The following is a 57,671-nucleotide window of genomic DNA, read 5'->3' as shown; positions in this document are numbered from 1 at the left end:
CGGCCAGGGCGTGCAGGCGGTCGGCGGAGCGGGCGACCAGGACGAGGTCGTGACCGCGGGCGGCGAGCCGGCCGGCGAACTCGACGCCGAGGCCGGCGGACGCGCCGGTGACGAGGGCGGTGGGGCGGTGGGTCATGGCATCTCCAACGACTGAGCAGGACGTTATGTGAGACATCTTAGGCACAGCTAGCCCATTAACTGCAACAAACATGTTCCAGTTAATGGGCTAGCTGTACCATTGATGTGGCGAAAGGAGCCACCTTGGGAGCCACGCGGCCATTGCGCGCCGATGCCGAGCGCAGCGTGCGGACGATCCTCGAAGCCGCCGAGCGCGTGCTGTCGGTCAACCCGGGCGCGTCTATGGAGCAGATCGCCGAGGCCGCGGGCGTCGCGCGCACCACCGTGCACCGGCGGTTCGCCAACCGGCAGGCGCTGGTGGAGGCGATGGCGGCGGACGTCGTGCGGCAGTTGGACGAGGTGCTGGACGCGGGCCGGCCCGAGACCGCGCCGCCGCTGGTCGCGCTGCACGAGATCACCGCGAACGTGCTGCGGGTCAAGATCGGGTGGCCGTTCGCGATGGGCGTCGTCTTCACCGACGCCGACTCACCCGCCGCCGAGGGCAAGCGCCGGGTCGACGACCGCTGCCTGGCGCTGCTGCGCCGGGCGCGGGAGGACGGCCTGCTCGACGCCGCGACCGACCTCGACTGGGCCCGCCGCGTGTTCTACGCGTTGATCGGCGAGGCGGTGCACGGTCCGGACGACGGCCTCGGACCGGACGCGCTGGCGCAGCGGGTGGTCGGCACCCTGCTGCACGGCGTGGGCCGCGTTGACTGACGCGGGTCGGCTCGTCCGAGTCGGTGATCGAGTCCACGCCGCCGACCCGTGCGCGTCCGTCGTGCGCAGAACCTGGCGGCGACGGCCCGGTCACCGCGGACCCGCGCAGCCGGCGGCAGGTCATCGGGTGGTTCCGGCCGCCGCCACCAGGCTGCCGACCGTCTATGGGGGACTGTCCGGCCGGGGCTGCGTCGCGCCTGGCTCGCGCGCGGACTCGCTGCTGGTGGACGGCGATCCGACCACCGACATCACGGCGATCGGCGCGGCGGTCGACGTCTGGCGGCACGGCGCGAGGCTCGCTCGACCGTGATGCCCGGACCGACGCCCGAAACGCGGTGGTCGTCGCCGTAGACGCGCACGATCAACCGTCGGTCCCCCAACGGGGACAGGTCGATCCGCTCGGCCCTTTCGCTCGGCAGGAGGTCGAGCACCGACAGCCGGGTCAGCGCCTTGACCTGGTCGAGGTGGCCGGCCGGGACGGGCACGGAGAGCCGCAGGGTGTCCAGGGTCGGGATCGCGGCGAGCGGCGAGAGGTCGTCGACGGCGCAGTGGCGCAGCGACGTCCGCCGGAGGTTCGGGAAGGCGGCCAGCTCGCCGAGGTCGCCCACGTCGGTGACGTTGACGAACCCGACCTCCTCCAGCCACGGTAGGGCTCGGGCGATGTGCCGCAGTCCGCCGTCGATCCCGAGCGGTCCCGGGTGGGCGATGTGACCGAGGTCGAGCTCCCACAGGCGGTCGAGCGTGTGGAGGGCGGCGAAGTCGGCGCCGTCGGGGTGGTCGTAGACGGCCAGTCGCGTCAGCGAGCGGAGACCGGCGAGCAGGTCCAGGTCGGCGGCGGAGGCGGGCTGCCGCACGCCCAGGCTCGACAGCCGGCGCAGCCGCGGGAGGTCGGCCAGCTCGGCGGGGTGGCCGCGCGGGTAGAAGTACAGGCTCTCCAGGTCCAGGTCGACGAGCTGTGACAACCGGACCGGCAGGCTCGAGCTGAGCAGGAGCGAGCGGAGCCGCCGGTGGCCTGACAGCGGCGTGACGTCGTCGAACCGCCCGCCGAGCGACGCGGAGGTGAGGTGCGGCAGATCGGCGAGGAGGTCCAGGTCGATCAGGTTCTCCAGGTTCGCCGTCAGGTCGGTGAGGTGGCGCAGCGTGCCGACGTGGGGGAGGAGGTCCTGGTCGTGGACGGTGGCCTGGCCGTCGATCAGCGGTGCGTCGGACAGGACGCGGTCGGCGTACTCGGCCGGGTCGAAGTAGTGCCAGGCCTTGACCAGCTCGCGCTGGACCTCGTGGCGGGGGTCCCGGGCGAACCGTTCGAGCACGGGCCAGGCGTCCGGGCCGTTGATCAACGCGGCGGTGCGGACCGTCGCCGCGGCGGCTGCTTCGGACAGGTCCCTCGGATCGGCGAGCAGCCGGGGGAGCAGGACTTCGCCGCCTGCCGCGAGGGACCGGGCCTCCAGGGTGCGGCGGGGCGGCAGGAGTTCGGCCAGGCAGCGTTCCAGGCGGTCGGCGAGCCCGGGTGTCAGGGCCGGGTCGGACTCCATCGCCGCCGCGGCCAGCAGGTGGAGACGTCGACGGTGCCGCGGCTCGGCGTCGGCGCGGTCGAGGAGGCCGGTGAGGAGTTCGACGCGCAGCGGGGCGATCGCCAGGCCGGCGGCCATCACCACGACGTCGCGCCACTGGTCCAGGTGCGCGTGATCGACCAGCAGGCCGATGTCGCCCTGATCGGCGGCCTCCTCGGCGGTCAGGAACTCCTGGAAGCTGCGGTGCACGAAGTCGATCCGGCCGGTCGCCGGTTCGCGCACGACGCCGCTGCGGTGCACCAGGTGGTCGAGCACGGTCTCCGCGTCGTGCGCCACGCGCGGCATCGCGGTGAGGCGGTCCGCCAGGCGGCGCACGGCTTCCTCGCGGCCGAGTTCGGACCGGCCGTTGACCGACAGCCGCCAGGCCAGGTGGCGCAGCAGGTGGCGGCGGTCCTGGCTGGTGAGCTCCGCCGCGCCGGGGATGTGCCGCTCGGCGTCGCGGCGGTCCAGCAACAGGGTCAACGCGGTGCGGTACAGCTCCAGGCGGTCGCGCGGCAGGAAGGTGCGGCGGTCGAGGTTCAGCGCGCAGAGCATCGCGCACAGCAGGGGAGTGGTGGCCAGGGCCCGCAGGTGCGGGTTGGCCTCCAACCGGCTCAGCAACGCGCCCTCGTGCCGGGGCAGGTCCGCCTCGTCGCACGGCAGACCGCCCGCGTCCCGCGCGGCCCGGTGCCAGTGGCGGATCAACGCGCGGACGTCGGCGGCGTTCATCCGCTCGAGGAACGCCGACCCGAAGCCCTCCGCCCGCAACCACTCCGCGGCCGCCGCACCGGGACGTGACGTCAGCACCCAGCGGGCGTCCGGGAACGCCCGGGTCAGCCGGCCCAGCCAAACCCGCACGGCGGCGCGCTCGGCCGCGGGCAGCTCGTCCACGCCGTCCACGAGCACCAGGGCCCGGCCGGACTCCAGTTGCCGGTGGGCGAAACCGGGCGGCATCATCGCGGCCAGCGGCTGCGCCGCGTCCGCCACGAATCCCTCGGGACCGGGCAGGCCTCGGCCGGCGTGACCCCGCAGCTTGATCAGGAACGGCACGCGGCCGTTGAGGTCCGCCAGATCTCCGCGGAACGCCCCGCGCGCCGCCGTGATCGCCAACCAGCGCAGCAACGTCGACTTGCCCGAACCCGCCTCACCGCGGATCAGGATGCGGTCGTTCGCGGCGAGCGCGCGCTCCACCCGCACCGCGCCGTCCTGCCGGTCGCGCGACCCCTCACGCCACCACGTCACCTCGTCGGCCACGTCCCCGCGTCGTTGCGCCCCGCTGACCGACAGGCTGATGTACGCCACGCTCAAGGTGGTCCGCGGCCGGAACCGGCGCACGTCCACGCCGAACAGCTCGATGTCGTCCAGGGACTCGCTCACCAGTCGCAGGTACCGGGTGCGGAACCCGGCGTCGTTCGCGGTGCCGTGCGGAGCCAGGACCGTCGGCGCGGGCAGGCGGGCGAGCACGTGACCGACCTGTTCGGACAGACCGGACACCCGGCCCAGCAGTTCGGCGCTCGCCCGCGCCGCGAACGGCGTCAGGTGCACGACGAGCTGCACGAAGCACGCGCAGCACTCGTCCAGCAGCACGGTGTAGAACCACGAGGCCGCCTCGCCGAGCCCGGCCCCGGCGGGCAGCTCGGCGCGCAAGCGGCGGGCCAGCTTGGCCGGGTCGACGTCCACCTCGAACAACCCGGCGTCGGACAGGTCGGCCGTGTCGAACGCGGACGCCACCTCGGCCATCGCGGCGAGCCGGTCCTGCTCGGTCAGGCCCGGCGCCTCCTGCCGGCACAGTGGCAGGAGCCGTTCGGCGACGACGTCCACGAGCGCCTCGACCTCGCGGTGGAACCGTCGCCGCTGGAAGTCGTCGGTCAGCCTCGCCCCGATCAGGTCGACCAGCGGTGCGGTGCGCTCGGCCCGGCCCTGGCGCCTGGTCAGCCACAACCTCATCGCCGACCCGACCAGCGTGCCACCCACCCGCAGGACCACCGGCTCCACGGACCCCTCCTCCACCGTCGACGCCCTGTGTATCGCGTCCGACACCTGATCCGCACCGCAGCACGCGTGTGACGGGGTGGAACCAGCAGCCACCAGGCAGGACGGTGCCCGCGATCGTCGCCCTGCTCGCCGACGACGAGCCGGGCGCCGGCCGAACGGGACGGTGAGGTGGTCGGGCGGTTCACGTCGGGCAGAAGCGCGTGGACGCGCACCGCTCCCACCGCCGTCTCGGCCTCGCCCGGTCGCACGAGGGCTTCGAGCAGGCGTGTCGTGACGCCGGGTAGGTTGCGGCGGTGAGTCCGTTCCGACCGGGAAGCTGGAGATGATTCAAGTCCTCGCGACCGCGTTGACGGTCGTGGCGCTCGTCGCGGCCCTGTGGTCGTTGGTGCTCGTCGTCACCGACCGGCCCATCACGCTCGCCACCAAGCCCACCCTCGGCCTGGCCGCGGTGGTCGTGCTGCTGGAAGCCGGGTTGCTCGTGCAGTCGGTGGTGGCCACGGTCCGCGTGCTCGGCGCCGACCGGGGCGGGGTCGACCTGCCCACGTTCTTCGGCTACCTGCTGGCGTCGATCGCGGTGCTGCCGGTCGGCGCGTTCTGGGCGCTGGGCGACCGTTCGCGGTGGGGTGCCGGTGTGCTGGCCGTGGCGTGCCTGAGCGTGCCGGTGATGGTCCTGCGGCTCGACCAGCTCTGGTCCGCGCATGGCTGAGCGGCGCGACGGGCTCAAGGAGACGACCCGGTCCGGTCCCGGCCGGATGCTCATCGCGGTGTACGGGATCTTCGCCGTCGCCGCCACGGCCCGGTCGGCCGTGCAGATCGGCACCCGGTTCGAGCAGGCGCCGCACGCCTACCTGCTGTCGGCGTTCGCGGCGGTCGTGTACGTCGTGGCTACGGCCGCGTTGGCCGGTGTGGTGTCGCGGCGGGTCGCCTACCTGGCGTGCGGCGTGGAGCTGGCCGGGGTGCTCGTCGTGGGCGCGGTGAGCCTGGTGTTCGCCGACGCGTTCCCGGACGCCACGGTGTGGTCGGACTTCGGCGGCGGCTACGGCTTCGTCCCGCTCGTGCTGCCCGTGCTCGGCCTGCTCTGGTTGCGCCACACCGGCCGCCGGCACGCCGACGAGGCCCGCTGAACCGGCGCCGCCGCACCGTGGGTGATGAAGATCACCGGGGTCGCCCGCCCGTGTCGGTGATGACGTCCGCCCAGGTCAGGGCGGTTCTCGGTGATGTGGAATCACCCCATGTCTGAGCCTGTTCTCAGGTGCGGTGTGCCACCGTTCGCACATCCGCCCGCGGCACCTCGCGCAGCGACGCGCAGGCAGGTCCGCCCACCAAGGAGATTCCCACGATGTCCGTGCTGGCACGGCTGAGCCTGGCCAACCGAAGTCTGGTCGGGCTGCTCAGCCTGCTCGTGATCGGTTTCGGCGTGTTCTCGCTGCCCTCGATCAAGCAGCAGCTCTTCCCGTCCATCGAGTTGCCCGCCGCGGTGGTCATCGCGCCGTTCCCCGGCGCGTCGCCGGACCTGGTGGACAGCCAGGTCGCCGAGCCCGTCCAGTCGGCCGTGCGCGGCGTCGACGGCGTCGAGCAGGTGTTCACCCGCTCCGCCGAGAGCTCCGCGACGGTGCAGGTGATGTTCACCTACGGCACCGACATCGACGCCGCGGTGGCGCAGATGCAGCAGGCGGTGAACCGGCTCCAGCCGCGCCTGCCGCAGGGCGTCGAGCCGACCGTGGCGCAGGGCAGCACCGACGACATCCCGGTGATCGCGCTCGCCGCCACGTCCGGTGACGACGACATCGCGGCCGCGGCCCGGCTGCGCGCCGAGGTCGTGCCCGACCTGGAGGCGATCCCCGGTGTGCGGGAGGCCTCGGTGAGCGGCGAGCGGGACCGGCAGGTCACCGTCACCGTCGACTACGCCCGCCTGGGCGCGGCCCGGGTCGACCCGCAGGCCCTCACCGGGGCGCTGACCTCGGCGGGCGCGGTGATGCCCGCGGGGACGGTGCCGGACGCGGACAAGTCGCTGACCGTGCAGGTCGGCAGCCCCGTCGCGACCGTGGACGACGTGCGCGACCTGGTGCTGGCCTCGCCCGCCGGCCCGGTGAAGCTCGGCGACGTGGCGAAGGTCGAGTCCGCGCCCGCGGCGGCGACCGTGCTGACCCGCACCAACGGCGAGCCCACGTTGGGCGTCAGCGTCACCATGACCTCCGACGGCAACGCGGTGGAGATCTCGCAGCAGGTCCGCGAGAAGCTCGGCGAGTGGGGCGAGGCGGCGGACTCCACGCTCACCGTCGCGTTCGACCAGGGCCCGCAGGTGGAGAAGGCGATCAGCGGCCTGACCACCGAGGGCCTGCTCGGCCTGCTGTTCGCCGTGGTCGTGATCCTGCTGTTCCTGCTGTCGGTGCGGTCCACGCTGGTGACGGCGGTGTCGATCCCGCTGTCGGTGGTGGTCGCGCTGATCGCGCTCTACACCGGCGACCTGTCGTTGAACCTGCTCACCCTCGGCGCGCTGACGATCGCGGTCGGCCGGGTGGTGGACGACTCGATCGTGGTGCTGGAGAACATCAAGCGCCACCTCGGCTACGGCGAGGAGAAGCAGCGCGCGATCCTCGACGGCACCCGCGAGGTGGCGGGCGCGGTGACCGCGTCCACGCTGACCACGGTCGCGGTGTTCCTGCCGATCGCGTTCGTCGGCGGCATCGCGGGCGAGCTGTTCGGGCCGTTCTCCATCACGGTCACCGTGGCGCTGCTGGCGTCGCTGCTGGTGTCGCTGACGATCGTGCCGGTGCTCGCGTTCTGGTTCCTCAAGCGGCCGGCCGTGCCGACCGACCCGGCGGAGGCGGCGAAGGCGCGGGAAGCGGCGCTGGAGAAGGAGAAGCGCAGCCCGTTGCAGCGCGCTTACGTGCCCGTGCTCAAGTTCGCCACCACGCGTCGCTGGGTGACGTTGCTGATCGCGGTGCTGATCTTCGGCGGCACGCTCGGCCTGGCCGGCGCGCTGCAGACCAACTTCATCGACAACGCGGGCGGCACCGCGTTGCAGGGCACGCAGGAGCTGCCGCCCGGCACCAGCCTCACCGCCCGGGACGAGGCGGCGCGCAAGCTCGAAGGGGTGCTGGCCGAGACCGACGAGGTGGAGACCTACCAGGTCACCGTCGGCACGGACAACAGCCTGGCCGCGTTCGGCTTCGGCGGTGACGGCGACACCAGCGTGCGCGCCACCGTGCGGGAGGGCACGGACCTGGAGGCGTTGCAGGAGCGGCTGACCGAGCAGCTCGGGAACACGCCCGGCGCGGGCGACGTGAAGTTCGGCGCGGCGGCGTCCGGTTTCGGCTCGGACACCATCGACGTGCTCGTCACCGCGCCCGACGAGAAGGCGCTGCGGGACGCCGCCGACCGCGTGCAGCAGGCCGTCTCGGGGACGCCGGGCGTCGGCGAGGTCAGCAACGACCTGTCGGTCAGCGCGCCGCGCGTGCAGGTCACGGTGAACCAGGCCGCGGCGGCGGCCCGCGGGCTCAGCGTGCAGGCCATCGGTCAGTTCGCGGCCCAGGCGCTGCGCGGCGTGCCGGTGACCCAGCTGCCGATCGACGGCGCCTCGCAGCAGGTCCTGCTGCGCACGGGCACCGCCCCCGCCGACGTGGCCGCGCTGCGCGCGTTGCCGCTGCCGGGTGGCGTCACGCTCGGCCAGGTCGCCGAGGTAGCCGTGGTGGACGGTCCGGTGCAGGTGCGGCGCACCGACGGCGCGCGCAGCGCCACCGTGTCGGCCAAGGCCACCGGGTCCGACCTGGGCGCGGTCACGGCCGACCTGACGGCGCGGCTGGACGCGGTGGACCTGCCCGCCGGCGCGACGCACAGCATCGGCGGCGTCAGCGCCGACCAGGCCGAGACGTTCGCCGACCTGGGCCTGGCCATGCTTGCGGCCATCGCGATCGTGTTCCTGATCATGGTGGCGACGTTCCGCAGCCTGGTGCAGCCGCTGATCCTGCTGGTGTCGATCCCGTTCGCGGCGACCGGCGCGATCGGCCTGCTGCTGCTCACCGGCACCCCGCTCGGCCTGCCGGCGCTGATCGGCATGCTGATGCTCGTCGGGATCGTGGTGACCAACGCGATCGTGCTGATCGACCTGGTCAACCAGTACCGGCGGGACGGGATGCCGGTGCGCGAGGCCGTGATCGAGGGCGGCCGGCGGCGACTGCGGCCGATCCTGATGACCGCCGCGGCCACGATCTTCGCGCTGCTGCCGATGGCACTGGGCCTCACCGGCGAGGGCGCGTTCATCGGCAAGCCGCTGGCGATCGTGGTGATCGGCGGCCTGATCAGCTCCACGCTGCTCACCCTGGTGCTGGTGCCGACGCTGTACTCGATGGTGGAGGGCCGCAAGGAGCGCCGTGCGGCGAAGCGCGCCGCGCGGCGCCCGACGGAGGAGCGCGAACCGGTCACCGTCTGAGTTGCCGTTCCGGTCAGGCCCCGTCGCCCGTCGTGGCGGCGGGGCCTTCCGCGCGGGCGCGGTCGGGCAACGCTTGGCCGGTGGAAAACCTGGCGCTTCCCCGTCCCCGCTCGGGGGATGATGTCGCACGTGACCACGATGGTGCCGGTGCTGGAGCTGCCGGTCGCGCACTGCCCGTTCTGGCCTGCCGAGCTCGGCGTGCGCTACCTGGTCGTCCCGCGCGCGCCCTCAGCGGGCCAGGTCGGCGCGGCGGCGTGGGCGCTGGTCGCCTGGGCCGCCACCGACGACCGCGGGACGGTCGTGGCCACGAACGCGGCCGAGGCCGTGGAACTGTGCCTGGCGTCGGGCGAGCAGGGCGAGTTCGCGGCGGGTGGCCTGCGGGTCGGGACCGGCGACCTGGTGCTGGACCCGGGCTGCTGCTTCGGACTGGACGAGTGGCGCGCCTGGGTGGACATCGCGGCCGGCGGCACGGCCGACCTCGGCCACGACCCGGGTCTGCTGGTCGAGCACCTCGGCGAGGTCGTCCGCCTCACCGAAGTCGACGACGACGACGAACCCGCCGGCCGCGTGGTGGAGCTACCGCGGGCCGAGCTGCGGGAACTCCTCCACGAGGTGAGGTCGGACCTGCTGGGCTTCCTCGACGCCCTGGGGGAGTGGGCCCGCCGCACCGTGCCCGCGCAGGCGGACCGGTTCGTCGCCGCGGTGGACCGGCGGCTGGCGATCAGTCCGGCCTTCTGATCACTTGCGGGCGCCGTACCGGAGGCCGTCGATGAGCAGGCCGACCACGCGCCGCGTGTAGCCGTCGTCGTCCTGCGTCGGCCGGGTCAGGTTGGCGGTGGCGCGCAGCAGGTCGTACGGGTCGACGTCGGCGCGGATCTCGCCGGCGGCGGCCGCGCGGTCGAGCAGGTCGCGGAGCACGGGCACGAAGCGCTGCTGGAAGTAGGCGGGCAGACCCGCGTAGGCCGGGTCGCCGGAGTGCAGCGCGTCGCTGAGCCCGTGCTTCGTGCCGATGAAGCCCGTGAAGCGCCACAGCCACCGGGTCAGCGCTTCGAGCGGGTCGTGCTCGGCGGCGAGGGCCGGCGCGGCGTCGGCGCAGGCGTCGACCTCGTGCCGGTAGACCGCGGCGATCAGGTCGGAGCGCTGCGGGAAGTGGCGGTAGAGCGTGCCCGCGCCCAGGCCCGCCCTGGCTGTGATCTGCCGGACGGGCGCGTCCACGCCGGAGGTCGCGAAGACCTCGGCGGCGGCCGTGAGCAGGGCGTCGACGTTGCGCTGCGCGTCCGCGCGCACGCGCTTGCCGGGCACGTCCACGACACCTCCTTGCTAAGCGGAACGTTGTTCCGTATCGTCGAAGTCGAACGTTGTTCCGGTTGTGAGTCTAACGCGACCGCACCGGCCGTCCCGAGGAGATCCATGAAGTACCGCACGCTGGGCCGCACCGGCATCAAGGTCAGCCCGTACTGCCTGGGCGCCATGATGTTCGGCGCTGCGGGCAACCCCGACCACGACGACTCCGTCCGCATCATCCACAAGGCGCTGGACGCGGGCGTCAACTTCGTGGACACGGCGGACATCTACTCCCACGGCGAGTCCGAGGAGGTCGTCGGCAAGGCGCTCAAGGGCCGCCGCGACGACGTCGTGCTGGCCACCAAGGCGCACCTGCCCATGGGCGAGGACCCCAACCGGCAGGGCAACTCGCGGCGCTGGCTGGTCCGCGCCCTGGACGACTCGCTGCGCCGCCTCGGCACCGACCACGTCGACCTCTACCAGGTCCACCGGCCCGCGCCGGACACCGACGTGGAGGAGACGCTGTCGGCCCTCACCGACCTCGTCCGCGCCGGCAAGGTCCGGGCGATCGGCACGTCCACGTTCCCCGCCTCCGACATCGTGGAGGCGCAGTGGGTCGCCGAACGGCGCGGCCTGGTCCGGTTCCGCACCGAGCAACCACCCTACTCGATCCTCGACCGGCGGATCGAGAACGAGGTGCTGCCCGTCTGCGAGCGCTACGGCATGGGCACGCTGGTCTGGAGCCCGCTCGCCCAGGGCCTGCTCACCGGCCGCTTCCGCAAGGGCATGGGCGTCGAGAGCCGCCGGGCCCGCTTCAAGCACATGACCGACGAACGCCGCCTCGACGTGGTCGAGCGGCTCGTCCCCGTCGCCGAGGACGCCGGTCTGTCCCTGACCCACCTGGCGATGGCCTTCGCGATCGCCCACCCCGGCGTCACGTCCGCGATCATCGGCCCGCGCACCATGGAACACCTGGACGACCTGCTCGCGGGCGTGGACACGGTGCTGGGCGACGACGTCCTCGACCGGATCGACACCATCGTGCCGCCCGGCTCGAACGTCGGCGCCCTCGACATGGACTACCGCACCCCACCGATCCACGACCCACGCCTGCGCCGCCGCCTGCCGGACGACCGTTCCGCCGCCTGACCACGAGACCTGGCCCGCTGTGCCCCGTCGCCCGTTGTGGGCGGTGGGGCACACGTGCGCCGACCGTCCGGCAGACCTACGTCCGCTGCAACTCCGACCACGCCTGGTTGATCGGATCGGTGATCGCCCGTGACGCCGGGTCGTTCGGGAACAGCCGCCGCAGTTCCCGCTTCACCTCCTCGGCCACCATCAGCAGCGCGTCGACCGACTTGCGCGGCGCGTCGAGCGCCTCGCGGGTCCACTCGGCCGCCGCGTCCGGATCGCCCTGCCGCAGCGCCACCACCGCGAGGGTCAGCCGTGCTTCGGTCGCCCGCATCGGACTGCTGTCGGTGCCATCCGGGCGGCGTGAGATGCGAAGCACTTCACGGGCGTGGTCGGCGGCCTGCCTGTCTTCACCGACCAGGCGGTAGCAGTCCATGGCGTAGAAGTCCCACTTCTGCGGGTCGATGACGAAGTGGTTCTCCGGCCGGGCCGGGTGTTCGTGTCGACCCAGGACGCGATAACCCTCATCGAGGATGCGGTGGACGTCGTCGCGCTGCCCCATGCGCGCTGCCGCCTTCGCCGCCTGAGCCGACAGTTGCACCACGATCGACGTCTGCGGCGCTGCTTTGGTCCCCGCCTCGGAGAAGTCGCGCACCGATCGCAACCGGTTCTGCGTGAGGGCGAACCTCATGCACGAAGTGGCACGGGAGGACGCACCACGGCTGTTCGCCATCGTGGAGGAGTACGGCGAGGCGGAGGACGCGCGGGTCGCCGGATACGGGCTCGCCTACGCCGACCGTGCCGAAGCCGACTCGGTCGAAGGTGGTTTCCGGCTCAGCGCCGACAGCGCTGAACGTGCGCGAGCGCTGTTCGAGATCAGCACCGGCGACGTGGCCGTGCGGCGGGTGCACCTGGTGTGGCTCGACCAGGTGCACCGCGGCTCAGGCCACCCCGGCGGAGCCGGTCAGGCCTCGGGCTCGTAGGCCAGGTTCGGGCGCAGCCAGCGCTCCACCTCGGCGATCGGCATGCCCCGCCGTGCCGCGTAGTCCTCCACCTGGTCACGGCCGATGCGGCCCACGGTGAAGTAGCGCGACTGCGGGTGGGCGAAGATCACGCCGCTCACGGCGGCCGCCGGGGTCATCGCGAACGAGTCGGTCAGCGCCAGCCCCACCTGCTCGGCCTCCAACATCGAGAACAGGTCCCGCTTCTCGCTGTGGTCGGGGCTCGCCGGGTAGCCGAACGCGGGCCGGATGCCGCGGAACCGCTCGGCGTGCAGGTCCTCCAGCGCCGGGTCGGCGTCCGGCTCGAACCAGTCCCGCCGCGCCCGCAGGTGGATGTGCTCCGCGAACGCCTCGGCCAACCGGTCCGCCAACGCCTTCACCATGATCGACTTGTAGTCGTCCTGCTCCCGCTCGTACCGCGCGGCCAGCTCCTCGGCACCGTGGATCGCCACCGCGAACCCGCCCAGGTGGTCGCCCTCGGGTGCGACGTAGTCGGCCAGGCACCGGTTCGGCCTGCTCTGCGGCTTGGCCGTCTGCTGCCGCAGCATCGGCAGCCGCCGCCCGTCGACCACGATGTCGTCACCCTCGGAGTGCGCGGGCCAGAACCCGTACACGCCCTTGGCGTGCAGCGAGCCGTCCGCGATGATCCGGTCCAGCATGGCGTTCGCGTCGTCGAACAGCTCCTGCGCGGCCGGGTTCGTCCGCAGGATCTTGGGGTACTTGCCCTTGAGCTCCCAGGCCAGGAAGAAGAACGTCCAGTCGATCATCCCGCGCAGCTCCGCCAGCGACGGCTCCACCACGCGCAGCCCGGTGAACGCGGGCGTCGGCAGCTCGTCGAACGACACCGCCTCCGCGTTCGCCCGCGCCTGCTCGACCGTCAGCAACGGCGTGCTCTGCCGGTTCTCGTGCTCCTCGCGCAACCGCTGCTGCTCGACCCGCGTGTCCTGCGCCAGCTCCTCGGCCCGGTCCGGGTCCAGCAGCGCCGACACCACGCCCGCCACCCGTGACGCGTCCAGCACGTGCACCGTGGTCTGGTCGTAGACGGGCGCGATCCGCACCGCGGTGTGCTGCCGGGACGTCGTCGCACCGCCGATCAGTAGCGGCAGCTTCATCCCGCGCCGCTGCATCTCCGCCGCCACCGACACCATCTCGTCCAGCGACGGCGTGATCAGCCCGGACAGGCCGACCGCGTCCGCGCCCTCGGCGATCGCGGTGTCCAGGATCTTCGCCGCGGGCACCATCACGCCCAGGTCGACCACGTCGTAGTTGTTGCAGCCCAGCACCACGCCGACGATGTTCTTGCCGATGTCGTGGACGTCACCCTTCACCGTGGCCAGCACGACCTTGCCGTTGCCGCGGGTGGAGCCGGAGGCTTCCTTCTCCGCGTCCATGTACGGCTCCAGGTGCGCCACCGCGCGCTTCATCACCCGCGCGCTCTTCACCACCTGCGGCAGGAACATCTTGCCCGCGCCGAACAGGTCGCCGACGACCTTCATCCCGTCCATCAGCGGACCCTCGATGACGTCCAGCGGACGTGCCGCCTCCAGCCGCGCCTCTTCGGTGTCCTCGATGATGAAGTCGACGATGCCGTGCACCAGCGCGTGCTCCAGCCGCTTGGCCACCGGGCCCTCGCGCCACGCCAGGTCGACCACCCGCTTGGTGCCCGAGCTCGCCACCGTCTCGGCGAACGACACCAGCCGGTCCGTGGCGTCCGGGTGCCGGTCGAACAGCACGTCCTCGACCAGCTCCAGCAGGTCCTTCGGGATGTCCTCGTAGACCGCGAGCTGCCCGGCGTTGACGATGCCCATGTCCAGGCCCAGCTGCACCGCGTGGTACAGGAACGCCGAGTGCATCGCCTCGCGCACGGTGTCGTTGCCGCGGAACGAGAACGACAGGTTCGAGATGCCGCCGCTGATCCGCACGCCCGGGCAGCGCTGCTTGATCAGCGGGATCGCGTCCAGGAACGCCTTGGCGTACCCGTTGTGCTCGGCGATGCCGGTCGCGACCGCCAGCACGTTCGGGTCGAAGATGATGTCCTCGGCCGGGAAGTCGGCCTTCTGCGTCAGCAGGTCGTACGCGCGGCCGCAGATCTCGACCTTGCGCTCGGTCGTGTCGGCCTGGCCCAGCTCGTCGAACGCCATCACGACCACGCCCGCGCCGAAGTCGCGGATGCGCCTGGCCTGGGTCAGGAACGACTCCTCACCCTCCTTGAGGCTGATGGAGTTGACCACGCCCTTGCCCTGCACGCACTTGAGCCCGGCCTCCAGCACGCTCCACCGCGAGCTGTCGATCATGATCGGGACGCGGGCGATCTCCGGCTCGGTCGCGATCAGGTTGAGGAACGTGGTCATCGCCCGCTCGCTGTCGAGCAGGTCGGCGTCCATGTTCACGTCGAGCAGGTTCGCGCCGCCGCGCACCTGCTCCAGCGCGACGTCCACCGCCGCCTGGTAGTTGTCGCCCTCGATCAGCCGGCGGAACTTCGCCGACCCGGTCACGTTGGTCCGCTCGCCGATCATCACGAACCCGGTGTCCGCGCCGATCTCGAACGGCTCCAGGCCGCTGAACCGGCTGCGGTCGGGCACTGGCGCGACCGACCGCGGCGCCATGTCCCCGACCGCCGCCGCGATCCGCGCGATGTGGTCGGGCGTCGTGCCGCAGCAGCCGCCGACGATGTTGACCACGCCCTCCTCGGCGAACTCGCGCAGCAGCGCCGCGGTCTCGTCGGGGGTCTGGTCGTAGCCGCCGAACGCGTTGGGCAGGCCGGCGTTGGGGTGGCTCGCGGTGTAGGCGCCCGCGATCCGGGACAGCTCGGTGACGTGCGGTCGCATCTCGGCCGCGCCCAGCGAGCAGTTGACGCCCACGACCAGCGGGTCGGCGTGCGCGACGGAGTTCCAGAACGCCTCGACCGTCTGCCCGGACAGCGTGCGGCCGCTGAGGTCCACGATGGTGACCGAGATCCACAGCGGCAGGTGCGGCGCGACCTCGCGGGCCGCGGCGACGGCGGCCTTGGCGTTGAGCGTGTCGAAGATCGTCTCGATGAGCAGCAGGTCGACGCCGCCCTCGGCGAGCGCGCCGATCTGCTCCGCGTAGGCGTCCTTGACCTGGTCGAACGTCACCGTCCGGTACGCCGGGTCCTCGACCCGCGGCGACAGCGACAGGGTGACGTTGAGCGGGCCGACGGAGCCCGCGACGAACCGGCCGCCCGCCTCGTCGGCGGCCTGGCGGGCGAGCTGCGCGCCGCGCACGTTCATCTCGCGGACCAGCTTCTCCAGGCCGTAGTCGGCCTGCGCGATGGACGTGGCGGTGAACGTGTTCGTGGTGGTGATGTCCGCGCCCGCGGCCAGGTACTTGCGGTGGACGTCGAGGATCAGGTCCGGCCTGGTGAGGTTGAGCAGGTCCGGGTCGCCGGTGACGTCGTGCGTGTGGTCGCCGAGCAGGTCGCCGCGGTAGTCGGCCGGGGTGAGACCGGCGGCTTGGAGCATCGTGCCCCAGGCGCCGTCGAGCACCGCGACGCGCTGGTCCAGCAGCTCTCGCAGGGCGTTTTCCGACACGCAGCCTCCCTTGGTGGGAGGCGCCCTTGGGGATCTTCGCCCGGCCGAGCGTGGCGGGCTGGGTCGCCCGTTGCAGCGCCTCTCGATCGGGAGTCCGATCCTAGCGAACCAGGCGATCGTGGGCGGATCCGCCCAAAGGGTGAGAAGTCGATCACACGATTTCCGTCAGGTCCGGCGTCACGATGACGACCTCCAGCGTGCGCGGTCCGTGCACGCCTTCGACGCGTTCCAGCTCGATGTCGCTGGTCGCGGACGGTCCGCTGATCCACGTCTGGGTGCGCGCACCGGCCAGCGCGGCCACCGCGTCGGGCACGCCCGCCACCACCTGCTCGGCCCGCACGACGACCAGGTGGTAGTCCGGCACGAGGGTGAGCGCCCGGGGACCCTGGTCGGCGGCGTCGTGGTCGAGCACGATCGTCCCGGTTTCCGCGACCGCCACGTGACACGCCGTGACCACCGCGTCGGCCGCCTCGACGATGTCGCGAAGCGCTTCGCGAGCGTCCCCGCCAAGGGGAACCCTTGACTCGATTCTACCGGCGGGGTCCGACGGATCCGGGCCCCGAGCGGCTTCCGGGGCGGCCTCGGCGCCAGGCCCGGCGGTGGATGCAGCCCCGCGTCCAGCGCCAGGTCCAGTCCCAACCCCGGCGTCGGAGGAAGCGGCACTCCCGGAGGCGGCCCACGTGGCGGTCCACTCGGGTGGGACGCCGGGCGCGGTCACGACGTGTCGCGCGCCGCGGTCGGCCAGGGCGGCGGCGACGGCGTCGGCCACTCCGTCGGCGGCCACGAGCCGGACGCGGGCGCGGTAGTCGCGCAGGCGTTCGGCGAACAGGTCCAGGTCACCGGGCCCCCGCGTGCCCGCCGCCCGGTACTCGCGGGGCACCGGAGCCACCTCGCGCGGCCCCTTCGCCCGCCGCACCCTCGCCAGGACCTCGTCACGAGCGCTCATCGCGGGACTCCCACCAGTCGCGGAACGACTCCTGCGGCGGCTGCGGCAGGTCCCGCGCCGTCGACCAGCCCGGCAGCGGCACGTGCCGGCTCGCCACCCGGCCGAACTTCCCCAACCGCAGCAGCCGGCGCCACCGCCGCGCGTCCGACATCGCCCACGCCAGCGCCCGCATCGCGGTCGACTCCGGCGTGGTCCGCTTCGCCGACACCACCCGTTCCCGCAGGTGCACCAGCATCGACGGGATGTCGATCGCCACCGGGCACACGTCGTAGCAGACACCGCACAGCGACGACGCGAACGGCAGCGTCGGGTTGCGGTCCACCCCGGTGAGCTGCGGTGACAGCACCGCGCCGATCGGGCCCGGGTACGTCGAGCCGTACGCGTGCCCGCCGGTGCGCTCGTACACCGGGCACGAGTTCAGGCACGCCGAGCAGCGGATGCAGCGCAACGCCGCCCGCCCGTCCGGGTCGGCCAGCGTCGCGGTGCGGCCGTTGTCCACCAGCACCACGTGGCTGGTCTGCCCCTCGGTCGGCCCCGTCCACACCGACGTGTACGGGTTCATCCGCTCACCGGTCGACGACCGCGGCAGCAGCTGCAGGAACACCTCCAGGTCCTGCCACCGCGGCACCAGCTTCTCGATGCCGACCACGCTGATCAGCGTGCGCGGCAGCGTCAGGCACATCCGGCCGTTGCCCTCGGACTCGACCACCACCAGCGACCCCGTCTCGGCCACGCCGAAGTTCGCGCCCGAGATCGCCACGTCCACCGTCATGAACTTGTGCCGCAGGTGCTCGCGCGCCGCCTCCGCCAACGCCCGCGGGTCGTCGGTCAGGTCCGGGTCCACGCCCGGCATCCCGCGCCGGAAGATCTCCCGGATCTCCGTGCGGTTGCGGTGGATCGCGGGCACCAGGATGTGGCTGGACCGGTCGTGGCCCAGCTGCACGATCAGCTCGGCAAGGTCCGTCTCCACCGCGTGCACGCCGATGGCGGCCAGCGCCTCGTTCAACCCGATCTCGACCGTGGCCATCGACTTGACCTTGATGACCTCGCGCGTGCCGGTCGCCCGCACCAGGCCGGTGACGATCCGGTTCGCCTCCTCGGCGTCACGCGCCCAGTGCACCGTCGTGCCGCGGCCGGTCAACGCCTCCTCGAACCGGACCAGGTACTCGTCCAGGTTGGCCAGCACGTCGTCCTTGATCGCCGCGCCCGCCGCGCGCAGCTGCGCCCAGTCCGGCAGCTCGCCCACGACGTTCGCGCGCTTGGCCCGGATCGTGGTGGTGGCCTTGGCGAGGTTGCGGCGCAACTGCGCGTTCCCCAGGGCCTCGCGCGCCGCCTTGGGGAACGGCTCGCCGGTCAGGTTCCCGCCGCCCGCGGGCATGCCCAGGAACGTCGTCATCGCGTGTGCTCCAGGATCTGCGCCAGGTGCAGCGGCCGGACGCCGCTGCGCAGCCTGCTCAGGCCGCCGCCGATGTGCATCAGGCACGACGAGTCGCCCGCCGTGACCACGCCCGCCTTCGTGCTCAGCACCGCGCTCATCTTGTCCGCGAGCATGGCGGTGGAGGTGTCGGAGTTCTTCAGCGCGAACGTGCCGCCGAACCCGCAGCACGTCTCGGCCGACGGCAGCTCCACCAGGTCGATGCCCTCGACCGCGCGCAGCAGCCGCAACGGCCGGTCGGCCACCTCCAGCACGCGCAACGAGTGGCACGTGGGGTGGTAGGTGACGCGGTGCGGGAAGTACGCGCCCACGTCGGTGACCCGGAGGACGTCCACCAGGAACTCCGACAGCTCGTACGTGCGCTTCGCCGTGTCGGCCGCGGCCTCGGCGAGCTTCGCGTCACCGTGCTCGCGGGCGACGTGGGCGTGCTGGTGCCGCACCGACCCCGCGCACGACCCGGAGGGCGCCACGATCACGTCGGCGTGCTCGAACGCCTCGACGTGGTTGCGGATCACCGGCAGCGCCTGGCCGGGGTAGCCGGTGTTGACGTGCATCTGGCCGCAGCAGGTCTGGGCGGGCGGCACGACCACCTCGTGGCCGAGCCGCTCCAGCAGCCGGACGGTCGCCTTGCCGACGTCCGGGAACAGGCCGTCGACCAGGCACGTGACGAACAGCGCGACTCTCACCGCGGTGACTCTAGGGTGTGTGGTCTGACCACACCAGGGTGTGGCCGGACCACAGGAGGTGGCGGTTCGGGTGTCCGGGTACGGCGCGGTGCTGCGGCACGTCGAGGCGGAGCTGAGCGCGGGCAGGCTCGGCGTGGGCCGGCAGCTGCCCGCCGAGCGCAAACTGGCCGAGGACCTGGGCGTCAGCCGCGCCACCGTGCGCGAGGCGATCCGCGTGCTGCAGGCGATGGGCGTGGTGCGCAGCGGCGTCGGCTCGGGACCGGACGCGGGCACCACCGTCATCGCCGACCCGGCGGGCGGGCTCGGTGCGGCCCTGCGCCTGCACCTGGCCACCCGCCGCCTGCCGATGGCCGACCTCGTCGGCACCCGCGTGATGATCGAGAGCCACTCCGTCCGCGCCGCCGCGGCCCACCCCGACCACCCCGACCTGGCCCGCGCCGCCGACCTGCTGACCCGCATGGACGCGCCGGACCTGGACTCGGACGCGTTCCACCAGCTCGACGCCGACTTCCACGTCGCCCTCACCGCCGCGGCGGGCAACGCCGTGAACACCGCGATCATGACCGGGCTGCGTGACGCGATCCACCGCACCGTGCTGGACGCCGTGCAGGCGTTGCCCGACTGGTCCCGCACCGCCGTGCGACTGCGCCGCGAACACCGGTCGATCCTGCGCGCCGTGCGGACCGGTGACGGCGACCTGGCCGCCGCCAGGGTCACCCGCCACGTCGAAGGCTTCCACCGGGAGTGGGTGCGCCACGCCTGAGCGTTGCACTCGGGGTGCGCGAACGTTAGGACTCCCGCGCTCCGGACGTAAGGACTCACGAGGGTGGGGTACGGAGGGTGAAGGGTCACCTGATGAGGTGACGTATTGGTGCTCGAAAGTGGGCTGTGGGGTCGATCCCGGTTTCGCGGTGCGGGGACCGTGCTTCCATCCTGGACGTGGATGACAGATCTGCCACGGTCACCGTCGGGGGGAATCTCAGCGGAGTCGTCGTCATCGGGGACAACAACGTGGTGTGCGACTACGCCGGCACCACGATCGGTCCGGCGACACCACCCGCGGTCCGGCGTGTCGAGCCGCGCTCGCCGCGGTGGGGGCCGCGGGACGCGCCCCTCGGACGGGACGCGGAGCTGCGCGCCGTGCACGCCGGGCTCGACGCCCACCGGCACGTCCAGCTGCACGGGCCCGCGGGTTACGGGAAGTCGTTGCTGCTCCGGCAGGTCAGCCAGGACCGCGCGGCGCGCGAGCACCTGATCTGCCTGTCCGCGAGCGGCAAGCACATCGACGACGTCCTGCAGGAGGTGTTCGAGGCCTGCTACGAGGCGGCTGAGCACTACCGGCCGACTACCGCGCGCCTGCGCCGGTTCCTCGAGCCGATCCGCGCGGTGCTGGTGCTGGACCAGTTGTCCACCGACCCCCGCGACATCGAGCACGTGCTCGACACGGTCCCCGGCTGCACCGTGCTGTCCGCGGCCAGGGAACGGACGCTGTGGTCGGCGGGACAGGCCATGGCCCTCGGCGAGCTGTCCGCCGAGGCGAGCGTCGCCCTCGTGCGGCGCGTCCTGGGCCGCCCGCCGACCGACGCCGAGCTCCGGCAGGTCCGGGCCGCGCGCGGCAGCCCGCCCGCGCTGCTGCGGATCGCCGCCGGCACGACCGACCACCGGCACCGCCGCGTCGTCCGGGTGCTCGCGCTGCTCGGCGGCGTCGCCTGCTCGGCCGCGTTGCTCGCGCTGCTGGCCGGGATCGCCTCGGCCGAGGTGGCGCCGGTCCTGGCCGACCTGGAACGAGCGGGCCTCGTCACGGCCGACGGCGCCGGTTTCCACCTCACGACCCGGTCCGGGGATGTCGCATCCGCGTCCGCGGCGGCCACCACCCTGGCGGACTGGCTCTGGCGCGGCCCGACGCGGCACGAGGTCGTCGAGGCCGTACCCGCCGTCGTCGCCGTGCTCGCCGCCGCCGGCCCCACCGCCGACGCGCTGGCGCTGGCCCGGGTCGCCGCCCCGGCAGTGCTGCGGTCCCTGCGGCTCGGCGCGTGGGGAGAGGTGCTGCGCTCCGGCCTGGAGGCGGCGCGACGGGTGGGCGCGTCCGACGAAGTCGCCTACTTCGAACGGGAACTGGCCGTGCGGGACCGGCTGCTGGCGGAACGCCCACGCCCGCGTCCGCTCTGGCGGGCACTCCTCCCGCTGCTGCTCCTCGCGCCCGTGATCGGTCTCGGCTGGGCGGCCCTGAGCGAACCGGGCGACCCGACCGCGCGGCCACCCGCCCCCACCACGCCGGGCGAACCGGTTCCGATCACGACCATCGCGGACGGGCCCCCCGCCTCAGACCCGGCCGACCCGACCGACCCGCCGACGGCACCGCGGTGCGCTCCGCTCCTGCCCGCGTCCGGGCAGCTCGACCCCGCGCGGGAAAGCCTCTCCGTCCCGATCAGCCCTCAGCCCTGCCACGCCCGCGGCGTCCCGACCGGGCGGACGGCGCTCGGTGGTCCCGACCCCGAGGCATTCATCCTCAAGTCCGACTGCCCGGACGTGCTGTGGCCGGGTGAGAGCTGCACGGTGACGATCTACTTGAACGCCGTCGCACCGGGCCGGTACACGACGCAGTTCGGGTTCCCCGACGAACGACCCATGGTGGTGAGAGGTGTGATCGGGGCGATGGACCCGCCCGAAGCGCCGCCGGCCACGACGACGACGACCACCACCACCACCACCACGGCGGCGACCACCAGCACCACCACGACCATCCCCACTCCGGGGTGACGGGAGAGATCATGTCCGACAACCGGTTCCGCGTCCATGTCGGAGGAGACCTCAGCGGCAACGTCGTCGTCGGTGCGAACAACACGGTCACCAACGCCCCCGTGCGGCTCACCGCCGGCGAGGCGGACGACCTGGCCGCGCTGTTCGCCCGACTCCGCGCGCAACTCGGTGCGGAGGACGACGCGGCCCGCGCGAAGGTCGACGACCTCGAAGAGGCGATCACCGACGGCGAACCGGACCTCGCCACGATGGAGAGCGTCCGCAACTGGTTCGGCCGCCGGATGCCGCGCCTCGCGGCGTCCGTGTCGGAGCTGATCCTCAACCCGGTCGTCACCAAGCTCGTCGGGGCGGCCGGGGCCGGGCTGGCGGCCGAGTTCACCCGGCGGTTCGGCGGCTGAGCCGGACGCCCCGACCCGCGTCAGCGCGGCACGTGGTGGCGGACGTCCTCGGTGGCCGCCAGGTCGGCCCGGATGGCCTCCAGGGTGGCCGGGGCCGCGCCGTGCGCCCTGGCCTGCACCAGGACGTTGCCCAGCGCCGTCGCCTCCACCGGGCCCGCGGTCACCCGGCGGCCGGAGAGGGCCGCGGTCAGGCGGCACAGCAGGTCGTTGCGGGAACCGCCGCCCACGACGTGGATCACGTCCACGTCCCGGCCCGTCAGCTCCACCGCCTGGTCGACGGTCCGCGCGTACGCGACGGCCAACGAGTCGAGGACGCACCGCACCGTCTCCGCCGGGGTGCGCAGCGGGCCGGTCGCCGCCGCCGCGATCCGCCGCGGCATGTCGCCCGGCGCGATGAACGCCGGGTCGTCCACGTCGACGGTCGGGCCGCCCGCCGGCAGGGTCTCCGCCTCGGCCAGCAGGGTCGGCAGGTCCGGATCCGCCCACTCGCGCAGCGACTCCTGGAGCAGCCACAGGCCGCCCACGTTGCGCAGGAACCGGGTCCGGCCGTCCACACCGCCCTCGTTGGTGAAGTTCAGCTCCCGCGCCCGCGCGCCCACCACCGGCTCGGGCAGCTCCACGCCCACCAACGACCACGTCCCGCTGGACACGTAGGCGAACCGCGACCCGTCGGCCGGCAGCGCCACGACCGCCGACGCCGTGTCGTGCGACCCGACCGTCGTCACCGGCGTCGTGCTCGGCAACCCCGTCGCCGCGACCACCTCCGGCCGCAGCGATCCGCGCACCTCACCCGGCTCCTGCAACGGCGGGAACGGCACGTCGGCGGCCAGCTCCGGCGACCACGTCCGCGTCCGCACGTCCAGCAGGCCCGTGGTCGACGCGTTGGTGACCTCCGTCCGCAGCTCACCGGTCAACCAGTACGCCAGCAGGTCCGGCAGCAGCACGACGTGCGCGGCCTTCTCCCACAGCGGCGACGCGCGCTCGGCCTCCAACTGGTACAGCGTGGTGAACGGCAGGAACTGCAGGCCGTTGACCGCGTACAGCTCCTCGGGCGACACCCGCGCGTGCACCCGCTCCACCGCCTCGGCGGTCCGCCCGTCCCGGTACGCCACGGGCTCGGCGAGCAGCGAGCCGTCCTCGCCGAGCAGCCCGTAGTCCACGGCCCAGGTGTCGATGCCGATCGACGCGACGTCACCGAACCCGGCGGCGAGCGCCCGCAGGCCCGTCAGCACCTCCCGGTACAACCCGGTGAAGTCCCATCGCAGGTGGCCGTCGCGCTCGACCACGCCGTTGGGGAACCGGTGCACCACGTGCAACGTCGTCCGACCACCGGCCACCACCCCGGCCACGACCCGGCCGCCCGATGCGCCGATGTCGACGGCTCCGAAAACCCTGGCGACGGACGACATGGGCGGCTCCTGCGCGCTTGAATCGTTTCAAACCCTCGCAGTCAAGCGCCTCGCGCCCGGCCGTGTCAAGGAGGTGGTGCGAGCCCGGCGGACCGGGCTCGCACCACCGGGTCAGTCTCCCAGCGGGTTGAGCAGGTCGGCCTTGCCGTCGAACGCGAACAGCAGCAGGTCCGTCATCCGGAACGTCTGCGCGTCCGGCCCGAACGCGGGCCGCCACGACGGTTCGCGCACGATCGACGTGCGGCTGCCCTCCATGGCGCGGTGGAACACCTCGGCCACGATCCGCCCGCCGACCGGCCCGAGCCTGCCGTCGTGGAACTCCGCCTCCCGCAGCACGTACAGCCACAGCGGCGTCGCGGCGGTCACCGCGGCCTTCTGCGCGTCGGTCAACGACTCCAGCGACGCGCCCTGGTTGCCGACCAGGACCTGCTCCGCGGTCAACGCGGGCACACCCAGGAACTCCGCCATCTGCTGCCCGGAGGCCAACCGGACCATGGCCGCCCGGGTCAGGTTGCGGAACGCCAGGTTCCGCTGGATCTCCGGCACCGTGCCGCCGCGCCCGCCGAACGTGCCCGCCGGCAGTTCCGTCAACGGGTTCACCAGCAGGCTGTCCACCCGCTTGGTCACGTCGCCGCCGTCGGCGGTGGGCGGCGCCAGGTCCGGCCGGTCGGCCTCGGTGAAGTCGTACAGCCGGCGGAAGTCGGCGATCCAGTTCGTCGGCAGCGCGTCGACCGTGCCCGAGTTCGGGTTGTCCAGGTCCGGCAGCGTCGCACCCGGGTCGAAGTTGCCGGACGTGCCGGTGAAGACGAACAACAGGAACAACGTGGCGGCACCGCCCGGACCGGCCGTGTGGAACACCCGGTTCCACTGGTACGCGCCCCGGATCATGCTGTGCCCCAACCGGTACGCCGCCACCGAGAACTCCAGCGGCATCGTCGGGTGCAGGCCGTGCGGCGTCCGGCCGCGACCGGGTGCCTCGAAGAACCGGCGACCGTTGGCGAACACGTCGTCCACGATCGCCGGGTCCACGATCCGCGGCAGGAAGTCGGTGCGCAGCACCCACTGGTAGTGGCGCACCACCTGCTCGCGTGCCGCGGTGAACAGCCGCCGCCCGGTCAGCCCCCGTAACGCCAGCTCGTCCACGACCCGGTTGTGGAACCTGATGAACGCCAGGTGGTGCTGGGCGACGACCAGGTTCTCGTCGTTGCGGACGTCCGGTATCAGCGGCCGGCGCCGGTCGGCCCCGGTGGTGCCCGCCGCACCGAACCTCGGCAGGTCGAACCCCTCCAACGCGACGTTGACCCGCTCGTCCGGGAACGGCGTCGGCGACGTCGTGCCGACCTTCAGCTTCACGCCGTCCGCGGCGTAGAAGATCCGGTCGTTGCGGTCGCCGGGACCGCGCCCGTACACCGAGTCCAGGTCCAGGGCGGGCGAGCGGCCCTGCATCAGGTCGTCGAGGGTGACCTCCTCGCCGAGCTGCGCCTCGGTGCGGTCCATGGTCAGGTCGTGGTCGACGAACTGACCGAGGTAGGTGAAGCCCGCCGGGATCGGCGGCGCGGAGTCCGACTGCGGGACGTTCGCGGTCATGGCGGTGGCCAGGGCGACCCGGGTCTCCTCGTCCAACTGGGGACCCTCCGGTCCCAGCCGGGAGAAGCGGAACCGCCGCAACTCCTCCACCGTGAGCGGTTGGCGGGTCATCGCCCGACCGTCGCGGTCGAACTCGAGCACTCCTTCGCCCACGACGAAGAAGCTGTTGGTGCCGTGCTGTTTCATCGACCCCCCCAGGTCTTTGAGTACCCGGAACGTCCGGGTGGGACGAACGCACCCCCTGTGGTCGCCCTCAACTACACATGTACCAGGACTTGTCGATCAGATACGCGGACCAATCGGCTGGTCCGGTTGCGCTAGTCCAAGTGGGCGGGCAACCCGCTGGTCCGGTCCTTCCTGAGAGAACCTGTGAATTCGCGCCACAACGGATTCGTCGTGATCGTCACACCGCCGCCCACGCCCGCAACGCCCGCAACCGAGCCAGGGCGGGTTCCGCCCGTTGCTCTTCCAGCGCGCGGTCGAGCACGGCGAGCACATCGTCCCGACGACCACAGCGGATCAGGCGCGAGGCCGCCAGCACACCCTGATCGACCGCCTCGCCGTGGTAGCGGACCACGTGCGACCACACCGTCACCGCGGGGTGCAGCAACCCCGCCGAGGCCAGCACATCGGCCACCGCCACCCGACGACTCGCGGGGAGGTCCAGCGCGAACGCCTCGGCCACGATCTCGTCGGCACAGCGGATGCCGGAGGCTCTCATCCAGCACCGGATGATGTAGTCGAGCCAGAAACCGTCGCGCATGGTAACCACGGCCGCCCGCCGGGCCGCAGCAGCGGCCTCCTCCTTGCGGCCGCTCTCGATGAGCGCCTCGATGATCTTGTACTGCTGGTAGCCGTCGCAGTCGAGGAGCCTTTCCGCCGCGGCGGTCACCAGTTCGTCGACGAGCTCGAGCCTCCGGTTCCCGGCCAGGTCTGCCGCGACATCGGCCAGCACATCGGGTTCGGTCATGTCGTCGAGCAGACCTCTGATCAGCTCGCTGACCAGGTCACCGTGTTCGCCACCGCTCAACACCGCGATCGCCGCGGCCCGGTGCTCAGGGCCGTGCGAACGAGCCGCGGCGAAGATGTCTGCCGCTGTGGAGGGATCGTCCGGGTCGAACAACGCGCGAACGGCTCGCTCGAAGTCCCACCTGTCCGCGGTGAGGTCGGTCAACCCGGAGCGGGCGAACCGGTGCTTGGCCTCCAGGTCCTTCGTCTCCGAGAGCGCGGAAGCGATGTGCGTCCTGTGGTGGGCGCTCAAACGTGGCTGTTCCTCCACGATCCGCAGGAGTTCCGGGGCGGCATTGCAGTTCACGTAGACCTTGATGGCCTTGTAGAACTCGTATTGGCCGACGTGCTGTTCCGCCAACACCCGGCGTGCCACCTCCGTGGCCGCGTCGTAGTGCAGTGCTTCCTGAAGGGCCTGTGCCGTCTCGGTCAGGTAAGCGACCGGTGTCGCCGCCGCGGCGGCCAGTACGACCGGCACCCCATCGGCGTCAGCCACCGACAGGACCGCTGACACGGCGGCACGGAACTCGTCGGCGGTCGCGGTTCCCGCGACGAACGCCCGGTCGGCAGCCCACAAGGCCTCGTCACGGCACTTGGCGCGGGCGGCGAGCTTTGCGAGTCCACCCCATCCCACCAGGCCGGCGCCGGACACGTCCGCGGACGTCGAACCGATCGACTCCAACCGGGGCGCTCGGTCTCCGGTCAGCGCCGGATCGGCCCGCAGCCGGCGGACGAGCCCGCGGACCAGGGGACCGGCGGCCTCGGTCATCCCGGTGTCCAGCATGATCGAGACGACCGCGATCACCTGCGCGTGATCCGGTCCGGCGGCGGCCAGCCGGACGAGGAGGCGTTCCGCGCGGTCGGTCCCTTCCGGGACGAGGTCCTTCAGCGCCACGACACCGCGCTTGACCGCAGCGGGACTGGCTTGGTCGGCGAACTCCTCCACCCACCGGGCCGCCGACTCCGGGTCCTCGCGCTTGCCGAGCACGACGGCCGACTCGACGCGCACGGCTTCGGCGAGTTCGGCCCGATCGCGCAGGTCGCGCAGCCGGGTCAGGACAGCCGGGGGGACCGCCTCCGGGGGGAGGGAGACGAGCACCTCACCGGCTTCCTCGACGTCGTCCCACGGGTCGGGCAGCACGCCGTTGGCCAGGATGAGCTCCACGACGCGGTCCACGACTGCTGAGGTCAGCGACTCGTCGACCGCCACGCCTTCCGCCAGCAGCCGTCCGGCCAGCAGCACCTCGGGTTCCGTGCCCGCCAGCAGCACGGACAGCACCCGGCCCAGATCGCGCTCGTCGCGTCCCCACAGCACGAAGGTGAACAACGCGAAGGCGCGGTTGTTGCCGGACAGGCCGCGTTCGATCCACTCGTCGAGATTCGGGAAGTCCGCCGGGATCTCGCCAGCGCGCTTGCGTGCCGCCAGGAACTCCGCGAACGAGTGGTGTCGGAACCGGAGGTCGTCCTCCACGTGCACGAACACGCCGGTCCCGGCCAGCAGCGCGCGCAGGTCGTCCTGCCACTGGTCCGGCAGTTCCGGGTGGTTCTCCCTCACCCACTCGCACGCGGCCTCGAACAGCGGTGACTCGCTCTCCAGCCTGTGCGTCGCCAACTCCTCCACGACCCGGGTCCGGTGCTGGTGCACCCACTCGACCAACGCTTGCCGGTCCGCGTCGTCGCGCACCGACCGGCGCAGTTCGGCGATCGTGTTGCGCTGGCTCGCGCCGTCGTCCAACAGGTACTCCATGAACCGCCCGTAGAGGTCGACCCGGCTGTTGGGCAGCGGGCGATCCGGTTCGAGGGTCTTGGCGATGGCCGCGATCGTGGCGAGCAGCGGGTTGCGCACCAGCTCGCGAAGCCGGCCGTCACGCACCTGGCGCACGAACGCCTCCGCCGAGCTCATCGCGGTCATGAGGGACTGCGCGCGGAACCAAGCCCGCGCGAACTCCTCCAGCTCCACCCGGCCGAACGGCTGGATGGCGTAGCTGTCGATACCGGCCTGCTCCAGCGGCTTGAGCTCGTCGCCGGGCAGCGGGCGGGTGGTGACCACCAGCCGGTGGTCCGAACCCCGTCGCACCTGGTGCGCTATCGCGTCGATCACCTGCGCCCTGGTGTCCGACTCGATGATCTCGTCCAAGCCGTCGATGAACACCAGCCACCGGGCACCGAGCGCGCGACGAGCCAGCAGCGCGGACGGCGGGCGTTCGCCGAGCAACCGCCCCAGCGCGTCCTCCGCGCCCGCGGCCAGGAGGTCCGCCCACGCCCTGTGCCGGGCCAACGCCCGGGCCGGCACCCGCAGCGGCAGGACGGGTTCGGTGAGGGGCGGCCGACCGTCGCTCCCGCTGAGCCAGAACTCCGAGATCTGCTGCACGTACACGTAGCCGACGGTGGACTTCCCGCTGCCCGGCTCACCAGTGATCATCACGTGCCCGTTGCGGTCGAGCGCACCCGCGATGGTCAGCGTGCGCTCGGTCGACTCGGCGGACGGCTTGCGCTCGGGCTCGGGTGAGCGGTCGACGACCTGCGGCCTCATGGTCTGCTGCACGTAGACCTGGGTCAGCTCCGGCTGCTTCACGCCGAGCAGCTTGTACGGCAGCGACTCGGTGGCCCGGCGCTGCGCCTCGAGCAGGTCCCGCAGCTCCGGGGTCAGCGCCGGGCGGTCCGACCAGGAGGTCAGCGGCTGCACCCGATCGGCGGGTTCGGCTCCGAACCGCACGGTCAGGTGGTCGATGCTGCCCGCCTGCACGACCGGACCGGTGAAGTGCCCGCCGGTGATCTCGTTGTGCCGTTCCGCCATGCCTGGTTTGTACGCGGGATCCGCGTGGCGGTCACCGCACAAAGCGCGGGCACCTCCGGCCGCGACGCTCTACCGTGACCGGCGTGTTCCCCGACTTCCACCGCGCGCCCAACATCGCCGACCACCCCGACCTCTACGAGCGTGAGAACGAGGCGATCGACCCCGACGGGCGGTTGTGGCGGGCACTGCGCGACCAAGCCGACTGGGCCGGTCGCACGGTGCTGGACCTGGGCTGCGGCACGGGGTTCTGGCTGCCGCGGTACGCGGTCGACGCGGCCGGGGTGATCGGCGTCGAACCCGACCCGGACCTGCTGGCGCTCGCACGGGAGCGGGAGGTGGAGCGCGGCGAGGTGCGGCACGGTTCGGCCGAGCACATCCCGTTGCCCGACGCGAGCGTGGACGTCGTGCACGCCCGGTTCGCCTACTTCTTCCCGCCCGACTGCGAACCCGGCCTCGCCGAGGTGCGGCGCGTGCTGCGGCCCGGCGGCGCGTTGGTCGTGATCGACAACGACTGGCGGCACGGCGAGTTCGCCGACCTGCTCGCCGCCTCACCGTGGGCGTCCGCGCAGGGGACCGCCGACACGACCGACGCCTGGTGGCGGGACCGGGGCGCGGTGCGGACCGAGGTGACGTCGGCGTGGCGGTGCCGGGACGCGGCGGAGCTGGAAGCCGTGCTGCGCATCGAGTTCCCCGGCGAGGTCGTGGACGGGTGGGTCCGCGCCAACCCCGGCCGGCGGGAGCTGGACTACCGCTACGTCCTGTTCACCACCACCGCTTGACCGTGCCCTTGGGGGAGGCTCTAGACAGGGCGGCACAACCGCGCCGAGGGGGAGTTCACGTGATCGACTACACGACGCACAGCCGGTTCACCGATCCCGGTCCGATGACCGGGTGGCTGTCCGAGTGGCTGGACGGTGTCGGGCCGGACGTCGCGGAGCTGCGGCGCGCGGCGTCCGGGTTGGTGTTCCACTACTGGGGCAACGGGGACATCACCTCGCACGGGTTCCCGGCGGCGCGGCTGGCGGAGGTCGACCTGCGGTACGCGGCGGACATGTTCGCGCGGCTGCACTCGCTGAACCCCGCGCCGTTGGGGGAGGAGCGCGCGCCGACCGAGCGGATCGTGGGCTGCTGCCGTGACTTCACGCTGTTGTTCGTGTCGATGGCACGGCACGTCGGCGTGCCGGCGCGATCGAGGGTGGGGTTCGCCGGGTACCTCGCGCCGGGGTGGTACCTGGACCACGTGGTGGCCGAGGTGTGGGACGGCGAGCGGTGGCGGTTGGTCGAACCGCAGCTCACCGCGAGCGGGGTGGATGTGCTGGACGTGCCGCGGGACAGGTTCCTGGTGGGTGCGGACGCGTGGCTGGCGTGTCGGTCGGGTGCGCTGGACGCGGACCGGTTCGTGGTGTCGCCGGAGTGGACGATCCCCGGCACGCGGGGGTTGACGCAGGTGCGGCACGACCTCGTGCAGGACCTGGCGTCGTTGAACAAGCACGAGATGATCCTGTGGGACCTGTGGGGCGGGTTGAGCGATGCGGCCGAGCTGTCGTCGGAGGAGGTCGCGGCGGCGGACGAGCTGGCGGCTGCGTTGCGGGAACCCGGTGTGGACGTGCGGGCCGTGTTCGACACCGATGCTCACCGCGTGACGCCGGTGATCCGGTCGCTCGACCAGGCCACCCGGTCGCCGGTCGAGGTCGTCCTGCGCTAGGCCGCGGTGTTGCGGGAAGCGGCTCTCCGGGCGGCATCACGCACGGCTTCGCGCCCGGTCGGCCCGAGCCGGTTCAGCACGGCCAGGTACGAGGTGGGGAAGAGGCGGGCGAGGATGTCCGGCACCACGGCCGTCCAGGCGATCAACACGCGGCCCTTGCGCTTCTCCACCCCGGCCAGGATCCGCTCGGCGGCCTTGTCCGCGGGGTACGTCAACAGCTTGGCGAAGCTCTCCTTGCCCTGCGCCGCCTCGACTTCGTCGACCCCCGACCCGACCCGCGCCGTCTCCGCGATCCGCGTGCGGACACCGCCCGGGTGGACGCAGGTCACGCCCACGCCGCGATCGACCAGCTCGTGGCGCAACGACTCGCTGAACCCGCGCAGCGCGAACTTGCTGGCCGAGTACGCCGTCTGCCCGGGCGGCCCGATGAGCCCGAACAGGCTCGACACGTTCACCACGTGACCGCCCGGCGCGGCCAGCAACGTCGGCAGGAACAACCGGGTCAACGCCACCGGCGCCCGGAAGTTGACGTCCATCACCCAGTCGAACTCCTCGGCGTTCACCTGGTCGAACGTCCCACCCAACGCCACACCGGCGTTGTTCACCAACAGAGTGATCCCGGGATTCTCCGCCACCACCCGCGCCACGAGTTCACCGAGCCCGCCAACCTCCGCCAGATCCGCCACGTACGTCCGCACGGGCACACCCCGAACCCTCCCCGCCACCGCCGCGAGCCGCTCGCCATCCCGGTCGACCAACACCACCCCGCACCCCCGCCGCGCCAGCCCGTAAGCCAACTGCTCCCCGATCCCACTGGCCGCCCCCGTCACCACCGCCGTACCACCTGCGAACCGAAACCTCGCGAGCTGCGACACCCTGCCTCCTCGACCTCCACGCCGATGCTTCCCAACCCCCACCAGTCTGGCCCGCCCCACTCCGTCACGCCCCCGCTTCGACTTGGACCGGCCCGGGTTCGCCCGGCTCCGGCATGACTCGACCTGACTTCGCGGGAAGCGGCCGAGCGCGGCCGAGCGTGGCGGGCGCGGCGGGGCAGAGCTCGGCGACGCGGGTTCGGCGGCGCTCGGCGGGTGCGGCCGGCGGTGCCGAGGTTCGGCGTGGCTCGGCCGGCCGGGTCCGGCGGGGTCATGGGCGGCAGGCCGGAGTGGGTCGGCAGGCCGCCGACCGGCGGGCCGGGCCTGCGGGGACGGGGATGGGATGAGCTGGGCCTGCGGGACTGGTGAACGGCAGGTCGGCAGCGGGTCGTTCCGGGAACGGTGGGGTGAGGGTGGCGGCGGACGGCTCGGGGCGAGGAGGGCCGGCTGGTGATGCCGGCTGGTGATGAGGGGGTCGGGTGGGTTGGGGTCCGGGGGTGGTTGAGCGGGCTCCTCATTTCTTCAACCGACGTTCGGCGGTGAAGATAACGGCGTTTCGAAAGATTGCCCGGTTCAGGTTCACCCGATCGTGAAGGGCGACCGCCGGCCACTCCTCACGTTACCCCAGGTAGGAGGGGTGGCAGGTGGATCCAGCACACTGGTGGCATGACCACTCCCGAGCACCTCGACGTCGTGATCGTGGGCGCCGGACTGTCCGGTGTCGGCGCGGCCTACCGGCTGCGCACCGAATGCCCCGGCAAGTCCGTCGCGATCCTCGAAGCCCGCGACACGATGGGCGGGACGTGGGACCTCTTCCGCTACCCGGGCATTCGGTCCGACTCCGACATGTTCACCCTCGGCTACCCGTTCAAGCCCTGGCGCGAAGCGAAGTCCATCGCCGACGGCCCGTCGATCCTGACCTACATCCGCGACACCGCCGCGCAGTTCGGCATCGACCGACTGGTGCGCTACCGGACGAAGGTGGTGGCGGCCGACTTCTCCACCGGAACCGCGCGGTGGACGTTGACGCTCAGCGAGCGCGACGACGACGGCGCGGTCACCGAGCGCACGATCACCTGCGGCTTCCTCTACTCCTGCGCCGGCTACTACGACTACGACCAGGGCCACGACCCGGTCCTCCCCGGCATCGACTCGTTCCGCGGCGAGGTCGTGCGACCCCAGTTCTGGCCCGACGACCTCGACTACGCGGGCAAGCGGGTGGTTGTCGTCGGCAGCGGGGCGACGGCGGTGACGTTGGTGCCGGCCATGGCCGAGACCGCCGCGCACGTCACCATGCTCCAACGGTCGCCGACGTGGATCGGGGTGGTGCCCGGTCGGGACAAGCTCGCCGACAAGGTCCGCGAACTCCTGCCCGCCGGCGCCGCGCACCGGCTCATCCGCACCAAGAACATCCTCTTCGGCCTGGCCTTCTACCAGTTCTGCCGCCGCTGGCCGACCGCCGCGCGCAAGGTCCTCACCAAGCTGTCCACCAAGGCCCTCGCCGACCCCGACACCGTCCGCGAGCACTTCACGCCCACCTACGACCCCTGGGACCAGCGGTTGTGCGCGATCCCGGACGCCGACCTGTTCCGGGCGCTCAAGCGGGGCCGGGCGTCGGTCGTCACGGACCACATCGACACGTTCACGCCCGGCGGTGTGCGGCTCAGGTCCGGCCGGGAACTGCACGCCGACGTCGTCGTCACGGCCACCGGCCTCCGGCTCCTCGCGTTCGGCGGCATCACGCCCAGCGTGGACGGGCGGCGGGTGGAGCTGTCCGAGCAGTTCATCTGGCGCGGCGCGATGATCACCGGGTTGCCGAACTTCGCCGTGTGCGTCGGCTACACGAACGCCTCCTGGACGTTGCGCGCCGACCTCACCTCCCGCCTGGTGTGCCGGGTGGTCGACCACATGGACCGGCACGGCTACGCGTCCGTCGTCCCCACGCCCGACCGCCCGCTGACCCGCCGCCCGCTGCTCGACCTCGCGTCCGGCTACATCCAGCGGGCCATCGACGCGTTCCCCCGGCAAGGCGACCGCGGCCCGTGGCGGGTGCGGCAGAACTACGTGCTCGACGCGGTGTCCACGTTGCGCGGCGACCTGAGCCGCCAGCTGGTCGGCACGTCCCGCGCGGTGATCACCGGCGCGCCCGCCGACGCCGGCCGCGCGTGGTCGGGGTAGGTCATCGAGGAGAGCCGCCGAGCCGGGACACGACCAGGTCGATCACGGGGCGGTGGGCGGCGAGGTGGTCGGCGGTCCACTCGCCGTGCGCGCGGTCGAGCGTGGTGATCCGGTAGATCAGGGCGCGGAGCAGCACCTGGTCCCACGCCGGCGGGTGCGACCAGCGGTCGACCAGGGTCGGCGGGACGTTGTGCGGTCCCGCACGGCGTGGAACGCGGTGCCGGCCCGCACCACGTCGTCCGGTCGGCTGACGTGCGGCTCGCCCACGACGAACCGGCACGCCTCCCACCCGGTCACCGGACGTGGACCGCACGGGAGGTGCGACGCGGAACGCGGCCGAGGCCGGCAGCGCGGCCAGCGCGTCGGACCGCCACCGCGTCTCGGGTGCGAAGTCCACCGGCTTGAGGACCAGGTCGTCCGCACGCCAGGTGCCGCCCCGGCCGCCGGGCAGCACGACGGGTTCGGCGGTGATGCCGAACGCGTCCAGCACGGTCTGCGATGGCCGGGGCACGCGCGAGATCGTAAGCAACCCGCGCGCAGGCGTCCTTCTCCGCCCGGACCGACGACGGCTGCTCCCGATCAGCCTCGGTGCGGTGCCGCGGGCAGCGTGACGCCGGTGAGCTCCGCGCACGCGTCGAGCAGGCGTTCCTGCACGTCCACGTCGTACGCGGCGGGGTTGGCGCGCAGGTCCTCGCGCCACTTGAAGTAGCGGCCGGTGACGGTGGCGGCGGGCTCGTCGCTCGTGGCCAGCCACACCTGCGTGTCGGCGCCCTTCGGCAGCTCGTCGGTCGCGTTCGGGCCGCCCAGCTTGGTCTTGATCCAGCCCGGGTCGACGGCGTTGCTCAGCACGTCCGGCCACCGCCGGGCCACCGCGAACGCCAGCGCCACGTCGAGCAGCTTGGAGTCCGAGTACGCCTGCATGCCGTCCCACGGGCCGCGCTCGTGCTGCAGGTCGTCGAGGTCCGCCACGCCCTGCGCCTCCAGCCCCGAGGTCAGGTAGACCAACCGCCGCGGCCGGGGCATCAGGGCCGTGAGCAGGTACGGCGCCAGCACGTTGACCTGGAACAGCAGCTCCAGGCCGTCCTCGGTGACGGTCCGCTCCGGCAGCCCGCCACCGAGTCCCGCGTTGTGGATCACCACGTCGAACGCCCCGGCCGCCGCCGCCAGCTCCGCGGTGCGGGCGAGGGAGGCGAGGTCACCGACGAGCACACCGGCCGCGCCCGGCACCGCGGCCAGCGCGTCGGTGGCCCGCTCGTCGTCGCGGGCGTGCAGCACCACCCGGTGGCCCCGCTCGACCAGCGTCGCCGCCGTCTCCCGACCGATACCGTCCGCCGACCCCGTCACCAGCACGCTCACCATGCGCCGGAGCCTACCTTGGGAGCGCTCCCAGGGCTCAGCCCCAGACCTGCCACCGCGCGAGCTGCCCGGCCGGCCACCCGGTGTTCCCGCTGAACCGCAGCCGCAGGTGCCGCGCGTTCAACCCGGCCGGCAGGGCGATGGTCACGGTGTTGCCGGTGGCCGGGTCGAACACGTGCCCGGTGGCCGGCAGCACCGCGGTGAACGCCGAGCCGTCCGTGCTCGCCTCCACCGCGACGGTTTGCGTGCGGCGGCCCCACGCCGGGTTCGGCGGCAGGCTCAGCACCATCCGGCGCGGGGCGGCCACCGTGCCGAGGTCCACCCCGATCCACTGCGGGAACGCGCCGTTCGCGCTCTCCCAATAGGTGTGGGGGTCGGCGTCTACCGCGTAGTGGCTGCCGTAGTGCTGGGTCTGGCTGCTCTGCGTGGTGGGCCGGCCCGCGGCCAGGTCGCGCTCGACGGGCGGGGTGTCGGTGAGCACCGGCTTGGTCGGGCGGACGGCGGTCAACGCGAGCAGGCCCTTGAGCATCCGGCCGCCGTCGCCGGTGAGCCGCAGGTAGTAGTCCGACGAGCAGCGCGTGCCGTCCTCGTCCAGCGCCAGGAAACCGGAGCCGACCGGGATGCCCGCCTGCGTCTCCGGCGTCTTGGCGATCTGGTTGGCTTCGTTGTACTCGTCGAACATCGAGACGTAGATGCCCTGCGCGCCCAGGCGGACCATGTTGTAGAACTGCCGCCACATGAAGTCGCCGTGCGCGCGGTGCCGCCGCGAGAGGTCGCCGGGCAGCACGCACGGCTGGTAGTCGATGCCGAGCCGGTCGCACTCGGCCTGGTCCGGCGAGTTGACGTTCGCGTGGAAGTGGTCGGAGTCGGCGACGTTCCCGATCCGGCCGACCATCCACGGCGAGAGCATGTGGAAGCTGCGGTAGACACCGCCGAAACCCGGCCGCGAGTCCTCGACCTCGCGCCGCCAGTGGGTGGGCACGCCGCCGATCAGGTAGACGCCCTGGCCCTTGAACCAGTCGACCACGTCCTGGCACTGCTGCGGGGTGAACGGGCGGCCGGGGTCGTTGAAGCCGAAGCCCCAGACGCACACCACCGGCTTGCCGTTCTGGCGGGCGTACATCGGGGACGAGGTGTACGCGCGCATCTTGTTGATCCAGTCGGCCTTGATCTCCGACTGCATGTTCGTCCAGTTCGTGACGTCGTACATGATGTAGAACTTCACGCCGTGGGCCTCGGCGGCCCGCCGGACGTGCGCGGTGACGGCGTCGCGGATCGGCCCCTCGCCGCCGGTCGGGTTGAACCGCTGGAGCGCGGCGGTGTCGCAGCCGTACTCGCGCATCCAGCGGAAGTGCACGTCCACGGTCTGGTAGTCGTGGTTGGAGAAGACGGTCGCGGGTTGGCCGTTGCCCAACGTGCCGAACGCGGTCGCGTACTTGTTCGCGTAGTCGGTCATGTCCGGCCACGACTGGAGCGCGTGGTTGGCGGGCGACGGCGGCTCGCCCCAGTTGTCGCTCCAGTGCCACCAGCCGTTGATCGGCGAGGTGTCGCCCCGGGCGGCGAACCAGCCCTGGTAGCCGACGGTGATCTTGCCGACCACGTCGCCCGGCGGGCTGCCCGCACTCGCGGGGGTCGGGGTGGCGGTCAGGGCGGGGACGGCCAGGGCCGACCCGAGAAACGTCCTGCGTGACAGGGGCACCGCACGCTCCTTCGTTGGAGGGACGGCATCAGCATGCAAGAATCGAGCATTGTCGTGCAATAAGCTGACAAACCGGGATTCTCGGGTCGGACCGGGACTACGCCAGTTCGGCCAGCACCGCGGCAGCCCGCTGCGGCCGGACGAGGAAGCCCATGTGGCTGGTGTCGAGCGTGCGCACGTCGAACGGGTTGTCCGGGAGCAGCGCGTCGGCCTCGCGGATGAACCGGTCCTGCAACGCGACCGGGACCGAGCGGTCGCCGCTCAGGCGGACGTAGGTGTGGGGCAGGGTCGCCCAGGCGTCCGGGTCGACGCGGTCGCTGCCGCCGTCCAGGCTCTCGTCGGGCTCCAGGGTGTTGAGCGCGGCCAGGAACTCCGCGTCCGTGCCGTCGGCCAGCATCGCGGTCTTCAGCTTGGCCAGCAGGTCCGGGTCGGCGGTGCGCCAGTTCATCCGCAGCACGCCCAACGCGGCCGGGTCGCCCGCGAGCAGGCCCGCGCCGAGGTCGTTGAGCGCGCTCGACGCCCACTCGGGTTCCTGCATGTACCCGCCGGCGGTCAGGTCGACGCAGCACCACGCGGACACGTACACAACCCGGTGCACCAGCTCCGGCACGGCGTTCGCCACCCCGGTCACCGTCATCCCGCCCCGGCTGTGCCCGACCAGGACCACCGGGCCGTGCTCGCCCGCCCGCCGCACCACGTCGATCACGTGGGCGACGTTGTCGGCGTGCGCCGCGCCCTTGAGCCCGGCCGGCGCGGCAGCCAGCCCGGACGGGTCCTGGGGTGCTTGGTAGGACGCGGAGAACGTGGCGTCGAAGCCGTGTCCGGGCAGGTCGACGGCCAGCGCGCGGTGGCCGAGCAGGGTGAGTTCCCGGAGCAGCGGGGAGAAGTGGAACGAATTGCTGTTCGAGCCGGGGACGAAGACGAAGATCGCGTTCATGGATGAATCCTCACATTCGGCCGGTGCCGGGCCAGCAGCACACCTCCGAGCACGATCACGCCGCCGATCGGCGTGGTCCACCCGACGGGCTCGCCGAGCAGCACCGCGCCGAGCGCCGTCGACCACAGCGGCGTGACGTAGGTGACGGTCGACGCCACCGCCGGCCCGGCCGCCCGGATCACGTCCAGGTTCAGCACGTACGCCAGCCCCGTGCCCACCGCGCCGAGCACCAGCAGCGCCAGCGCCGCGGACGTCCCCGGCCACGACGGCACGCCGCCCACCGCCGGCGCCACCACGGCCAGTTGCAGCGTCGCGCACGTGATCTGCACGGCCGACAACGCGCTCGCGCTGCGGTCACCGCCGGAGAAGAACCGCCGGGTGTAGGCGAAACCCGCGCCGTAGCACGTGGTCGCGGCCAGGCAGGCGAGGCTGCCCCCGAGGACGTCGCCCGCCATTCCCCGCCACGCGTCCAGCACCACCAGCACGCCCGTGAAGCCGACCAGCAGCCCCGCCACCCGCGTCCGGGTCATCCGCTCGCTCGGCACCACCAGCAGCGCGAACACCAGCGTCGTCAACGGCGTGGTGGCGTTGAAGACACCCGCCAGCACCGAGCTGACCTGCGTCTCGCCGTACGCGAGCAGCGTGAACGGCACCGCGTTGAGCAGTGCCGCGACCACCGCCGCGTGACCCCACGTGCGCCGGTCCCGCGGCACGGCCGTGCCTCCCGCCAGGCAGATCGCCCACAGCGTGAGCGCGCCGAACAGGCAGCGCGACAGCGCCACCCACACCGGCGGCACCCCCGCGTCCACCGCCACCTTGATCAACGCGAAGCTGCCGCCCCAGATCGCGGACAGCAGCACGAACTTCCCGGACGTCTGCACTGGGCGAGGATCGCCGGGCCTGCGAGCATGAGTCCAACAAGTGGTGCACTCCTACCCATGAGAGTTGTTCATGGCCCTGAACCTCCCGCAGCTCCGCGCGTTCCTCGCCGTGGTGGACGAGGGCGGCTTCGGCACGGCCGCCGAGGCGTTGGGCGTCACGCAGTCCGCCGTGTCGCACGCCGTGGCCGCGCTCGAACGCACCCTCGGCCACCCGGTGCTCCTCCGACGCGGTACACCCCGGCCGACCGCGTTCGGAGCGGAGGTCGTGGCGCACGCGCGGGTCGCGGTGGCCGCCTCGGCGGCGATCACGGACCTCGCCGCACGGCACGGCGGCGCCGCCAGGGGCACGATCAAGCTGGCCGCACCCCCGACCGTCTGCCAGGGGCTGCTGCCGGACCTGATGGCCCGGTGGGAAGCGGAGTTCCCGCACGTCCGGGTGCGGGTGTTCGAGGGCGAGGACGACGAGGTAGCCGAGTGGCTGGCCGACGGCACGGTGGAGATGGCCGTGGTGGTCGACCCGCCGCCCGGCCGGGGCGTGCTGGTGGGCGAGGACGAGTTCCACGCCTTGGTGCGCACCGACCACCCGTTGGCGGGGGTGGGCGAGGTGCACGCGGCGGACCTGGCCGACGACCCGTTCCTGCTGTCGCGCGGCGGGTGCGAGCGGCACGTGCGGCAGGTGCACGCGGGCCTGCCGTTCGACCCGCTGCACCGGGTGCGCGAGCTGGGCACGTTGCTGGCGATGGTGCGGGCCGGCGTCGGCATCTCGGTCGTGCCGGGCCTGGTGACGTCGATGCTCCCGTCGGGGCTGACGCTGGTGCCGGTGCGGCCGAGGGTGGTCCGCCGGCTGGTGGCGAGCGGCCCGCCGGGGCGCGAGTGGCACCCCGCCGTGATCGCGCTGATCGACTCCGCGCGCCCGGTGTGACGACGGGCCGAGTTTGAGCCCGGCCGCGCGGGCAACTCCCGGGCCATGACGAAAGGCGCGCGAGCCGCACTGGTGCTCGGGGCGGGGATCGGCGGGTTCGTGGACGGCATCGTCATCCACCAGCTCCTGGGCTGGCACCACATGCTGTCCGGCTGGTACCCCGACGACCTGCACCGGAACATGATCGGGGACGGGTTGTTCCACCTGCTGTGCCTGCTGCTCGTGCTGACCGGCGTGGCGCTGCTCAACCGCGCGGGCGCGGTGCCGGCACGGGTGCTGTGGGGCGGGGTGCTCGCCGGTTGGGGCGTGTTCAACCTGGTCGAAGGGGTGGTGGACCACCTGGTGCTGGGCGTGCACCACGTCCGCACCGGGCCGCACGAACTGGCCTACGACCTCGCCTTCCTGGTGCTCGGCGCGGCGTTGGTCGTGGTCGGCCGGCTCGTGGCGCGGGAGCGGGTGGCCCGGTGAGCGCGCGGGAGCGGTTGCGGGAGGCCGCCCGGGACGTGTTCGGGTGGGCGGAGCTGCGGGACGAGCAGATCGACGCCATGGAGCAGGTGCTGGGCGGGCGGGACGTGTTCGTCGTGCTGCCGACCGGCGCGGGCAAGTCGGCGGTCTACCAGGTGCCCGGCGTGCTGCTGGACGGCCTGGTCGTCGTCGTGTCGCCGTTGATCGCGTTGCAGCGCGACCAGGTCACGGCGTTGCGGGAGAACGGCGCGCCGCCCGCCGCGCTGGTCAACTCCGGCCAGTCCGATGCGGACAACGAGGCCACGTGGGAGGCGGTCGGGCGCGGCGAGGTGCGGTACCTGTTCCTCTCGCCCGAGCAACTGGCCAAGCCCGACGTGCTGGACCGGGTGGGCGAACCGGCGTTGTTCGTGGTGGACGAGGCGCACTGCGTGTCCGCGTGGGGCCACGACTTCCGGCCCGACTACCTGCGGCTGAGCGCGGCCGTGGAGAAGCTCGGCCGGCCGCCGGTGCTCGCGCTCACCGCCACGGCGGGCACGACCGTGCGCGAGGACGTGATCACCCACCTGGGCATGCGCGACCCCGTCGTGGTGGCCGTCGGGTTCGACCGGCCCAACCTGGCGCTGGAGGTGCGCGCGTTCGTCGAGGACGACCACAAGCGCCGCGCGGTGCTCGACTGGGTGCGGGAAGCGCCCGAGCCCGGCTTGGTCTACGTGGCCACCCGCAAGGACGCCCGGTGGTACGCGGAGGAGCTGACCGCCGCCGGTGTGCGCGCCGAGCCGTTCCACGCCGGGATGAAGGCCGCCGAACGGGAACGCGTCCAGGACGCGTTCATGCGCAACCAGGTGGACGTCGTCGTCGCCACCTCGGCGTTCGGCATGGGCATCGACAAGCCGGACGTGCGGTTCGTCGCGCACGCCTCCGCGCCCGGCTCGCTGGACGCCTACTACCAGGAGATCGGTCGGGCCGGGCGGGACGGCGAGCCCGCCGACGCGGTGCTGTTCTACCGGTCGCAGGACCTGGGGTTGCAGCGGTTCCTCCAGTCCCGGCACATCGACCGGGACGCCCTGGTGGCCCTCGCGGAGTCCGTGCGCGACCACCCCGGGCTGCGGGTCACCGAGCTGGCCCGGGAGATCGGCCAGTCGCGCCGCAAGGTCACCTCCGGGGTGAACCTGCTGGAACGGGTCGACGCCGTGGAGGTGGTCAAGTCCCGGTTCCGGCTGGTGGTCGAGCCGGAGCGGGCGGCCGACCTGGCCGTCGAGGAGGCGCAGCGGCTGCAACGGCTGGACAAGTCGCGGATCGAGGTGCTGCGGGCGTACGCGGAGACCAGGGCGTGCCGGCGGCAGCACCTGCTCGGGTACTTCGGCGAGGTGCTGGAACGGGCGTGCGGCAACTGCGACACCTGCGCGAGCGGCGAGGCGGGCACGGGCGTGTCGGCCAACCCCGAGTACCCGGCGCAGTCCCGCGTCCACCACGCCGAGTTCGGCTCCGGCACGGTGGTGCAGAGCGAGGCCGACCGGATCACCGTGCTGTTCGAGGAGGTCGGCTACAAGACGCTGTCGCTGGAGGCGGTGCACGCCGCCGACGTGCTCGGCCGCCACCCGGACCGGTGACGCCGGTCGTCACCGCTCGCGGTCGCGGTCCTCGGACGGGTGGGCCCGCAGTGACCCGGCGTGCGCCTTGGCCGACGGGTCGCGCCGCGTCTTGACCAGGCTGGCCACCGTCACCACCGCCAGCACCACCACGATCACCCCGAGGCTGAGCGCGGTCGGGACCTCGGGCACCCGCTCGTCCACCGCGACGTGCGCCCAGTGCAGGATCAGCTTCACGCCGATGAACGCCAGGATCAGCGAGAGCCCGGTCGACAGGTACACCAGCCGGTCGAGCAGGCCCTTGACCAGGAAGAACAACGCCCGCAAACCGAGCAGGGCGAACGCGTTCGCGGTGAACACGACGTAGGGCTCCTCGGTCACGCCGAACACCGCGGGGATCGAGTCCAGCGCGAACAGCAGGTCGACGCCGCCGATCGCGACCAGCACGACGAACAGCGGCGTGGCCACCCGCCTGCCGTCGACCCGGGTGAGGATCTTCCCGCCGACGTACTCGTCGGTGATCGGCAGGAGCCGGCGCGCGGTCTTCACCACCGCGTTGTCCTCGATGTCGGGGTCCTGGTCGCGGTGCCGGAACAGCTGCACCGCCGTGTAGATCAGCAGCAGGCCGAACAGCAGGAACATGAACGAGAACAGCGCTAGCAGGGCCGCCCCGACCGCGATGAAGACCGCCCGCATGAGCAGCGCCAGCACGATGCCGAAGGTCAGCACCTTGTGCTGGTGCTCCTCCGGCACCGCGAACGTGGTCATGATGAGCACGAAGACGAACAGGTTGTCGACCGACAGGCTCTTCTCCACGACGTAGCCGGCGAAGTACTCCGCGCCGAACCCGCCGCCGTGCGCGGACCAGAACCAGACGCCGAACCCGATGGCGACCAGGACGTAGAAGATCGACCACAGGCTCGCCTCGCGGAACCCGACGCGGTGCGGCCGCACGGTGGCGAGCACCAGGTCCACCGCCAGCAGGAGCACGATGAAGCCGATCGTGACCGTCCACGTCAGACCGCTGATGTGCAGCATGCGTCCACACTAGAGCGTGGGGGCCGGACCGGCCGGGGCGTAGTCTGCGCCGAGGTGCCGACGGGGGAGGGCCGATGGACGCCGAGCCGGACGGGGCGCGGGACGCCGAGCCGGACTACCGGTTCACGCTGGCCAACGAGCGGACGTTCCTGGCGTGGATCCGCACGGCCCTGGGCCTGCTGGCGGGCGGCGTCGCGGTGGGTCAGGTCGTGCCGCCGTTCGGCGTGCCCGGCGCGACCGCGGCGCTGAGCCTGATGTGCCTCGGGCTGGCGGCCGTCCTGGCGGCGACCAGCTACCCGCGGTGGCGGGCGGTGCAGCGCGCCATGCGCGCCGGCCGGCCCCTGCCGTCGAGCCGGGCGGTGCTCGTGCTGGCCGTGGGGGTGCTGGTGGTGACGCTGACCGCGGCCGTCCTGGTGGTCCTGGGGTGAGCGGACCTCGTGACCCGGGGTTGCAGCCCGAGCGGACCGACCTGGCGTGGCGGCGCACGGCGCTGAGCGCGGCGGCGTGCTCGGTGTTCCTGCTGCACACCGCGGCACGGGCCGGCTGGGGCCTCCGGGTCGTGCCGGGGGTGCTGGTCGCGGTGGTCGCCGTGGTGGCGGCGCGGGCCGGCGGCCGACGGAGCGACCGCGGTCCGGGTCGCCTGCCGTGGGTGGTCGCGACCCTGGTCACGGCCGCGTGCCTGGCGGCTGCGCTGGTGTGGTGAGGGGTCGCCGCGGACGGTCCACTGTGGACAGGTGGTTTACTGGTGGGGCACCGCCGCACCCGGATTCCCCGTGATCACCGCAGATCAGTTGGAGGAGACCACCGTGCCCGTCACCAGGTTGACCCGCGGCCTGCTGCCCGCGCTGGCCGCCGCGACCGCCCTCGGCGGCCTGCTCGCGCCCACCGCGACCGCGGCCCCCGCCACCGACCTCACCATCTCCGTGTACGACCCGCTCGCGCCGGTCGTCCGGGAGTACCGCCTCACCTGCGACCCCGACGGCGGCACGCACCCGCGGCCGAAAGCGGCCTGCGAGGCGATCCGCAGGTCGCCGGGCACGATCAAGCCGCCACCGCCGACCGCGCACTGCTACGACCGCGTGTTCGGCCCGCAGCGCGCCAAGGTGTCCGGCCTGCTGTTCGGCGTCGACGTCGCGGCGACGTTCAGCCGGGTGAACTCGTGCGAGGAGGACCGCTGGCAGGCGTGGCTGCCGGTCTGGGGCTGAAGTCCCACCCCGGCTGGGTTCTTCACCCCGTCGGGGGCCGTTCATCACCCCGTGCGGTCAGCCACCGGGGTTTCGCCGTGCGGAGCCGGCCCGGTCGCCGAGCATGGACCGCATGGCCCGGACCCACCTGCTCGGAGTCGTCGGCGCGACGGCGCTGCTCGCGGTCGTCGCGCTGCACGGCGTCGGTGTCGCCGACCCGCTGCCCGGCGGGCTCGGGCCGTGCCTGGGCGCGCAGTGCCCGCCCGGGTTCCCGCCCGTGCACAACGGCGCGTTCGCCGGGCGCGACGAGGCGGTGAACGTCTTCGTCGGCGGCGACTTCCTGGTCCGGCAGAGCGCGGCCGAGGCCGAGGGGCGGATCGTCGTGGGCGGCGACTTCGACCTGGCCAAGGCGGCGGGCGCGTCCTCGGTCTACAACGTCGGCATCGTCGGCGTCGGCTCCCGCGTGCCGCCGCCGGACGGGTCGGACTTCCTGGTCACCGGCGGCGCGGTCACCGTCGCGCCCGGCCAGGCCCTGCTCGCCGAGGGCGGCGTGGTGCGCCACGCGGGACCGCTGACCGGCGCGATCACCGGTGTCGACCAGCCCGACCCCGCCGCCTTCACCCCGTACGCGGGCCTGTCCGCCCAGCTGAGCGCGGCGAGCACGTGCTACGCGGCGGCGGCCGTGACCGGGACCGCGGTCAACCAGGGTTATCAGACCCTGTTCACCGGCGACGGCACCTCGGCGCTCCAGGTGTTCACCGTCGACTTCGACCTGGCCGGCGCGACCGGCGGCCAGCAGGGGTTGGTGTTCGAGGGCGTGCCGGACGGCGCGACGGTGCTGGTGAACCTGGTGGGCGCGGCCCGCCGGATCGTGACCTACACCGGCGAGCTGACCGACGAGGGGCAGCTCAACCGGATGCGCGAGCGGCTGCTGTGGAACTTCCCGGACGCCACCGCGGCCGAGATCGCCGGTACGGCCCAGTTCCAGGGCAGCGTGCTGGTCGGCAACCCGGCGAGCACGACGACGGTGACCGTGCCCGGCCTGGCCGGCCGCTTCTTCACCACCGGCTCGCTCACCCACGGCGGCACGGGCGGCGGCACGGGCAACGAGTTCCACGCGTACCCGTTCACCGGCGACCTGCCCTCGTGCGCCATCCCCACGACCACGACGGCCACCACGACAACAACCAGCGCCACCAGCACGACCACCGCCACGACCGAGCCGACCACCAGCACCACCAGCACCGCGACCCGGACGATCACGTCGACCACCGGCGTCACCACCGCACCGACAGCCACTCACCCGGGCGGGCACCACGAGCACCTGGCCGGTACCGGCGCGAACGTCGGCCCCGCCGTGCTGACCGCCGGCCTGCTGCTGATCGCGGGCAGCACGACGCTGGTCCTGGTCACGCGCAGGCGGCGGGGCTGACGCCCCGGACCGACGGCCCGGGGCACCAGCGCCCGCCCCGCTACCGGGTGATCCTGTACGCGCGGATCACCGTGTGCTCGAACGTGTTGCCGTCGCTGTCCGCGCCGGACGCCCGCAGGGACGCGTAACCGGCCGCGTCCGGGTGCCGCACCAACGCAGCCCCGCCCGCGACGGGCACCCGCCGCCAGCTCCTGCCGTCGTCGAACGACACGTCGACCCGGACCTGGCCCACCTCGCCGTTGTCCGCGCCGTCCTGCTGCTCCACGGTCAGCGGCACGCTGAGCAGGCGTCCGGCCGGTGCGGCGCCGGACGCGTCGAGCCGCGGCGTGAAGCGGACCACCGAGAGCGGCAACCGTCGGCCCTGGCCGTCCGGCAGGGTCGCCATGTCGAACGACCACGCACCGCTGACCCGCGTGGTCAGCTCGTGCGCCGCCGGATCGCGGACGAGGTCGTGCTCGACCCGGTAGCGGCCCGCGCCCTCGGGCACGGTGAACTCGCCCCACTGGTCGCGCACCTGGCCGACCAGCCGCCCGTCCCGGTACACCGAGGTGCGCGCCGACGCGTAGTCGCCGCGGCCGAGGTGGCCGTCCCGGTCGTTGATCAGCGGCACCTGCGCGGTCACCCGGTCCTCGTGCAGGCCGAGGTAGGTGGCCGAGTACCCGGCCAGGCCCGGTCCGAGCACCGGGTACACGAACCGCTCGTCGTACCGCTCGCCCAGCCGGTACCGGCGGTTGAACGACGAGTAGTCGGCCTCGGTCCGGTACTGCGGCGAGAGCCGCTGGAAACCCCAGCTCCAGGTGAGCCGGTCGGGCGTGATCCGGTCGACCACCGCGCCGCCCGAGGGCACCGGCAGGCCCACCGACCAGCCGCCCGAGCCGTCCGGCGGGCTCGCGTTGCCGCTGTGCAGGTACTGGCGGTCGGCCGGGCCGGGCGCGAACGAGGTGCGCACCTCGGTCAGCTCGTCCAGGGTCGGCGCGCGGGTGTACCCGGTGGGCACCGCACCCTGCTCCATCCAGCGGAACCGGTAGTGCGTCGGCGTCCCGTCCACGGGCGGGCTCTGGAACTGCGCGCCGAACGAGACGGTCAGCTCGTCGTCGGTCAGGGTCGGGCCGACGTGACCGATCGCCATGTCGCCGTAGCCGCCGATGAACGCGGTGTTGAGCACGACGCGCCGGCCGTTGAGCACCCGGGAGACGTTGATGTCGCCGATCATCGGCATCGCGGTCGGGTCGGGCGCGGTGACGCTCAGCGGCTCGGCCACCCGGGCGTCGAAGGTGTACCGGGTGTGGTCGGCGTCCACGGGCAGCGTCGGCCGGGCCAGCACCCACGTCTTGGGCCAGCTTCGGATGACCGTGCGCGCCATGTACTCGCCCTTGGGCACGCGCGCGGTCGCGGTGCCGTCGGGGCCGTACAAGGTCTCGTAGACGTCGTTGTCCATGCCGACGAGCGCGATCGAGTTGTCCAGCGCCGGGTTGCCGTCGGCGCCGACGTGCTCCAGCGCGATGTCGTAGCTCTCGACCTCGCGGGCGAGGCTGACCGGCACGCGCGTCGGCCCGCCGACCAGCACGCCGGAGAAGACGCCGTCCACGTCGCCGACCCTCGTGTCCGCGGTGACCGCGACCGCGGCCGTGCCGCCTGCGGGCACGGTGACGTGCGCGGGGTCGACAGTGATCAGACCCGCCGGCGGGGTGCCGCGCGGGCCGCGCAGCTCGGCGGTGAGGTCGAAGCTGACCGGCTCCGGGCCGCTGTTGCGGTAGGTGACGGTCCTGGTGACCGGCGCGTCGTCGTGGTGCGGCCACCGCTGCTCCTCGAACGTCACGCTGACCGGCTCCGCGCCGACCGTGGCCGTGATCGCGCGGGTGAGGTCGACCCGGCCCGCGCCCTGCTCGAACACGCCCAGCGCCGGGTTCGGCTTGGCCGACGCCATGAGCGCGGCCTTGAGCTGCGCCCCGGTCCAGTCCGGGTGGCGCTGGACGAGCAGGGCGGCCGCGCCCGCGACGTGCGGGGTGGCCATCGAGGTGCCGGACAGGGCGGTGTGCCGGCGGCCGACCGGCGTGCCCAGGACGCCCTCGGCGGCCTTCGCGGCGACGATGTTCACGCCGGGCGCGGTGATGTCGGGCTTCACCGCGTCGTCGCCGATGCGGGGACCTCGGCTGGAGAAGTGGGCGAGGTCGTCGTCGTGCCGGACCGCGCCGACGGTGAGCGCGGCGTCCGCGCTGCCGGGTGAGTCGATCGACTTCGACCGCCCGCCGTTGCCCGCCGCGACGACGAACAGCGTGCCGGTCTTCGCCGACAGCTGGTTGATCGCGTCCTCCAGCGGGTCGACGCCGGGGGAGTCGTAGCCGCCGAGGCTGAGGTTGACGACGTCGGCTCCCTCGTCGACGGCCCACTGCACGCCGGCCAGGATCGCGGACTCGGGGCAGCCGTTGAGGCCGCACACCTTGCCGTCGAGGATGCGGGCGTCGGGCGCGACACCCCGGTAGGTCCGGTCGCCACTGGCGATGGTGGCGGCGACGTGCGTGCCGTGGCCGGTCCGGTCGGTGGCGTCGGGCTCGTCGGTGAAGTTGCGCTCGCCGACCTCCTTGCCGCGCAGGTCGGGGTGCCCGCCGTCGACCCCGCCGTCGAGCACGGCGACCTTCACGCCCTTGCCGGTCAGGCCGGACCGCCACGCGGTGGGCGCGCCGATCTGGGCGGTGGAGCGGTCGAGGGTGGGGCGCAGCACGGCGTCCAGCCAGACCTTCGTCACGCCGGGGTCGGCGAGCAGGTCCCGGAACGTCGCGGCGGCGTCGGCCTTGGGCGCTCGCACGGCCAGCGCGCCGGGCAGGGCGCGGGCGGAGCGCAGGCCGGTGGTGGGCGTGCCGGTGACGATCAGCGGCACGTGGTCGCTGCGGGCGTCGTCGTAGCCGGCTTCGATCAGGCCGGTCACGTCGAACAGGCGCGGGTCGAGCCTGCCCGAGGCGACGCCCTTGAGCGCGTCCTCGGGGACGACGCTGAGCCGCCCGTCGCGGTGGGTGGACTGGAACGTGATCCGGTCGCGGCCGGGCGCGGGCTGGAACGACCCGACCGCCTCGCCCGCCACCACGACCCGGTCACCGGTGACGAGCGTGACGGTGCGCGGTCGGGGATCGACGGCCGAGGAAGCGGCGGACCCGCCCGGCTCGGCCCCGGCGGCTCGAGCGGTCGCCGCCCCCGGTTCCGCGCCGGCGACCCCGGTGACCGGCGCGGAGAGCAGCCCCGCCGCGACCAGGAGCGCTCCCAGAGCTCTGCCGCGCTTTCGTGGTCTGAACACGCGTACCTCCCGAATCCGGTGCGCGTGGATCGCGCACTCCGGGGGGCGTCGCAGACCCGCGGTGGCGGTGGACCGGAAGTGACGAAGCCCCCAACGGCCTCGACGCTAGCCATCCCGGCCCCGCGCGGTCAGCGTCTGTTGGCAGGGTGTTCGGCCACCCGAATGCACCATCGGCGGCTCGTGCGCGTGATCACCGCAACGCCTCGCCGGCCACCACCCGCGCGATGAACGCCTCGGCGTCCGATCCACCTCGACGGCGTCCCCCGCCGCGCCGGCCAGCAGCAGCACGCCGCCGGGGCACGGGTCAGGTCGAACGCGAACCGCCCGCCGGCGCCGTCGTCACCGACGAATCGCCGGCCCGGGCGCTCGCCCTCCAGCGTCTCCGTTGGGCTCCTCCAGGTCTCCCGGTGATCGAGCACGCCCGCCCGCCCGCCGCACCGGACAGCGGGCGGGGTCGCGCCGCGCGCCGAACCGCGTCACGAACCCGACGCCGCCCGCCGGGACGTTCCACTCGCGCGCACCGCCGGATTCCCTCAGCCCACCTCGACGCCCACCGGCATGCCGGCGACGGGCCGCCCGGTGGCGGACGCGATCGCCGCCGCCGCCGGCGGGTAGGCCAGCTCGCCCAAACCGCCGATCGGCGCGTCCGACGTCACCAGCACGACGTCCACGTCCGGTGCCTGGTCGATGCGGGCCCACGCGTAGTCCCGGAACGACGACTGGACGACCCGTCCGTCCCGCACGGTGATCTGCGCGCCCGACACGGTCGACAGCGCGTCCATCACGCCGCCCTCGACCTGCGCCCGCACCCCGGACGGGTGCAGCACCGGGCCCACGTCCACGGCCGCCGTGACGCGGCGGACCCGGCCGTCGACGCTGTCCGCGATCACCGCGATCACCGAGCCGTAGTCGTCGTGGCACGCGACACCCCGGGTCGAACCGCGCGGCACGGCACCCGCCCGCGACGCCGCCGCGTCCAGCACCCGGCGCAGCCGCGAGTCGGCGGGCAGCAGCCGGCGCCGCAGGTCCACCTGGTCGAGCCCGGCGCGGTGGCCCAGCGCGGACAGGAAGCACTCCTCGGCGTACTGGAAGTGCCCGGCGTAGACGGCGCGCCAGAACCCGGTGCGCAGCGGCGCGTCCCGCAGCGCCACGTCCACCTGTCCGGGCACGGTGTACGGGAAGTGGTCGCCGCTCGCCTTGACGATCGCGGGGTTGTTGAAGAACGGGAAGATGTTCAACGGCCAGGTCGCGACCCCGTGCGCCCGCCACGTCGGCACGCCGTCCGCGTCGACCACCGCGGACAGCCGGTGCACCGACATCGGCCGGTACGAGTCGTGCCGCATGTCGTCGTCCCGGGTCCACAGCACGCTCACCGGCGCGCCCGCCACGCGCGAGCAGGCGACGGCCTCCAGCACCGGGTCGGGCTCGATGCGCCGGCCGAACGCGCCACCCGCCAGCGTCGCCTCGACCCGGACGTCGGCCTGGTCCAGCCCGAGCTGCCCGGCCAGCATCGCCCGCAGCGTGCCGGGGTCCTGCGTCGGCGTCCACACGGTCAGGCCGGTGTCGGCGAGGTGCGCCGTGGCGTTCATCGGCTCCATCGGCGCGTGCGCCAGCAGCGGCAGCTTGTAGGTCGCCGCGAAGGCGATCGGGCCGGGCGCGGTCGGCACGGCGGGCAGCGCCGTCTCCAGGTCCGCGAGCCACTGCCTGCTGTCGGCGGTCGGCGTGCCGCCGCGCCAGGTCACGCGCAACGCCTCCCGGCCGCGCAGCGCCTCCGGCACCGACCGCGCGATCACCGCCACCCCGCCCTGGCCGGACGTCGCCGGGTCCAGGGCCGTCACGGCCACCACGCCCGGCACCGCCCGCGCGGCGCCGTCGTCGACCGAGTCGACCACCGCGCCGATCCACGGCGGCCGGAGCACGACGGCGACCAGCGCGCCCGGCGGACGGCTGTCGATGCCGTACCGAGCCTTGCCGGTGACGATCGCCTTGGCGTCCACGCGGCCCGCCTTCGTGCGACCCAGCAGCCGCCACCGCTCCGGCGGGGTCAACACCACCGGCACGGTCGCCGGGTCCAGCGCCGCCGCGTCCCCCACCAGGGCCCCGTACCGCAGCACGCGCCGCCCGTGGCGGACCGTGCCGTCGCGCGCCGCGCACTCCTCGACCGGCACGCCCCACCGCCGGGCGGCGGCCGCGACCAGCAGGCACCGGGCGGTCGCGGCGGCCCGGCGGATCGGCTCGTGGAGCTGCCGCGCGGAGAACGAGTTGCCGACGCCCTGCGACCCGAACCGGGCCGTGTCACCGTGCGCCTGCTCCACCCGGACGTCACCGGGCCCGACCATCAGCTCCTCGGCGACCAGCAGCGCGACCACGGTCCGCACCCCTTGCCCGGAGTCGGGTTTGGGTGCGGTCGCGGTGATCCGGCCGTGCTCGTCCACCCGGACGAAGACGTTGGGCGCGAACTCCTCGGCCGCCTGCGCCGAACCGGGCAGCGCCACGGGCACCGACACGACCAGGACACCGCCGAGGAACGTCCGCCTGCTGATCCTCACCGCTCGCCCCGCTTCAACCGGGCGGCCCGCTTCACGGCCGCGCGCACCCGCGTGTACGTGCCGCAGCGGCACACGTTGTCGCGCAGCGCCGCGTCGATCTCGGCGTCGTCCGGGTCGGGGTTGGTCGCCAGCAGCGCGACGGTCGCCATGATCTGGCCGGGCTGGCAGTAGCCGCACTGCGCGACGTCCAGCTCCAGCCAGGCGCGCTGCACCGGGTGGTCGCCGTCCTCGGACAGCCCTTCGATGGTGGTGATGCGCTTGCCCCGCGCCTCTTCGACGGACGTCACGCACGGCCGCGCCGCCCGACCGTCCACAAGAGACGTGCAAGCGCCGCACGCGCCGACCCCGCAGCCGTACTTCGGGCCGAGCAGGCCCAACTGCTCCCGCAACGCCCACAACAACGGCGTCTGCGCGGGCAGGTCCACCTCACGCCGCTCACCGTTGACGTGCAACCGGTATCGCCCCACCGAGGACCCCTTCGCGTTCGGCCTGTCCTCATCGTGGTGGCACGCGGATTAGCCGGCAATCATTCGTTCAGCCCCCTGACCAACCCGTGATTACCGCCGTCAGGCGGTTGCGCCCCGCTCCGGCTGGTGCCGTCGCGCGCCGCGGGCGCGACCGGGTCGAGGTCGACTCCTCGGACCGGTTGGGCGGGGTGAACCGCATCGAGTGATCAGCGGCGGGTGTCGGCCGCGGGCCGCGAGGGTACCCGGACACCACGCTCGACGTCTTCGGGAGGACGAACATGATCGACGGTGCGGACGCCCCGGACCCGGCCAGACGCCGAATCCGACCCGGCGAGCCGGCGGACGCCGAAGTGCTCGAACTGGCGGGCGACATGCCCCGGTTGGCCGAGGTCAGGAGGTGGACCGGTGATGTCCTGGCCGACCTGACCGACGAGGAGGTCGCCGACGCGAAGTTGGTGGTGTCCGAGCTGGTGACCAACGCCTATGAGCACGGTCAACACCCCTTGCACGTGCGGCTGCGGCGCACCCGCAACCTGATCCGCGTCGAGGTGACGGACCTGTCACCTCGGGTACCGGTGATCGGCCGGTCGTCGGTGCGGGTGACGCGTGGTCGGGGACTGCTCCTCGTGGACCGGCTGTGCCGTCGGTGGGGAGCCGTCCGCAACGCGGTCGGCAAGACCGTGTGGGCCGTCCTGGCCCGCCCGTCGGAGCACCCGGGCGCGGTGCCGGCCGACTGAACCACCCGCGGACGGCACCCGGCGAACGCGTGGTCCGCCGGCATCGTCCACTTCGGACTCGCGGCGGTTCGCGGTATGGTGTCACCGATGGATTTCGGGCACCGGTACCACGGCGAGGTCGTGCATCCGCCAGTCCGCCCCGCGCAGCAGCCGGCTCAGTTCGGCGAGCCGTTCGACCAGGTCGTCGGTGTCCGGTTCGGGCACGACGAGCATCTCGCCGACGAAGACGTGGCCTTCCTCGCGCAGCCGGATCCAGGCGTCGGCGACCCACGGCTGGTCGAGGGTGAGCGAGGTGAGCCGGGTGAGCAGGGGGTGCGGTCGGTTGTCGGTCACCGTGCGGGGCCGCCGGTCCATGAGGTCGGCGACGGCGGTGCGGGTGGTGCGCAGGCCGTCGCGGACGATGTCGGCGGAGATCACGATCGCGGCGACGGCGTCGGCCCACCACAGGCCCGCCCCGATGCCGAGGATGCCGAGGACGGCGGCGCCCGCGGTGAGCCAGTCGGCGCGGTTCATCTCGGCGTCGGCGTGCAGGACCTTGTCGTGCAGTTGCACGGCAAGCTTCGTCTTGGCGCGGCCGAGCAGGATCGCGGGGACCATGGTGGCCAGCAGGACGGCGATCATCGGCCAGCCCAGCCAGATCGTGTGGCCGAAGACCTCGATCAGGCCGATCGGCGGGCGTTCGCCCTGCACGAGCCGCAGCACGGACTCGACCAGGATGTAACCGCCGAGCGCCAGCAGCGCCAGGGCGGAGGCGAGGAAGGCGATGGCCACCGAGCGGTGGTGCCCGTAGGGGTGTTCTTCGTCGGGCGGCCGGTTGCGGTAGCGGTTGGCGACCAGGAACGCGATCGGCGGCGCGAGGGCGAGGATGTCCTCCACCCAAGCGGCTTTCATGGCCTGCGACTGGCCGAGCACGATGGCCAGCGCCGCGATGGCCACGACGAAGAACGCGATCGTCCACCACTCCAGCCGGACGGCACGGCGGTGCAGCGCCGCCTTCTCGGGCGGCAACTCGTAGCGGTCGTGGATGGTCGCCATGTCACGTCCCCGCGCGGTGGGTGTCGAGCAGGCGGCGCACTTCGTCCTCGTCCAGTTCGAGCAGGAAGCGCTCGACGGTGCTCTGCCAGGCGTTCTCGCCCGGCGGCACGGCCATGACGTGGTCGAGACCCGCCAGGTGCGTGCCGGTGTCGACCGGTTCTCCCGCAGGCACGGCGACCGCCTCGTCCGTGGTGAGGTAGTCGGTGGTGAGGGCGACGTCCTGCTCCCACGGCGACTCGGCGTCCAGCCCCGCGACGACGAGGTCGAGGCCGCGCTCGGACAACGCGGCCATGAGCTCCGCCTCCCCACCGGGCACCCACTGCACGCGTGCCCCCAGGCTGTCCGCCAACCGTCGCACCAGCTCCACCTCGACACCGCCGGGCTCCCGCCCCGCACCCCCGCCGTCCACGACCGTCCACGGCGGGTTGTTCGCCACCCCGACCCGGATCGTGCCGTCACGCACCCGGTCCGCCGTCCCGTCGGCGTCACGGGGCCACTGACAACCACCGGCCGCCACGACGACCAACGCCACCACCACGATCCGTGTCCAACCCCGTCGAGCGACCGCAGCCGATGCCATGCCGGTGATGTTGCCCGAACGGCGTGATGCCAACCATCGGACGATCCGGACGCGAGGCCGTTCGGCCGGCACACCCGACAGGTGCGGATTCAGCCGTCGGGCGTGGAGGGGAGGTGTGCGGTCAGGCGTCGGGGCGGATGGCCTCGTCGAGGAAGTGCTCGGCCAGCTCGTGGAGTTTGCGGTTCTCCTGTTGGGAACGGTTCACCAGCATGGTGAACGCGTCGTCGGCGGAGACGCGGTGGACGGCCATCACGATGCCCTTCGCCTGGTCGATGACGGCCCGCGACTCCAGTGCCTCGTGCAGTTGGCCCACCTGGCGGCGGGCTCGAAGGTAGCGCCGGCTGTTGCGCAGGGCCGCCTCGGCGGCGGTGGTGAAGAGTTCCAGCAGGGCGGCGTCGAGTTCGCGGAAGCCGTGGGTCTGCCGGCCGTAGAGGTTGAGCGAACCGTGGTACTGCTCGCCCAGCAGCAGGGGCGCGGACAGGTAGCTGCCGATACCGAGGTGGGTGGCCGCCCGGGTGAAGGCGGGCCACCGGTCGGCGGCCTCGGCGACGGCGACGCGCCGCATCTCCCGGGACGCGGCGGCCTCCAGGCAGGGTCCCTCGCCCGCGTCGTACTGGGCGCGGTCCACGGCCAGGGTGTGCTCGTCGGTCCAGGCGAGGGACGCCGGGGTGCCGTCGCGCAGCACCGTCACGCTCGCGAGGTCCGCGTCGGGGATCGCGCCGACGACCTGTCGGCACACGCGGTCCATGATGGCCGCCAGGTCCTCTTCCTCGTCCAACACCTGGGACAGGTCGGCCAAGGCCGCGGTGACGTCGTCGAGTCGCCGGATGACCCCGTGCAGGTCGTCCGTTCCCGTGTCGGCCATGACCGCACCCCCTCTCCCGCCGCGGGGCACGACCAGCCGCCCACGCCCTCGACCTCAAAGGTAACCACGGCGGCGACGGCGTCACCCGACGAGTGATCACGTCCGGCTCCGGATCCCCGCACGACCCGGCGCTACCCGGTCCCGATCCGAACGGCGAGCGCGTCGCCGGTGAGGCCGTGCAGGCCGGACAGCGACAGCACGCGCGCGGGAGGGGTGCCCTCGACGGCGTGCACGGTGAGGGCACGGCGGGCGCGGGTGGCGGCCGCGGCGGCTTCCAGCAGCAGCGCGATGCCCGAGCTGCTGAGGTAGGCGACCTCGCCGAGGTTGATCTCGACCGGGCGCGGGTCGGCCGAGTCGATCCGGGCGGTCAGGGCCACGCGCAGGTCGTCGACGGTCCTCAGGTCCACGTCACCGCTCAGGCGCAGCACCTGGACCGGGGCGTCGTCGACGGTGTCGGTGACGTCGGTGACGTCCGCGCGCCCCCGGCCCGGCTCCGCCACCGCCACCGCGGGCACCGGTGTCCGCGACGGCTCGGCGGTGAGGTGGAACTCGACGGTCGTGCCTTCCCCGGTGTGGTGGAACACCGCCTGTTCACCGATCGTGCGGATGATCTGCAGGCCGCGTCCCCGGTAGCCCTTGTCCTCGGGCTCGGGCCGCCAGCGACCGTAGTCCTGGACGGTGACGCGCAGGCCCGTGGCGGTGGTCGCGACGGCGTAGGTGAAGTCGCCGGGCGCGTCGGGCGGGTACGCGTGGTCCACGGCGTTCGCGGCGGCCTCGCCGAGGGCCAGTTGCAGGTCGTCCAGCAGGTCCGCGGACAGGCCGGCGGTGGCCGCCCACGCGGCGACGGCGCGGCGCATCCCGGACAGCTCGGCGGGACGCGCCGGCACGGTGTCCCGCAGGGGCGGGGGCAGGTGGCGGGCGACGACCAGCGCCACGTCGTCGTCCTGGCCGTCGGCCAGCAGCGAGGAGGTGATGGCGTCGCTGAGCGCCTGGGGCGCCAGGTCGTGCGCGTCGCGGACGGTGTCCACCAGCCGGCGCAGGCCCTGGTCGATCACCGCGCCGCGGCGTTCGACCAGCCCGTCGGTGTAGAGCACCACCGAGGCACCCGGCGGCAGGTCGGTGGCGTGGTCGACGTAGGGCGCGCGGCCCGGTGCGCCCAGCACCGCCCCGGCGCCACCGGGCAGCAGCGAGGCTCGGCCGGTCGGGTCGAGCACCAGCGGCGGCGGGTGCCCGGCGACGGCCCAGCACAGCCTGCCGGTGTTCCAGTCGAAGGTCAGGCAGGCGCAGCTGCTGCCCACCGCACCGTTGACCCGGCCGGTGAAGGCGTCCAGCCGCTCCAACGCGGCGGCGGGGGAGTGGCCGTCGAGCAGGTAGCCCGCGAGCGCGCTGCGCAACTGCCCCATCACGGCGGCGGCACTGGGGCCCTTGCCCACGACGTCCCCGACGGAGAGGGCGACCGCGGTGCCCTCCAACGGCAGCACCTCGTACCAGTCGCCGCCGATCCGGGAGTGGGTGCCGGCGGGCAGGTACCGGGCGGAGGTCGCCAGCCGGTCCAACGCGGGCAGCTCGCGGGGCAGCAGGCTGCGCTGCAACGCCTCGGCGATCTCGTGCTCGCGCTGCAGCAGCCGCTCCCGCTCGGCCTCGGCGCGTTGCCGCTCGGTGACGTCCCGCCCGATCGCCTGCACACCGGTCGGCGTGGCCTGGATGCTCAGCTCGACCTCCACCACCGTGCCGTCGGCCCGCTTCAGGCCCCACACCTCGTTGACCACCCGGGTGGCGGGCAGGTCGGCGGTGAGCCGAGCCGGTCGACCCAGCGAGTCGGGCGCGACCAGGTCGCCCACCGGGCGGCCGACCAGGCTCTCGCGGTCGGTCCCGAGCAGCTCGCACGCGGCCTGGTTGACCTCGACGAACCGCAGGTCGTGGTCCAGCACCCAGATGGCGTCGTTGGCCCGTTCCACGAGCAGCCGGTGGCGCTGCTCGCTGTCGCGCAGCGCCCGGTCGGCGTGCACGCGCTGCATCGACTCCCAGCACCGGTTGACCACCACGGACACCACCTCGACCTCCTCGGGTGTCCAGCGCCGGACCGTCGCCTGGTGCACCGCCATGGCGGCGACGAACCGCCCGCCGCGCAGCAGCGGCAGGCAGATCACCGCGCGGATGCCGGTGAACCGGTAGGCGTCGAGGTCCCGCGGCCGGAGCCGGGGGTCGTTCTCGCTGTCGACCACCACCCACGGCTCACCCGCGCGCATCGCCCGCAGCGCACCGTCGCCGAACGCGGCCATGGCGAACCTGCCGGGCAACGGGGGCAGCCCGGTGGCGTAGTCGCCGCTCATCACGAAGTGGTTCTCGTCGGCCTCGGTGCGCGCATAGGCGCACCGGTCCACCCCCAGGTGCTCGCCGAGCAGGCGCGTCGCCAACGCCATCAGCTGCTCCGCGTCGTCCAGGCGCTGCAACTCGCTGTCGAGCGTGGCCAGAAACCGCTGCCGCTCGTGCTCCGCGTGACGCGCGGTGACGTCGTTCAACGCACCGCGCACGGTTCTCGCGACGCCGTCGACGTCCCGCACGACGTGCAGCTTCTCCTTCAACCGCAGCACGTCACCCCAGGCGGTGACCACCCGGTACTCCACCTCGAACACGTCCCGCCCTGGCTCGTCGCGCCACCGCTCCCGGGCGGCCTCGGCCCGGTCGTCGGGGTGGATCAGCGAGCCGAGGAAGTCCGGCTCGTCCGCCCACCGGCTCGCCGGGTGGCCCAGCAGGCGCTCGGCGTGGGCGGACACGAACGTGCAGCGGCGGGTCCGGGCGTCGGCCTGCCAGAGCACCACGGCCAGCCCGTCCACCAACGCGCGCAGGTCGGTGGTCTCGAAGGTGGGATCCACGTGCGTCAACCATTCCCGTCGCTCGAACAGACCGGACCGGTCCAGCCCGACCCGCGACGGCCGGGCGAGCGACCGAGCGGCAGAGTACCCACACGCCGGGAAACCATGCCGATCCGCGGCGACTGTGACGCGGGAACGGTGAGCCGCGCTTCCGCGACCGTCCGACCGACGCCGGACCCGCGCCGCCCACTCCTCGGGGACGGCGACACCT

Annotated in this window: 46 protein-coding genes (1 of these 46 only partly in view); 21 read left to right on the top strand and 25 right to left on the bottom strand. The window is 73.1% G+C overall.

The features are described 5' to 3' along the window. A protein-coding gene (locus FHX81_RS07540) for an SDR family NAD(P)-dependent oxidoreductase (RefSeq protein ID WP_141976371.1) crosses the window boundary here: on the bottom strand, positions 1–136 show its 5' portion. It extends 641 nt beyond the left edge of the window; 136 of the gene's 777 nt are visible here — the first part of the coding sequence; its start codon is at positions 134–136; the stop codon falls past the left edge of the window. Between the two features lie 125 nt (positions 137–261). Between FHX81_RS07540 and FHX81_RS07535 the strand changes: the two genes are divergently transcribed. Then, positions 262–834 (top strand): TetR/AcrR family transcriptional regulator, encoded by a 573-nt coding sequence (locus FHX81_RS07535; RefSeq protein ID WP_141976369.1) that lies wholly within the window; start codon positions 262–264, stop codon positions 832–834. 248 nt (positions 835–1,082) lie between these two features. Here the strand turns inward: FHX81_RS07535 and FHX81_RS07525 are convergent, their stop codons facing one another. Further along, the gene (locus FHX81_RS07525; RefSeq protein WP_246107679.1) at positions 1,083–4,379 is read right to left on the bottom strand and encodes an NACHT domain-containing protein; all 3,297 of its coding nucleotides are present in this window, start codon (positions 4,377–4,379) and stop codon (positions 1,083–1,085) included. 322 nt (positions 4,380–4,701) lie between these two features. Between FHX81_RS07525 and FHX81_RS07520 the strand changes: the two genes are divergently transcribed. From FHX81_RS07520 to FHX81_RS07505, 4 genes are all read left to right on the top strand, one after another. Next, positions 4,702–5,085, top strand: a complete 384-nt coding sequence (locus FHX81_RS07520) for a hypothetical protein (RefSeq protein ID WP_141976367.1) — start codon at positions 4,702–4,704, stop codon at positions 5,083–5,085. Further along, complete coding sequence (locus FHX81_RS07515) at positions 5,078–5,503, top strand: hypothetical protein (RefSeq protein WP_141976365.1); 426 nt, start codon at positions 5,078–5,080, stop codon at positions 5,501–5,503. The genes FHX81_RS07520 and FHX81_RS07515 overlap by 8 nt, the downstream gene beginning before the upstream one ends. Positions 5,504–5,718: 215 nt before the next feature. Continuing rightward, positions 5,719–8,811 (top strand): efflux RND transporter permease subunit, encoded by a 3,093-nt coding sequence (locus FHX81_RS07510; RefSeq protein WP_141976363.1) that lies wholly within the window; start codon positions 5,719–5,721, stop codon positions 8,809–8,811. A gap of 129 nt (positions 8,812–8,940) precedes the next feature. Continuing rightward, entirely contained in the window at positions 8,941–9,549 is a 609-nt protein-coding gene (locus FHX81_RS07505) for a hypothetical protein (protein ID WP_141976361.1), read from the top strand. Here the strand turns inward: FHX81_RS07505 and FHX81_RS07500 are convergent, their stop codons facing one another. Further along, on the bottom strand, positions 9,550–10,119 hold the full coding sequence (locus tag FHX81_RS07500) for a TetR/AcrR family transcriptional regulator (protein WP_211363409.1): 570 nt from the start codon (positions 10,117–10,119) through the stop codon (positions 9,550–9,552). 102 nt (positions 10,120–10,221) lie between these two features. On the opposite strand from FHX81_RS07500, the gene FHX81_RS07495 reads away from it, so the two are divergent. Beyond that, positions 10,222–11,244: an aldo/keto reductase gene (locus tag FHX81_RS07495; protein WP_141976358.1), complete on the top strand. Its 1,023-nt coding sequence runs from the start codon at positions 10,222–10,224 to the stop codon at positions 11,242–11,244. 76 nt (positions 11,245–11,320) lie between these two features. Here the strand turns inward: FHX81_RS07495 and FHX81_RS07490 are convergent, their stop codons facing one another. Then, the gene (locus FHX81_RS07490; protein WP_141976356.1) at positions 11,321–11,917 is read right to left on the bottom strand and encodes a tetratricopeptide repeat protein; all 597 of its coding nucleotides are present in this window, start codon (positions 11,915–11,917) and stop codon (positions 11,321–11,323) included. Here FHX81_RS07490 and FHX81_RS07485 point away from each other — a divergent pair. Then, on the top strand, positions 11,916–12,209 hold the full coding sequence (locus FHX81_RS07485; protein WP_141976354.1) for a hypothetical protein: 294 nt from the start codon (positions 11,916–11,918) through the stop codon (positions 12,207–12,209). The two genes, FHX81_RS07490 and FHX81_RS07485, sit on opposite strands and share 2 nt — an antisense overlap. Here FHX81_RS07485 and metH read toward each other — a convergent pair. The 4 genes from metH to FHX81_RS07465 form a co-directional block, all read right to left on the bottom strand. After that, positions 12,191–15,778 carry a methionine synthase gene (metH, locus tag FHX81_RS07480; RefSeq protein ID WP_141976352.1) on the bottom strand — a complete coding sequence of 1,196 codons (3,588 nt, stop codon included), beginning with the start codon at positions 15,776–15,778 and terminating at the stop codon, positions 12,191–12,193. The genes FHX81_RS07485 and metH overlap by 19 nt on opposite strands. A gap of 151 nt (positions 15,779–15,929) precedes the next feature. Beyond that, on the bottom strand, positions 15,930–16,724 hold the full coding sequence (locus FHX81_RS07475; RefSeq protein ID WP_141976350.1) for a LutC/YkgG family protein: 795 nt from the start codon (positions 16,722–16,724) through the stop codon (positions 15,930–15,932). Beyond that, positions 16,711–18,120, bottom strand: coding sequence for a lactate utilization protein B (locus tag FHX81_RS07470; protein ID WP_211363408.1), 1,410 nt, complete (start codon positions 18,118–18,120; stop codon positions 16,711–16,713). The genes FHX81_RS07475 and FHX81_RS07470 overlap by 14 nt, the downstream gene beginning before the upstream one ends. Further along, positions 18,117–18,845, bottom strand: coding sequence for a (Fe-S)-binding protein (locus tag FHX81_RS07465; protein ID WP_141976348.1), 729 nt, complete (start codon positions 18,843–18,845; stop codon positions 18,117–18,119). Before FHX81_RS07465 ends, FHX81_RS07470 begins: the two co-directional genes overlap by 4 nt. A gap of 40 nt (positions 18,846–18,885) precedes the next feature. Between FHX81_RS07465 and FHX81_RS07460 the strand changes: the two genes are divergently transcribed. The 3 genes from FHX81_RS07460 to FHX81_RS07450 all read left to right on the top strand — a co-directional run bounded on the left by FHX81_RS07460 (position 18,886) and on the right by FHX81_RS07450 (position 22,003). Further along, positions 18,886–19,608: a FadR/GntR family transcriptional regulator gene (locus FHX81_RS07460; RefSeq protein ID WP_246107678.1), complete on the top strand. Its 723-nt coding sequence runs from the start codon at positions 18,886–18,888 to the stop codon at positions 19,606–19,608. 176 nt (positions 19,609–19,784) lie between these two features. Further along, a complete protein-coding gene (locus tag FHX81_RS07455) occupies positions 19,785–21,605 on the top strand; it encodes a hypothetical protein (protein WP_141976345.1) in 1,821 nt (606 codons plus the stop codon). Between the two features lie 11 nt (positions 21,606–21,616). Further along, the gene (locus FHX81_RS07450; RefSeq protein ID WP_141976343.1) at positions 21,617–22,003 is read left to right on the top strand and encodes a hypothetical protein; all 387 of its coding nucleotides are present in this window, start codon (positions 21,617–21,619) and stop codon (positions 22,001–22,003) included. A gap of 20 nt (positions 22,004–22,023) precedes the next feature. Here the strand turns inward: FHX81_RS07450 and FHX81_RS07445 are convergent, their stop codons facing one another. The 3 genes from FHX81_RS07445 to FHX81_RS07435 all read right to left on the bottom strand — a co-directional run bounded on the left by FHX81_RS07445 (position 22,024) and on the right by FHX81_RS07435 (position 28,804). Then, positions 22,024–23,412: a rhamnulokinase gene (locus FHX81_RS07445; protein ID WP_141976341.1), complete on the bottom strand. Its 1,389-nt coding sequence runs from the start codon at positions 23,410–23,412 to the stop codon at positions 22,024–22,026. Between the two features lie 111 nt (positions 23,413–23,523). Then, positions 23,524–25,185, bottom strand: a complete 1,662-nt coding sequence (locus FHX81_RS07440; protein ID WP_141976339.1) for a peroxidase family protein — start codon at positions 25,183–25,185, stop codon at positions 23,524–23,526. Positions 25,186–25,402: 217 nt separating this feature from the next. After that, positions 25,403–28,804, bottom strand: a complete 3,402-nt coding sequence (locus tag FHX81_RS07435) for an NACHT domain-containing protein (RefSeq protein ID WP_141976337.1) — start codon at positions 28,802–28,804, stop codon at positions 25,403–25,405. An 83-nt stretch (positions 28,805–28,887) separates the two neighbouring features. Here FHX81_RS07435 and FHX81_RS07430 point away from each other — a divergent pair, with 83 nt between their 5' ends. Next, a complete protein-coding gene (locus FHX81_RS07430; RefSeq protein WP_211363407.1) occupies positions 28,888–29,583 on the top strand; it encodes a class I SAM-dependent methyltransferase in 696 nt (231 codons plus the stop codon). Between the two features lie 59 nt (positions 29,584–29,642). Then, positions 29,643–30,509 carry a transglutaminase-like domain-containing protein gene (locus FHX81_RS07425; RefSeq protein ID WP_246107677.1) on the top strand — a complete coding sequence of 289 codons (867 nt, stop codon included), beginning with the start codon at positions 29,643–29,645 and terminating at the stop codon, positions 30,507–30,509. Here the strand turns inward: FHX81_RS07425 and FHX81_RS07420 are convergent. Beyond that, positions 30,506–31,342, bottom strand: a complete 837-nt coding sequence (locus FHX81_RS07420; RefSeq protein WP_246107676.1) for an SDR family NAD(P)-dependent oxidoreductase — start codon at positions 31,340–31,342, stop codon at positions 30,506–30,508. The two genes, FHX81_RS07425 and FHX81_RS07420, sit on opposite strands and share 4 nt — an antisense overlap. 705 nt (positions 31,343–32,047) lie before the next feature. On the opposite strand from FHX81_RS07420, the gene FHX81_RS07415 reads away from it, so the two are divergent. Next, positions 32,048–33,559: a flavin-containing monooxygenase gene (locus FHX81_RS07415; protein ID WP_141976331.1), complete on the top strand. Its 1,512-nt coding sequence runs from the start codon at positions 32,048–32,050 to the stop codon at positions 33,557–33,559. Between the two features lies 1 nt (position 33,560). Here FHX81_RS07415 and FHX81_RS07410 read toward each other — a convergent pair whose 3' ends face one another. The 5 genes from FHX81_RS07410 to FHX81_RS07390 form a co-directional block, all read right to left on the bottom strand. Then, on the bottom strand, positions 33,561–34,070 hold the full coding sequence (locus FHX81_RS07410; RefSeq protein ID WP_211363406.1) for a hypothetical protein: 510 nt from the start codon (positions 34,068–34,070) through the stop codon (positions 33,561–33,563). Positions 34,071–34,138: 68 nt separating this feature from the next. After that, positions 34,139–34,918, bottom strand: coding sequence for an SDR family NAD(P)-dependent oxidoreductase (locus FHX81_RS07405; RefSeq protein ID WP_141976329.1), 780 nt, complete (start codon positions 34,916–34,918; stop codon positions 34,139–34,141). Between the two features lie 34 nt (positions 34,919–34,952). After that, on the bottom strand, positions 34,953–36,614 hold the full coding sequence (locus FHX81_RS07400) for a glycoside hydrolase family 99 protein (protein ID WP_141976327.1): 1,662 nt from the start codon (positions 36,612–36,614) through the stop codon (positions 34,953–34,955). Positions 36,615–36,711: 97 nt separating this feature from the next. Next, entirely contained in the window at positions 36,712–37,551 is an 840-nt protein-coding gene (locus FHX81_RS07395; RefSeq protein ID WP_141976324.1) for an alpha/beta fold hydrolase, read from the bottom strand. After that, positions 37,548–38,432: a DMT family transporter gene (locus tag FHX81_RS07390; RefSeq protein ID WP_141976322.1), complete on the bottom strand. Its 885-nt coding sequence runs from the start codon at positions 38,430–38,432 to the stop codon at positions 37,548–37,550. The genes FHX81_RS07395 and FHX81_RS07390 overlap by 4 nt, the downstream gene beginning before the upstream one ends. Positions 38,433–38,502: 70 nt before the next feature. Between FHX81_RS07390 and FHX81_RS07385 the strand changes: the two genes are divergently transcribed. From FHX81_RS07385 to FHX81_RS07375, 3 genes are read left to right on the top strand one after another with little or no spacing between them, the layout of a single operon-like run. After that, on the top strand, positions 38,503–39,354 hold the full coding sequence (locus tag FHX81_RS07385; protein WP_141976320.1) for a LysR family transcriptional regulator: 852 nt from the start codon (positions 38,503–38,505) through the stop codon (positions 39,352–39,354). Between the two features lie 45 nt (positions 39,355–39,399). Then, the gene (locus FHX81_RS07380; RefSeq protein WP_141976318.1) at positions 39,400–39,822 is read left to right on the top strand and encodes a DUF2243 domain-containing protein; all 423 of its coding nucleotides are present in this window, start codon (positions 39,400–39,402) and stop codon (positions 39,820–39,822) included. Then, on the top strand, positions 39,819–41,429 hold the full coding sequence (locus FHX81_RS07375) for a RecQ family ATP-dependent DNA helicase (RefSeq protein WP_141976316.1): 1,611 nt from the start codon (positions 39,819–39,821) through the stop codon (positions 41,427–41,429). Before FHX81_RS07380 ends, FHX81_RS07375 begins: the two co-directional genes overlap by 4 nt. A 9-nt stretch (positions 41,430–41,438) precedes the next feature. Here the strand turns inward: FHX81_RS07375 and FHX81_RS07370 are convergent, their stop codons facing one another. Then, entirely contained in the window at positions 41,439–42,446 is a 1,008-nt protein-coding gene (locus FHX81_RS07370) for a TerC/Alx family metal homeostasis membrane protein (protein WP_141976314.1), read from the bottom strand. Positions 42,447–42,520: 74 nt separating this feature from the next. Here FHX81_RS07370 and FHX81_RS07365 point away from each other — a divergent pair, with 74 nt between their 5' ends. The 4 genes from FHX81_RS07365 to FHX81_RS07350 all read left to right on the top strand — a co-directional run bounded on the left by FHX81_RS07365 (position 42,521) and on the right by FHX81_RS07350 (position 45,062). Beyond that, positions 42,521–42,874, top strand: a complete 354-nt coding sequence (locus tag FHX81_RS07365; RefSeq protein WP_141976312.1) for a YidH family protein — start codon at positions 42,521–42,523, stop codon at positions 42,872–42,874. Beyond that, complete coding sequence (locus FHX81_RS07360; protein ID WP_141976310.1) at positions 42,871–43,149, top strand: DUF202 domain-containing protein; 279 nt, start codon at positions 42,871–42,873, stop codon at positions 43,147–43,149. Before FHX81_RS07365 ends, FHX81_RS07360 begins: the two co-directional genes overlap by 4 nt. A 70-nt stretch (positions 43,150–43,219) precedes the next feature. Continuing rightward, positions 43,220–43,651, top strand: coding sequence for an SSI family serine proteinase inhibitor (locus FHX81_RS07355; RefSeq protein ID WP_170231964.1), 432 nt, complete (start codon positions 43,220–43,222; stop codon positions 43,649–43,651). Between the two features lie 112 nt (positions 43,652–43,763). Beyond that, on the top strand, positions 43,764–45,062 hold the full coding sequence (locus FHX81_RS07350) for a choice-of-anchor A family protein (RefSeq protein WP_246107675.1): 1,299 nt from the start codon (positions 43,764–43,766) through the stop codon (positions 45,060–45,062). 40 nt (positions 45,063–45,102) lie between these two features. Here the strand turns inward: FHX81_RS07350 and FHX81_RS07345 are convergent, their stop codons facing one another. The 3 genes from FHX81_RS07345 to FHX81_RS07335 form a co-directional block, all read right to left on the bottom strand. Continuing rightward, the gene (locus tag FHX81_RS07345; protein ID WP_141976304.1) at positions 45,103–48,351 is read right to left on the bottom strand and encodes a S8 family peptidase; all 3,249 of its coding nucleotides are present in this window, start codon (positions 48,349–48,351) and stop codon (positions 45,103–45,105) included. Positions 48,352–48,884: 533 nt separating this feature from the next. Continuing rightward, positions 48,885–50,900, bottom strand: coding sequence for a xanthine dehydrogenase family protein molybdopterin-binding subunit (locus FHX81_RS07340; protein ID WP_170231963.1), 2,016 nt, complete (start codon positions 50,898–50,900; stop codon positions 48,885–48,887). Beyond that, positions 50,897–51,367, bottom strand: coding sequence for a (2Fe-2S)-binding protein (locus FHX81_RS07335; protein ID WP_141976300.1), 471 nt, complete (start codon positions 51,365–51,367; stop codon positions 50,897–50,899). The genes FHX81_RS07340 and FHX81_RS07335 overlap by 4 nt, the downstream gene beginning before the upstream one ends. Before the next feature lie 278 nt (positions 51,368–51,645). On the opposite strand from FHX81_RS07335, the gene FHX81_RS07330 reads away from it, so the two are divergent. Then, complete coding sequence (locus FHX81_RS07330; protein ID WP_141976298.1) at positions 51,646–52,104, top strand: ATP-binding protein; 459 nt, start codon at positions 51,646–51,648, stop codon at positions 52,102–52,104. Positions 52,105–52,185: 81 nt separating this feature from the next. Here the strand turns inward: FHX81_RS07330 and FHX81_RS07325 are convergent, their stop codons facing one another. From FHX81_RS07325 to FHX81_RS07310, 4 genes are all read right to left on the bottom strand, one after another. Then, on the bottom strand, positions 52,186–53,139 hold the full coding sequence (locus FHX81_RS07325) for a cation diffusion facilitator family transporter (protein WP_141976296.1): 954 nt from the start codon (positions 53,137–53,139) through the stop codon (positions 52,186–52,188). A 1-nt stretch (position 53,140) separates the two neighbouring features. Beyond that, on the bottom strand, positions 53,141–53,719 hold the full coding sequence (locus FHX81_RS07320; protein ID WP_211363405.1) for a transporter substrate-binding domain-containing protein: 579 nt from the start codon (positions 53,717–53,719) through the stop codon (positions 53,141–53,143). Positions 53,720–53,840: 121 nt separating this feature from the next. After that, positions 53,841–54,584, bottom strand: a complete 744-nt coding sequence (locus FHX81_RS07315) for an ANTAR domain-containing response regulator (RefSeq protein ID WP_141976294.1) — start codon at positions 54,582–54,584, stop codon at positions 53,841–53,843. A gap of 131 nt (positions 54,585–54,715) precedes the next feature. Further along, positions 54,716–57,460 carry a SpoIIE family protein phosphatase gene (locus tag FHX81_RS07310; protein WP_141976292.1) on the bottom strand — a complete coding sequence of 915 codons (2,745 nt, stop codon included), beginning with the start codon at positions 57,458–57,460 and terminating at the stop codon, positions 54,716–54,718. Positions 57,461–57,671: the final 211 nt, after the last annotated feature.

It is taken from the genome of Saccharothrix saharensis (assembly GCF_006716745.1).
In the GTDB taxonomy this organism is placed as follows: Bacteria; Actinomycetota; Actinomycetes; order Mycobacteriales; family Pseudonocardiaceae; genus Actinosynnema; species Actinosynnema saharense.
The sequence above is the reverse complement of the archived record's forward strand: the minus strand, read 5'-3'. Positions and strand labels throughout refer to the sequence as shown.

Coding starts and splice junctions, on each gene's coding strand:
- FHX81_RS07520 (WP_141976367.1), top strand. CDS start 4,702: ATGATTCAAGTCCTCGCGACCGCGTTGACGGTCGTGGCGCTCGTCGCG.
- FHX81_RS07515 (WP_141976365.1), top strand. CDS start 5,078: ATGGCTGAGCGGCGCGACGGGCTCAAGGAGACGACCCGGTCCGGTCCC.
- FHX81_RS07510 (WP_141976363.1), top strand. CDS start 5,719: ATGTCCGTGCTGGCACGGCTGAGCCTGGCCAACCGAAGTCTGGTCGGG.
- FHX81_RS07495 (WP_141976358.1), top strand. CDS start 10,222: ATGAAGTACCGCACGCTGGGCCGCACCGGCATCAAGGTCAGCCCGTAC.
- FHX81_RS07485 (WP_141976354.1), top strand. CDS start 11,916: ATGCACGAAGTGGCACGGGAGGACGCACCACGGCTGTTCGCCATCGTG.
- FHX81_RS07490 (WP_141976356.1), bottom strand. CDS start 11,917: ATGAGGTTCGCCCTCACGCAGAACCGGTTGCGATCGGTGCGCGACTTC.
- FHX81_RS07475 (WP_141976350.1), bottom strand. CDS start 16,724: ATGAGCGCTCGTGACGAGGTCCTGGCGAGGGTGCGGCGGGCGAAGGGG.
- FHX81_RS07470 (WP_211363408.1), bottom strand. CDS start 18,120: ATGACGACGTTCCTGGGCATGCCCGCGGGCGGCGGGAACCTGACCGGC.
- FHX81_RS07450 (WP_141976343.1), top strand. CDS start 21,617: ATGTCCGACAACCGGTTCCGCGTCCATGTCGGAGGAGACCTCAGCGGC.
- FHX81_RS07445 (WP_141976341.1), bottom strand. CDS start 23,412: ATGTCGTCCGTCGCCAGGGTTTTCGGAGCCGTCGACATCGGCGCATCG.
- FHX81_RS07440 (WP_141976339.1), bottom strand. CDS start 25,185: ATGAAACAGCACGGCACCAACAGCTTCTTCGTCGTGGGCGAAGGAGTG.
- FHX81_RS07435 (WP_141976337.1), bottom strand. CDS start 28,804: ATGGCGGAACGGCACAACGAGATCACCGGCGGGCACTTCACCGGTCCG.
- FHX81_RS07415 (WP_141976331.1), top strand. CDS start 32,048: ATGACCACTCCCGAGCACCTCGACGTCGTGATCGTGGGCGCCGGACTG.
- FHX81_RS07405 (WP_141976329.1), bottom strand. CDS start 34,918: ATGGTGAGCGTGCTGGTGACGGGGTCGGCGGACGGTATCGGTCGGGAG.
- FHX81_RS07395 (WP_141976324.1), bottom strand. CDS start 37,551: ATGAACGCGATCTTCGTCTTCGTCCCCGGCTCGAACAGCAATTCGTTC.
- FHX81_RS07385 (WP_141976320.1), top strand. CDS start 38,503: ATGGCCCTGAACCTCCCGCAGCTCCGCGCGTTCCTCGCCGTGGTGGAC.
- FHX81_RS07380 (WP_141976318.1), top strand. CDS start 39,400: ATGACGAAAGGCGCGCGAGCCGCACTGGTGCTCGGGGCGGGGATCGGC.
- FHX81_RS07370 (WP_141976314.1), bottom strand. CDS start 42,446: ATGCTGCACATCAGCGGTCTGACGTGGACGGTCACGATCGGCTTCATC.
- FHX81_RS07365 (WP_141976312.1), top strand. CDS start 42,521: ATGGACGCCGAGCCGGACGGGGCGCGGGACGCCGAGCCGGACTACCGG.
- FHX81_RS07350 (WP_246107675.1), top strand. CDS start 43,764: ATGGCCCGGACCCACCTGCTCGGAGTCGTCGGCGCGACGGCGCTGCTC.
- FHX81_RS07330 (WP_141976298.1), top strand. CDS start 51,646: ATGATCGACGGTGCGGACGCCCCGGACCCGGCCAGACGCCGAATCCGA.
- FHX81_RS07325 (WP_141976296.1), bottom strand. CDS start 53,139: ATGGCGACCATCCACGACCGCTACGAGTTGCCGCCCGAGAAGGCGGCG.
- FHX81_RS07320 (WP_211363405.1), bottom strand. CDS start 53,719: ATGGCATCGGCTGCGGTCGCTCGACGGGGTTGGACACGGATCGTGGTG.
- FHX81_RS07315 (WP_141976294.1), bottom strand. CDS start 54,584: ATGGCCGACACGGGAACGGACGACCTGCACGGGGTCATCCGGCGACTC.